The 57,671-nt window shown below is 62.9% G+C and carries 55 protein-coding genes and 1 tRNA gene (2 of these 56 cut by a window edge); 44 read left to right on the top strand and 12 right to left on the bottom strand.

All coding sequences use genetic code 11. The features are described from left to right. The 4 genes from HDE78_RS16975 to HDE78_RS16960 all read right to left on the bottom strand — a co-directional run. Positions 1-422, bottom strand: partial view of a DUF58 domain-containing protein gene (locus tag HDE78_RS16975; protein WP_179481661.1) — the beginning only. 532 nt of this gene lie to the left of the window's left edge; 422 of the gene's 954 nt are visible here — the first part of the coding sequence; the start codon lies at positions 420-422; the stop codon falls past the left edge of the window. After that, entirely contained in the window at positions 422-1,363 is a 942-nt protein-coding gene (locus tag HDE78_RS16970; protein WP_179481659.1) for an AAA family ATPase, read from the bottom strand. The genes HDE78_RS16975 and HDE78_RS16970 overlap by 1 nt, the downstream gene beginning before the upstream one ends. A 164-nt stretch (positions 1,364-1,527) precedes the next feature. Next, a complete protein-coding gene (locus HDE78_RS16965) occupies positions 1,528-2,127 on the bottom strand; it encodes a Maf family nucleotide pyrophosphatase (protein WP_179481657.1) in 600 nt (199 codons plus the stop codon). Further along, entirely contained in the window at positions 2,124-2,576 is a 453-nt protein-coding gene (locus HDE78_RS16960; RefSeq protein WP_179481655.1) for a hypothetical protein, read from the bottom strand. Before HDE78_RS16960 ends, HDE78_RS16965 begins: the two co-directional genes overlap by 4 nt. A 149-nt stretch (positions 2,577-2,725) precedes the next feature. On the opposite strand from HDE78_RS16960, the gene HDE78_RS16955 reads away from it, so the two are divergent. The 43 genes from HDE78_RS16955 to gyrA all read left to right on the top strand — a co-directional run bounded on the left by HDE78_RS16955 (position 2,726) and on the right by gyrA (position 49,278). After that, positions 2,726-3,244: a YceD family protein gene (locus tag HDE78_RS16955; protein ID WP_255457870.1), complete on the top strand. Its 519-nt coding sequence runs from the start codon at positions 2,726-2,728 to the stop codon at positions 3,242-3,244. Positions 3,245-3,327: 83 nt separating this feature from the next. Next, complete coding sequence (rpmF, locus tag HDE78_RS16950; protein WP_179481653.1) at positions 3,328-3,522, top strand: 50S ribosomal protein L32; 195 nt, start codon at positions 3,328-3,330, stop codon at positions 3,520-3,522. Positions 3,523-3,685: 163 nt separating this feature from the next. Further along, entirely contained in the window at positions 3,686-4,660 is a 975-nt protein-coding gene (locus tag HDE78_RS16945; RefSeq protein ID WP_179481651.1) for a beta-ketoacyl-ACP synthase III, read from the top strand. Between the two features lie 148 nt (positions 4,661-4,808). After that, the gene (gene fabD, locus HDE78_RS16940) at positions 4,809-5,756 is read left to right on the top strand and encodes an ACP S-malonyltransferase (RefSeq protein WP_179481649.1); all 948 of its coding nucleotides are present in this window, start codon (positions 4,809-4,811) and stop codon (positions 5,754-5,756) included. 55 nt (positions 5,757-5,811) lie between these two features. Then, on the top strand, positions 5,812-6,555 hold the full coding sequence (fabG, locus tag HDE78_RS16935) for a 3-oxoacyl-ACP reductase FabG (protein ID WP_179481648.1): 744 nt from the start codon (positions 5,812-5,814) through the stop codon (positions 6,553-6,555). Positions 6,556-6,819: 264 nt separating this feature from the next. Further along, positions 6,820-7,059 carry an acyl carrier protein gene (gene acpP / locus HDE78_RS16930; RefSeq protein ID WP_007805185.1) on the top strand — a complete coding sequence of 80 codons (240 nt, stop codon included), beginning with the start codon at positions 6,820-6,822 and terminating at the stop codon, positions 7,057-7,059. Positions 7,060-7,298: 239 nt separating this feature from the next. After that, positions 7,299-8,537 (top strand): beta-ketoacyl-ACP synthase II, encoded by a 1,239-nt coding sequence (gene fabF / locus HDE78_RS16925; protein ID WP_179481646.1) that lies wholly within the window; start codon positions 7,299-7,301, stop codon positions 8,535-8,537. Positions 8,538-8,539: 2 nt separating this feature from the next. Then, positions 8,540-9,904 carry an aminodeoxychorismate synthase component I gene (locus HDE78_RS16920; protein WP_179481645.1) on the top strand — a complete coding sequence of 455 codons (1,365 nt, stop codon included), beginning with the start codon at positions 8,540-8,542 and terminating at the stop codon, positions 9,902-9,904. Further along, entirely contained in the window at positions 9,904-10,731 is an 828-nt protein-coding gene (gene pabC, locus HDE78_RS16915; protein ID WP_179481643.1) for an aminodeoxychorismate lyase, read from the top strand. The genes HDE78_RS16920 and pabC overlap by 1 nt, the downstream gene beginning before the upstream one ends. Next, a complete protein-coding gene (mltG, locus tag HDE78_RS16910) occupies positions 10,728-11,765 on the top strand; it encodes an endolytic transglycosylase MltG (protein WP_179481641.1) in 1,038 nt (345 codons plus the stop codon). Before pabC ends, mltG begins: the two co-directional genes overlap by 4 nt. Positions 11,766-11,770: 5 nt before the next feature. Next, a complete protein-coding gene (gene tmk / locus HDE78_RS16905; RefSeq protein ID WP_179481773.1) occupies positions 11,771-12,418 on the top strand; it encodes a dTMP kinase in 648 nt (215 codons plus the stop codon). Further along, positions 12,415-13,350: a DNA polymerase III subunit delta' gene (gene holB / locus HDE78_RS16900; protein ID WP_179481639.1), complete on the top strand. Its 936-nt coding sequence runs from the start codon at positions 12,415-12,417 to the stop codon at positions 13,348-13,350. The genes tmk and holB overlap by 4 nt, the downstream gene beginning before the upstream one ends. Beyond that, a complete protein-coding gene (locus tag HDE78_RS16895) occupies positions 13,341-14,312 on the top strand; it encodes a PIG-L family deacetylase (protein ID WP_179481637.1) in 972 nt (323 codons plus the stop codon). The genes holB and HDE78_RS16895 overlap by 10 nt, the downstream gene beginning before the upstream one ends. A gap of 191 nt (positions 14,313-14,503) precedes the next feature. After that, on the top strand, positions 14,504-17,389 hold the full coding sequence (locus HDE78_RS16890; RefSeq protein ID WP_179481635.1) for an EAL domain-containing protein: 2,886 nt from the start codon (positions 14,504-14,506) through the stop codon (positions 17,387-17,389). 153 nt (positions 17,390-17,542) lie between these two features. After that, positions 17,543-17,890 carry a PilZ domain-containing protein gene (locus HDE78_RS16885; protein WP_179481771.1) on the top strand — a complete coding sequence of 116 codons (348 nt, stop codon included), beginning with the start codon at positions 17,543-17,545 and terminating at the stop codon, positions 17,888-17,890. 246 nt (positions 17,891-18,136) lie between these two features. Then, on the top strand, positions 18,137-18,493 hold the full coding sequence (gene ndhC, locus HDE78_RS16880; protein ID WP_179481633.1) for an NADH-quinone oxidoreductase subunit A: 357 nt from the start codon (positions 18,137-18,139) through the stop codon (positions 18,491-18,493). Continuing rightward, positions 18,484-19,041, top strand: coding sequence for an NADH-quinone oxidoreductase subunit B (locus HDE78_RS16875; protein WP_179481631.1), 558 nt, complete (start codon positions 18,484-18,486; stop codon positions 19,039-19,041). Before ndhC ends, HDE78_RS16875 begins: the two co-directional genes overlap by 10 nt. Positions 19,042-19,051: 10 nt before the next feature. Next, positions 19,052-19,780, top strand: coding sequence for an NADH-quinone oxidoreductase subunit C (locus HDE78_RS16870; RefSeq protein WP_179481629.1), 729 nt, complete (start codon positions 19,052-19,054; stop codon positions 19,778-19,780). 26 nt (positions 19,781-19,806) lie between these two features. After that, positions 19,807-21,036 carry an NADH-quinone oxidoreductase subunit D gene (locus tag HDE78_RS16865; RefSeq protein WP_255457873.1) on the top strand — a complete coding sequence of 410 codons (1,230 nt, stop codon included), beginning with the start codon at positions 19,807-19,809 and terminating at the stop codon, positions 21,034-21,036. Between the two features lie 18 nt (positions 21,037-21,054). Continuing rightward, positions 21,055-21,582, top strand: a complete 528-nt coding sequence (gene nuoE / locus HDE78_RS16860; RefSeq protein ID WP_179481625.1) for an NADH-quinone oxidoreductase subunit NuoE — start codon at positions 21,055-21,057, stop codon at positions 21,580-21,582. A gap of 3 nt (positions 21,583-21,585) precedes the next feature. Then, complete coding sequence (gene nuoF / locus HDE78_RS16855) at positions 21,586-22,911, top strand: NADH-quinone oxidoreductase subunit NuoF (protein WP_179481623.1); 1,326 nt, start codon at positions 21,586-21,588, stop codon at positions 22,909-22,911. Continuing rightward, the gene (gene nuoG / locus HDE78_RS16850) at positions 22,908-25,235 is read left to right on the top strand and encodes an NADH-quinone oxidoreductase subunit NuoG (RefSeq protein ID WP_179481621.1); all 2,328 of its coding nucleotides are present in this window, start codon (positions 22,908-22,910) and stop codon (positions 25,233-25,235) included. The genes nuoF and nuoG overlap by 4 nt, the downstream gene beginning before the upstream one ends. A 5-nt stretch (positions 25,236-25,240) precedes the next feature. Then, complete coding sequence (gene nuoH, locus HDE78_RS16845; RefSeq protein WP_179481619.1) at positions 25,241-26,269, top strand: NADH-quinone oxidoreductase subunit NuoH; 1,029 nt, start codon at positions 25,241-25,243, stop codon at positions 26,267-26,269. A gap of 8 nt (positions 26,270-26,277) precedes the next feature. Next, complete coding sequence (gene nuoI / locus HDE78_RS16840; RefSeq protein WP_179481617.1) at positions 26,278-26,769, top strand: NADH-quinone oxidoreductase subunit NuoI; 492 nt, start codon at positions 26,278-26,280, stop codon at positions 26,767-26,769. A gap of 12 nt (positions 26,770-26,781) precedes the next feature. Further along, positions 26,782-27,435: an NADH-quinone oxidoreductase subunit J gene (locus HDE78_RS16835; RefSeq protein WP_179481615.1), complete on the top strand. Its 654-nt coding sequence runs from the start codon at positions 26,782-26,784 to the stop codon at positions 27,433-27,435. Beyond that, positions 27,432-27,737 carry an NADH-quinone oxidoreductase subunit NuoK gene (gene nuoK, locus HDE78_RS16830; RefSeq protein ID WP_179481613.1) on the top strand — a complete coding sequence of 102 codons (306 nt, stop codon included), beginning with the start codon at positions 27,432-27,434 and terminating at the stop codon, positions 27,735-27,737. The genes HDE78_RS16835 and nuoK overlap by 4 nt, the downstream gene beginning before the upstream one ends. 4 nt (positions 27,738-27,741) lie before the next feature. Continuing rightward, positions 27,742-29,784 (top strand): NADH-quinone oxidoreductase subunit L, encoded by a 2,043-nt coding sequence (gene nuoL / locus HDE78_RS16825; protein WP_179481611.1) that lies wholly within the window; start codon positions 27,742-27,744, stop codon positions 29,782-29,784. Between the two features lie 15 nt (positions 29,785-29,799). Next, positions 29,800-31,308 (top strand): NADH-quinone oxidoreductase subunit M, encoded by a 1,509-nt coding sequence (locus tag HDE78_RS16820; protein ID WP_179481609.1) that lies wholly within the window; start codon positions 29,800-29,802, stop codon positions 31,306-31,308. Between the two features lie 12 nt (positions 31,309-31,320). Then, entirely contained in the window at positions 31,321-32,775 is a 1,455-nt protein-coding gene (gene nuoN / locus HDE78_RS16815) for an NADH-quinone oxidoreductase subunit NuoN (RefSeq protein WP_179481607.1), read from the top strand. A 108-nt stretch (positions 32,776-32,883) separates the two neighbouring features. Further along, positions 32,884-32,960 (top strand) — tRNA-Met (locus HDE78_RS16810). 210 nt (positions 32,961-33,170) lie between these two features. Beyond that, a complete protein-coding gene (rimP, locus tag HDE78_RS16805) occupies positions 33,171-33,716 on the top strand; it encodes a ribosome maturation factor RimP (protein WP_179481605.1) in 546 nt (181 codons plus the stop codon). 112 nt (positions 33,717-33,828) lie between these two features. Continuing rightward, positions 33,829-35,334, top strand: coding sequence for a transcription termination factor NusA (gene nusA, locus HDE78_RS16800; protein WP_179481603.1), 1,506 nt, complete (start codon positions 33,829-33,831; stop codon positions 35,332-35,334). A 172-nt stretch (positions 35,335-35,506) separates the two neighbouring features. Then, positions 35,507-38,335 carry a translation initiation factor IF-2 gene (infB, locus tag HDE78_RS16795; RefSeq protein WP_179481601.1) on the top strand — a complete coding sequence of 943 codons (2,829 nt, stop codon included), beginning with the start codon at positions 35,507-35,509 and terminating at the stop codon, positions 38,333-38,335. Between the two features lie 84 nt (positions 38,336-38,419). Then, positions 38,420-38,803: a 30S ribosome-binding factor RbfA gene (gene rbfA / locus HDE78_RS16790; RefSeq protein ID WP_179481599.1), complete on the top strand. Its 384-nt coding sequence runs from the start codon at positions 38,420-38,422 to the stop codon at positions 38,801-38,803. A gap of 27 nt (positions 38,804-38,830) precedes the next feature. Further along, entirely contained in the window at positions 38,831-39,766 is a 936-nt protein-coding gene (gene truB, locus HDE78_RS16785) for a tRNA pseudouridine(55) synthase TruB (RefSeq protein ID WP_179481597.1), read from the top strand. Between the two features lie 162 nt (positions 39,767-39,928). Continuing rightward, on the top strand, positions 39,929-40,198 hold the full coding sequence (gene rpsO, locus HDE78_RS16780; RefSeq protein WP_179481595.1) for a 30S ribosomal protein S15: 270 nt from the start codon (positions 39,929-39,931) through the stop codon (positions 40,196-40,198). Positions 40,199-40,352: 154 nt separating this feature from the next. Beyond that, a complete protein-coding gene (gene pnp, locus HDE78_RS16775; protein WP_179481593.1) occupies positions 40,353-42,461 on the top strand; it encodes a polyribonucleotide nucleotidyltransferase in 2,109 nt (702 codons plus the stop codon). Positions 42,462-42,565: 104 nt separating this feature from the next. Then, on the top strand, positions 42,566-43,720 hold the full coding sequence (locus HDE78_RS16770; RefSeq protein ID WP_179481591.1) for a poly(R)-hydroxyalkanoic acid synthase subunit PhaE: 1,155 nt from the start codon (positions 42,566-42,568) through the stop codon (positions 43,718-43,720). Positions 43,721-43,750: 30 nt separating this feature from the next. Next, on the top strand, positions 43,751-44,800 hold the full coding sequence (gene phaC, locus HDE78_RS16765; RefSeq protein ID WP_179481769.1) for a class III poly(R)-hydroxyalkanoic acid synthase subunit PhaC: 1,050 nt from the start codon (positions 43,751-43,753) through the stop codon (positions 44,798-44,800). Positions 44,801-44,823: 23 nt separating this feature from the next. After that, on the top strand, positions 44,824-45,015 hold the full coding sequence (locus HDE78_RS16760) for a PspC domain-containing protein (protein ID WP_179481589.1): 192 nt from the start codon (positions 44,824-44,826) through the stop codon (positions 45,013-45,015). A gap of 82 nt (positions 45,016-45,097) precedes the next feature. Further along, positions 45,098-46,117, top strand: coding sequence for an S-methyl-5-thioribose-1-phosphate isomerase (gene mtnA, locus HDE78_RS16755; RefSeq protein ID WP_179481587.1), 1,020 nt, complete (start codon positions 45,098-45,100; stop codon positions 46,115-46,117). Further along, positions 46,111-46,524 (top strand): GtrA family protein, encoded by a 414-nt coding sequence (locus HDE78_RS16750; RefSeq protein ID WP_179481585.1) that lies wholly within the window; start codon positions 46,111-46,113, stop codon positions 46,522-46,524. The genes mtnA and HDE78_RS16750 overlap by 7 nt, the downstream gene beginning before the upstream one ends. A gap of 138 nt (positions 46,525-46,662) precedes the next feature. Beyond that, positions 46,663-49,278 (top strand): DNA gyrase subunit A, encoded by a 2,616-nt coding sequence (gene gyrA, locus HDE78_RS16745; RefSeq protein ID WP_179481584.1) that lies wholly within the window; start codon positions 46,663-46,665, stop codon positions 49,276-49,278. A gap of 99 nt (positions 49,279-49,377) precedes the next feature. On the opposite strand, the gene HDE78_RS16740 is transcribed toward gyrA, so the two are convergent. Further along, on the bottom strand, positions 49,378-50,121 hold the full coding sequence (locus HDE78_RS16740) for an alpha/beta hydrolase (RefSeq protein ID WP_255457869.1): 744 nt from the start codon (positions 50,119-50,121) through the stop codon (positions 49,378-49,380). Between the two features lie 264 nt (positions 50,122-50,385). Further along, entirely contained in the window at positions 50,386-50,868 is a 483-nt protein-coding gene (locus tag HDE78_RS16735) for a peroxiredoxin (RefSeq protein ID WP_179481580.1), read from the bottom strand. A 460-nt stretch (positions 50,869-51,328) separates the two neighbouring features. Between HDE78_RS16735 and HDE78_RS16730 the strand changes: the two genes are divergently transcribed. Beyond that, a complete protein-coding gene (locus HDE78_RS16730) occupies positions 51,329-52,225 on the top strand; it encodes a DnaJ C-terminal domain-containing protein (RefSeq protein WP_179481578.1) in 897 nt (298 codons plus the stop codon). Between the two features lie 73 nt (positions 52,226-52,298). Here HDE78_RS16730 and HDE78_RS16725 read toward each other — a convergent pair whose 3' ends face one another. The 6 genes from HDE78_RS16725 to HDE78_RS16700 form a co-directional block, all read right to left on the bottom strand. Continuing rightward, complete coding sequence (locus HDE78_RS16725) at positions 52,299-52,676, bottom strand: response regulator (protein ID WP_179481576.1); 378 nt, start codon at positions 52,674-52,676, stop codon at positions 52,299-52,301. A 67-nt stretch (positions 52,677-52,743) separates the two neighbouring features. Next, the gene (locus HDE78_RS16720; protein WP_179481767.1) at positions 52,744-53,742 is read right to left on the bottom strand and encodes an acryloyl-CoA reductase; all 999 of its coding nucleotides are present in this window, start codon (positions 53,740-53,742) and stop codon (positions 52,744-52,746) included. A gap of 5 nt (positions 53,743-53,747) precedes the next feature. Then, positions 53,748-54,326 (bottom strand): TIGR00730 family Rossman fold protein, encoded by a 579-nt coding sequence (locus HDE78_RS16715; protein WP_179481765.1) that lies wholly within the window; start codon positions 54,324-54,326, stop codon positions 53,748-53,750. An 88-nt stretch (positions 54,327-54,414) separates the two neighbouring features. Further along, positions 54,415-55,839, bottom strand: coding sequence for a dihydrolipoyl dehydrogenase (gene lpdA, locus HDE78_RS16710; RefSeq protein ID WP_179481574.1), 1,425 nt, complete (start codon positions 55,837-55,839; stop codon positions 54,415-54,417). A gap of 159 nt (positions 55,840-55,998) precedes the next feature. Continuing rightward, the gene (gene odhB / locus HDE78_RS16705) at positions 55,999-57,219 is read right to left on the bottom strand and encodes a 2-oxoglutarate dehydrogenase complex dihydrolipoyllysine-residue succinyltransferase (RefSeq protein WP_179481572.1); all 1,221 of its coding nucleotides are present in this window, start codon (positions 57,217-57,219) and stop codon (positions 55,999-56,001) included. A gap of 61 nt (positions 57,220-57,280) precedes the next feature. Beyond that, on the bottom strand, positions 57,281-57,671 hold the end of the coding sequence (locus HDE78_RS16700; RefSeq protein WP_179481570.1) for a 2-oxoglutarate dehydrogenase E1 component. It continues 2,453 nt past the right edge of the window; the window shows 391 of its 2,844 coding nt (coding positions 2,454-2,844); the start codon falls outside the window, past its right edge; the stop codon is at positions 57,281-57,283.

Below are 57,671 nucleotides of genomic sequence, written 5' to 3'. Positions count from 1 at the left end.
GTGCCGTTGGCGTCGATGGCAAACGCAGTGAACGCGTCATCGATATCGAGGCGGATCGCGCTGCGTGTGCGCAGCGTCTCGAAGGTCAGGGTCAGCTCGATCGGCTGGCCGGCTACCGCATGCCCCGCGCGAATCTGCGTCAGCCGCAAGCCGTCGAGGCTGCGGAATCCGAACAGCATGCTGGTCGAGCTCGCCGCGCCGAGCAGGCAGGTCAGCAGCAGGGCCGCATTGTTCGAATAGTTGAGCGCACCGACCAGCATGACCAGGAGCAGAATGGAAAAGCCCAGGCCGAACATCGTCGGCACAATATAAATGCGCCGCCGATGCAGTTCGATCGGCAGCGTCTCCGGGCGACGGTAACGGGTCAGCGCAGGCAGACGACGCTCGGCCCAGGTTTGCAGGCGCTGCAGCATGCCGCGCATCAATCCACCGCCACCTCGGCCAGCAGTTGGCGCGCCAGCAGATCACCGTTGGCGCCACGTGCCGGCAGCAGGCGATGCGCCGCCAGCGGCACGAACAGGGCCTGGATATCTTCGGGCAGTACATGCGAACGGTTGCTCAGCAAGGCCCAGGCGCGCGCGGCGGCCAACAGCGCTAGACCAGCGCGTGGTGACAGACCTACGCGGATATCGGCATGCCGGCGGCTGGCGGCCAGCAGGGCCTGCAGATAGTCGAGCAGGGCGGCGCTGGCGGTGATCGCTTGCGACTGCCGGTTCAGTGCGAGCAGCGCCGCACCATCGAGCTGCGGCGTGAGCTGCGCCAGCAGATCGCGACGATCGCTGCCGGTCAGTAGCGATCGTTCGGCGGCAGCGTCGGGATAATCCAGCGACAGGCGCAGCATAAAGCGATCGAGCTGCGAGTCGGGCAGGGGAAAGGTGCCGTTGAGGTCGAGCGGGTTCTGCGTCGCCACGACGAAAAACGGCGGCGGCAGCGTATGCGTCTGGCCATCCACGGTCACCTGATTTTCGGCCATCGCCTCCAGCAGCGCGCTCTGCGTCTTCGGGCTGGCGCGATTGATTTCGTCGGCCAGCAGCAGTCCGGTGAAGATCGGGCCGGGATGAAAGCGGAAGGTCGCGGTTTCACGCTCGTAGATGCTGACGCCGATGATGTCCGACGGCAGCAGGTCGCTGGTGAACTGCACTCGCTGAAATTCCAGCGCAAACGTTGCGGCCAGCGCATGGGCGAGGGTGGTTTTGCCGACGCCCGGCACGTCTTCCAGCAACAAATGGCCGCCGGCGATGAGGCAGGCGAAGGCCAGTTTCACCTGCCGCGGCTTACCCAGCAGAACCTGATTGACCTGAGTCATCGCGGCTTCAAGGTGTTTTTGCAGAGTCTCGTCGCGCGGCTGGATAGTGGCGGCCATGGGTCTTCTTGGGTTTGGCGGGAGGTCGAAGCGGCATACGCAGGGCTGAGCCAGTGTAGCTTTCGCCTTCGCCTGTTGGCGATATTTTGCTCGGATGCCTAGAGCGTGCGACGAAATGAGCGAGGTACGCAGATAATCCAGAATGCTGCTGCGTAGCCAGCGTGTTACGGGATGACGAGTCCGCACTCGCGCAACAGCCGCGCTAGCGCGATCAGCGGCAGTCCGATCAGCGCGCTGGGATCCCGATTGTCGATGCGCTCGAACAAGCTGATGCCCAGTCCTTCGCATTTGAAGCTGCCGGCGCAGTCGATCGGCTTCTCGCGTTCGACATAGCGCTCGATCTCGGCCCGATCGAGTCGGCGAAAATGCACGCGGGTGAGATCGACATGCGTATGCCGGCTGCCGTCGCGTGTATCGAGCACGCACAGCGCCGTGTGGAACTGCACGATGCGGCCGGAGCTCATGGCCAATTGACGGCAGGCGTTTTCGACACTACCGGGCTTGTCCAACGTCAGCCCGTCGAGTTCGGCCACCTGATCCGAGCCGAGCACCAGCGCATCTTGCAGCCCCTCGGCCGCCGCCTGCGCCTTTGCTACCGCTAGCCGTAAGGCCCGCGTGCTGGCTGTTTCGCCCGCGAGCGCCGCCTCATCGGTGCCCGGCGCTCGCTGTTCGAAGTCGACAATCAGCCGTCGCAGAAGCTCGGCGCGATAGCGCGAGGTCGATCCAAGCACGATGCTTACCGCACGTTCCCGATCGGTGCTCACGCTTCCGGCTCGCGGCGGATGTGCTCCCGCATGGCGCTGTTGAGATCGCGTTGGGCCTGAGTCAGCGCCTGCAGCAGCGGCTGCAGGCGATTTCGGGCGGCCGTCATCGACAGTGCCGCCTCGTCCAGCTCGCGCTCGCTCGCTCGAGACGAACGGTCGCGTATCCACAGCCGTTGCTGCAGCAGAGCGCGCAGGCCGGCGTCGATCGCGTTTTGCGCGTCCTGCTCGCTGGCTGCCGGCAGATCGGGGTTGAGCGACATCACGGCATGGGCCTGCTGTAGGCCGCTGCGACAGGTCTTGAGGTCTACCTCGAGCCGGTCGGCCAGGTCGAGCAGATGCTGAAGGCTAGCGGTGCGCTTTGCCTGGCGGCGACGAGACAAGGCCATCCAGGCTGCCACAGCAATAACAAGTACGGCGATGGTGGCTGCGCCGAGCGTCAAATTGGGCATTCACGACACTCGGGCTCGGCTGCAATGCCCTGCAGTTTGCCGTATAGCGACTGGGTAGGGCAAAATACCTGGCCAATTCAGCGAATTAAGTCCGCTTTTCAACCGTATCAGTTGACTTAAGCGCGCCGGAAACCTAACATTTACAGATTATGTCCGTGACGCTGCCAGAGTCCGTGGACGCTTGGCGCATGGTTTCGGCGCGGCGTTCGTTTGAAGGAACGCTACCTATCGCGACCTTGGCGCGCCTGTGCGAGGCACTGTCGTCGACTGATGGGTTGGTGGAATACGGCATGGATTTTGGCCGTGACAGCCTCGGCATCAGCTACGTCGACGTTCGCGCGCAGGCATCGCTGAGTGTGGTTTGCCAGCGTTCGCTCGAACCGTTTGCGTTGCCGGTGGTAGTGAATACGCGACTGGGCTTGATCAAGCATGAGCGCGACGAAGCGGGTTTGCCGCCTGAGTGCGAGCCGCTGCTGGTTCCTGACGATGGCCGGATGAGTCTGGCCGATGTCATAGAAGATGAATTGTTGTTGGCGTTGCCGCTGGTGCCGGTCAATCCGGAAAGCAGGCTGCCCGACGAAGTGACAAGCCACGAGTCGGAAGAGGAATCTTCCGGCGAGGGGCGTTCGGAGAATCCGTTTGCGGTCTTGCGCGAACTGAAGAAGTAACTACAAGAAATAGCCACCGGCCCGGGTCGTCGATCCAGGTCACGTTGATTCAGACCACTCAAGTTTTCTGTTGGAGAAATGCCATGGCAGTTGCCAAGAGCCGCCGTACCCCGTCCACCCGCGGCATGCGTCGTTCGCACGACTCGCTGAAGACCGTGCAGCTGTCCACCGATCCGACCAGCGGCGAGGTGCATCTGCGCCACCACGTCACCAAGGACGGCTACTACCGTGGCAAGAAAGTGATTGAAACCAAGGGTGCGGTGTCGGTCGACGATTGATGGTTCGTCGGGAACCCTACCCGGTTCCCGATGGTGTCCATGAAGGCGAAACGGCGCGATGACGCGCCGTTTTGCGTTTCTACCCGGTGGAAAGTAACGTGGCGCAGTTGATTTCGACGCTGCAATGCTGCGCGATACCCGAGCTTTGGTTGATGGATAAACGATGACCCAGATCTACTCCCGCATTATCGCGACCGGCAGCGCCTTGCCCGAGCGCGTGGTAACCAACGCCGATCTGGAAAAGATCGTCGATACGAGTGACGAGTGGATACGCACGCGTACCGGCATTCGCCAGCGTCACATCGCGGCGGACGGCCAGACGACCGGCGACCTCGCTTTCGACGCCGCGCAGCGCGCGCTGGAGGCCGCCGGCGTCAAGGCATCCGAGCTCGATCTGATCGTACTGGGCACCACTACGCCCGACCTGATTTTTCCGTCGACCGCCTGCCTGGTGCAGCATCGGCTCGGCGCCAACGGCTGCGCGGCGTTCGACGTCAATGCGGCCTGTTCGGGTTTCGTCTATGCGCTGGGCGTCGCCGACAAGTTCATCAAGAGCGGAGCATCGAAGAAGGTGCTGGTGATCGGTGCCGAAACGCTGACTCGCATGGTCGACTGGACAGAGCGCGAAACCTGCGTGCTGTTCGGTGACGGCGCTGGTGCCGTCGTGCTGGAAGCGTCGAGCGAACCGGGCATTTACGCCACCTGCCTGCATGCCGATGGCGGCCACAAGAATCTGCTGTACAACCCGGTCGGCGTATCGGTCGGCTTTACCGACGAGCCGAATCACGGTGTGCGCATCCGTATGGCTGGCCGCGAAGTATTCAAGGTTGCGGTGAAGACGCTCGACTCGCTGGTCGACGAAACCCTGCAGGCCGCCGGCATGCAGGAGTCGGACATCGACTGGTTGATTCCCCATCAGGCCAATCTGCGCATCATCGAAGCCACCGCCAAGCGTCTGAAGATGTCGATGGATCGTGTGATTGTCACGGTCGACCAGCACGCCAATACCTCGTCCGGCTCGGTGCCGCTGGCGCTGGATCACGCCGTGCGCTCGGGCAAGGTGCAACGTGGCCAGAACCTGTTGCTGGAAGCGTTCGGCGGCGGCTTTACCTGGGCCTCCGCGCTGCTGCGTTATTGATAGCGACTCCACTGTTTTCCAGCTTCACCCATCGATGCCGCCTCCGTGCGGCATCGTTGCGTTTCGGTCCGGCGTTGCCGGATACAGCTGCGTATGGCGGCAGATGCTGGCACCATGGCGGTTTTCTCCGAACGAATTCGCTCGACTCATGAACGCAAAGTCCGCCTCGCTCGCTTTTGTTTTTCCCGGCCAGGGTTCGCAGTCGGTCGGCATGCTGGCCGAGCTGGCCGCTGCACACCCGGAAGTGCAGGCCTCGTTTGAGGAGGCGTCGCAGGGTGCCGGTCTCGATCTATGGAACCTGGCCGCGCACGGGCCGGAAGATCAGCTCAATCGCACCGAAAATACTCAGCCGGCCCTGCTGGCCGCCAGCGTGGCGGTGTGGCGTGTCTGGCAGAAGCTCGGTGGCGCACAGCCGTCGCAGTTCTCGGGCCACAGCCTGGGCGAATACAGCGCCCTCGTATGCGCCAATGCGCTGTCTTTGCACGATGCCGCGTCGCTGGTCGCCGAGCGCGGACGTTTGATGCAGGCGGCGGTACCGGCCGGCGTCGGCGCCATGGCGGCGATTCTCGGCGGTGACGATGCGCAGATTGCCGCCGTATGCGAAGAGGTCGCGCAGGGTCAGGTGGTCGCGCCGGCCAACTTCAATTCGCCCGGCCAGCTGGTGATCGCCGGCAATGCCGAGGCGGTCGATCGCGCGCTGGCGCGGCTGGCCGAACTGGGCGTAAAGAAGGCCATCAAGCTCGCCGTGTCGGTGCCATCGCATTGTGCGCTGATGCGCGATGCGGCCGATCGTCTGGGTGAGCGGATGGCGTCGATTTCATGGCGGCTGCCGTCGACTCCGGTCGTGCAGAACGCCGAAGCCAGGAAATATACCACCGTCGACGATATCCGCAGCGCGCTGCAGCGCCAGCTGTATCTGCCGGTGCGCTGGACGCAGTGCGTGCAGGCGCTGGCCAGCGGCGGTGCCACGCGACTGGCCGAGTGCGGTCCGGGCAAGGTATTGACCGGTCTGATCAAGCGTATCGACAAGAGTCTCGAAGCGCGCGCCATCGGTACGCCGACCGATATCGACACCGCCGTTGCCGAATGGGTCTGACCGGGCACGCTTTTTTCGATAGCAATCTTCACTCCGCGAACATCAGGACAAATCGATGAGCAATACCCTGCAAGGTGAAATCGCGCTGGTCACCGGCGCCAGTCGCGGCATCGGTGCCGCCATCGCCGACGAGCTGGCTGCCATGGGCGCCACGGTCATCGGCACGGCGACCAGCGAAAGCGGCGCGGCGGCCATCGGCGAGAGGCTGGCCGCCAGCGGCGGGCACGGCCGCGTGCTGAACGTCACCGACAGCGCGGCGGTCGAGGCGCTGGTCGACGGTATCGGCAAGGAGTTCGGCGCGATTTCGATTCTCGTCAACAACGCCGGCATTACCCGCGATCAGCTGCTGATGCGTATGCGCGAAGAAGACTGGAACGTGATCCTCGATACCAATCTCAGCTCGGTCTATCGCACGTCGAAGGCGGTGATGCGCGGCATGATGAAGGCACGCAAGGGTCGCATCATTTCGATCGCCTCGGTGATCGGGCTGACCGGCAATCCGGGCCAGTCCAATTACGCAGCGGCCAAGGCCGGCATCATCGCGTTCTCCAAGTCGCTGGCGCGCGAGATCGGCTCGCGCGGCATCACGGTGAACGTGGTGGCACCCGGTTTTATCGATACCGACATGACCAAGGCGCTGCCGGAAGAGTCGAAGCAGGCGCTGCTGGGACAGATCGCGCTGGGTCGGCTCGGTGACGTGGCCGATATCGCCAAGGCGGTGGGCTTTCTGGCCTCGCCCGCGGCGGCGTACATCACCGGCGAAACCCTTCACGTCAACGGCGGCATGTATATGCCGTAGGAGCCTATCGGGCTTTAGCGGTCGAGGCCTATTTGCGGCCCGGCCAGCTAAAGTCCGACACGCTCCTGAGGCCTGTGGACCGGGTGGTCGCCAGCGGGCACGTTTTAGGCGACAATTACCCTTTCGTGACGGTCGACTCGGCCGTCACTACGTATCATCGGCACATCGTGGCGGCTTCCCGGCGAAGCCACTACAATGCCGCCGGGCTTGTGCAGGCACTCGCCTGCATGGACAAACAACTACTCCTTGAGAGGTATGGGCAACATGAGCACCATCGAAGAGCGCGTCAAGAAAATCGTCATCGAACAGCTGGGCGTAAAGGAAGATGAAGTCACGGCGAACGCGTCGTTCGTAGACGATCTGGGCGCTGATTCGCTCGATACGGTGGAACTGGTCATGGCACTCGAGGAAGAGTTCGAGACCGAGATTCCGGACGAAGACGCCGAAAAGATCACCACCGTGCAGCAGGCTGTGGATTACATCAAGGCCCACTCCAAGGATTGATCGATCCGACATGGGTCGGATCGGAGCCTGGCAGCGACGTTGCCCGACCACCGATCTGGCCACATCGAACACTGCGCCTCTACCGGCGCAGTTTTCATTTCTGCATTTTGTAACGTCCTATCCCGTATGGTGCGCGCTGCGTCTGCGTTGCTGCCGATGACGTATCTATCGAATGCGCCGCTCGCCGATGCGCCGTTTGACCAACCACTGCGGATTGACGGATTACCAAGGAACACAGCATGAGCAAGCGTCGAGTAGTAGTCACTGGCATGGGCATCATTTCCCCGGTTGGCAACGACATTGCCAGCGCATGGGATCGCGTCGTCAAAGGGATCAGTGGCATCGTCCCGGTCACGCATTTCGATGCTTCTGCCTACGCCACCCGCATCGCCGGTCAGGTCAGCGATTTTGACCCGGCCCAGTGGATGGCGGCGAAAGACGTCAAGAAGATGGACCCTTTCATCCACTACGGTGTGGCGGCCGGCACGCAGGCACTGAAGGATTCCGGTCTGGAGATCACCGAGGCCAACGCGCCGCGTATCGGTGTGGCCGTGGGCGCCGGCATCGGCGGGCTGTACACGATCGAAGCCACCACGCTCGATCTGGCCGCCAAAGGCCCGCGCAAGGTGTCGCCGTTCTATGTGCCAAGCTCGATCATCAACATGGTTTCCGGCCAGTTGTCGATCATGTTCGGCCTGAAGGGGCCGAATATTGCCTGCGTCACCGCCTGCACCACGGGCTCGCATAACATTGGCTTGGCGGCGCGAATGATCCAGTACGGCGACGCCGACGCGATGATTGCCGGCGGTACCGAATTTGCGACCACCGGCACGGCAATGGCCGGCTTCTGCTCGGCCAAGGCCATGTCTACCCGCAACGACGAGCCGACCAAGGCCAGCCGTCCGTGGGACAAGGACCGCGACGGCTTCGTGCTGTCCGACGGCGCCGGCGTATTGATGCTGGAAGAATACGAACACGCCAAGGCGCGCGGTGCCCACATCTATGCCGAGCTGGTCGGCTTCGGCATGAGCGGCGACGCCTTCCACATGACCGCGCCGAGCGAAGGCGGCGAAGGCGCGGCGCGCTGCATGCAGACCGCGTTGAACGATGCCGGCCTCAACGCGTCCGACGTGCAGTATGTGAACGCGCACGGCACCTCGACGCCGCTGGGCGATCTTGGCGAAGTAATGGCAGCAAAAACGGTCTTTGGCGATCACGCCTATAAGCTGGCGATGAGTTCGACCAAGTCGACCACCGGGCATCTGCTCGGTGCGGCCGGTGGCGTCGAGGCGATCTTTTCGATCCTGGCGCTGCGCGATCAGGTGCTGCCGCCGACGATCAATCTCGACGAGCCCAGCGAAGGCTGCGATCTGGATTTCGTGCCGAACACCGCGCGCGAGGCCAAGATCGACGTGGCGATTTCCAACTCGTTCGGCTTTGGCGGCACCAACGGCACGCTGGCATTTCGCCGCGTCTGAGCGTGGAAAAGCACGGTCCGGCGCTCAGCCGGCGAGTTCTCGGCGGCCGGCGCGATCTGCTCGCGCCGGCCGCCGCCTTTCCGGCGCGCTATCCCTGCCTGCTCGAAAGCGTGGTGCGCGGCACAGCGCAGTCGCGTTACGACATCTTGTTTGCGTTTCCGCGTGAGGCGCTGACGCTGCTTGCCGATGGCATCGTGCGCGATGGAGCAGGGCAGGTTGTTGGCAGTGCCTTTCTCGATGCGCTGGACGCTGCATGGAGAGCGGAGCGCGTTGCATACGCCGAGGATGATCAGCTGCCGTTTCATGGCGGTTGGGTGCTCCTGCTGGCTTATGAACTTGCCGGTGAAATCGAGCCGCGCCTGCGGCTGCGTCCACCGTCGTCTCTACCCGTGGCGTTGGCCGTTCGTTGTCCTGCGGCGGTCATCGTCGATCACGTTCGCGATTGCACGTTTCTGATCGCCGAAGCGGGTGACGAAAGCTTGCTCGATCAGCTCGAGACCGATCTCGCTGCGGCGCCGCCGATTCCTCCATTGCCGCCGTTGAAGGCATGGCGTGAGGATGCGCCCGAGTCGTTTCTCAACGGCGTGGAACGCATCCACGAATATCTGCGCTCCGGCGATATTTTTCAGGTAAACCTGTCGCGTGCCTGGCATGCGCAGTACGCCGAAGCGCCGTCGCCCGCGTCGCTTTACCGTCAACTGCGACAGGCCAATCCCGCACCGTTTGCCGGCTTGCTGCAGCAGCCTGAGTGGGCGGTGGTGAGCTCGTCGCCGGAGCGGCTGGTCGAGGTGCGGCAGGGTCTGGCGCAGACCCGACCGATCGCGGGCACGCGCGCACGCCTGCCGGGCGATGATGATGGGGAGCGCATTCGCGAACTCACCGCCCATTCGAAAGAACGCGCCGAGCATGTGATGCTGATCGATCTGGAGCGTAACGATCTGGGCCGCGTTTGCGTGCCCGGCACGGTCGAGGTCGACGAGCTGATGGCGGTAGAGAGTTATGCCCACGTTCACCACATCGTCTCCAATGTTAGAGGCCGACTGCGCGCCGATGTCACGCCCGGCGGAGTCATCGCCGCCACGTTTCCGGGCGGCACCATCACCGGTTGCCCGAAGGTGCGCTGCATGGAAATCATCGCCGAACTGGAAGACGCTCCGCGCGGCGCCTATACCGGCGCACTGGGCTATCTCGATCGCAACGGCGACCTCGATCTGAACATCCTGATCCGCACGCTGACGCTGTCGGGCGCCGAGGTCAGCCTGCGCGCCGGCGCCGGCATCGTGGCCGATTCGATGGCTGTGCTCGAACTCGATGAAACTCGCGCCAAGGCCCGCGGACTGCTGCGAGCACTCGGAGTGCCGGATTGATGGCCGTGGCCACGCTGATCAACGGCTCGTCCGAGCGCGCGATTTCTCCCATGGATCGCGGGCTGGCCTACGGCGACGGGCTGTTCGAAAGCATCCGCTTCGTCGGCGCAAAAGCGCCGCTGTGGCAGCGGCATATGCGGCGGCTCGACGAGAGCTGCCGACGTCTGCGCATGCCGGCACCCGACCCCGGACAGCTCTGGGAAGAAGCGAGTGCTGTCCGTCGTGATCTGCCGCACGCCGTCGTGCGCATCACGTTGACCCGCGGCGTAGGCGAGCGCGGCTACGCACCCCCGGCGCGGCCGTCGATGACCCGCATCGTGGCAGCTTTCGCGGCGCCCGTCGTGCCATCGGAAAATTATGCGGATGGCGTGTGCGTTCGTCTGTGCGAGCTGCGAATGGCAGCGCAACCCGCGCTTGCCGGCATCAAGCATCTCAATCGGTTGGAGCAGGTGCTGGCGCGCGCCGAGTGGAACGAGCCGGCGGTTGCCGAGGGCTTGCTCTGCGACAGCGACGACCGTGTCGTCTGCGCCACCATGGCCAACGTTTTTGCCGTCATCGACGGTGCGCTGCTAACGCCGTCGGTGGATCGCTGCGGCGTCGCCGGCGTGGCGCGCGCCGAGGTGTTGCAGGCATTTCCGCAGGCGCAAATCGGCGATATTTCGCTGGATGCGCTGCGGATGGCCGAGGAAATCTTTCTGACCTCCAGCGTGCGGGGCATCGTGCCGGTAAGCTTGCTCGGCGATCGTGTGTATGCGCCGGGTACCATCACCCGCAAAGTTCAGCAGCATTGGCACACACTGGGGTTTTCGATGGAGCAGGCAGGATGAGCCGCAGAACGATAAAAGGCGGCGCGTTGGCGAAGTCGCTGTGGACGATCGTGCTGCTGATCATCGTCGGCGGGGTGGCCTACGGCGCCTACGATTACAACCGCTTTACCAGCGCGCCGCTGCATGTCGCGGCGCCGGGCGAAAGCATCGATATTGCGCGCGGCACGGGTTTCCGGAATATCGTGACGGACCTGCAGCAGCGCGGCGTGAGCGATGCCAACGGACTTTATTGGCGTCTGCTGGCCGAGCAGATGCGCGTGGCGGGCAAGCTGCATGCCGGTGAATATGCCATCGATGCCGGCATGACGCCGCGCCAGCTGCTGGCCAACATGGCCGCCGGCAAGGTGCTGCAGCGCAATTTCACTATCGTCGACGGCTGGACCTTTGCCGAGCTGCGTCAGGCGCTGGTCCATGCCGACAAGCTCAGGCACGACAGCGTGGGGCTGGACGACGCCACCGTGATGCAGAAAATCGGTGCTGCCGGCGAAGCCCCCGAGGGCTGCTTTCTGCCGGAGACCTATGCCTACGTGAAAGGTGACAGCGATCTGGATATTCTCAAGCGGGCGCACGGCGCGATGAGCAAGATGCTCGATGCGCTATGGCCGCTGCGCGACAAGGATCTGCCGCTGGCCACGCCGTACGATGCACTGATTCTGGCCTCGATCGTGGAGAAAGAAACTGGCCGCGCCGACGAGCGTCCGCGCATCGCCGGCGTATTCGTGCGGCGGCTGGAAAGCCACATGATGCTGCAGACCGATCCCAGCGTGATCTACGGCATGGGCGCGCAGTACACCGGCAATATTCACAAGAGCGATCTGACTACCGATACGCCGTACAACACGTATACCCGCGCCGGCTTGCCACCGACGCCGATCGCCCTGCCAGGCAAGCCTGCACTGGAAGCGGCGCTGCATCCGGCCGCGGGTAACGACCTGTATTTTGTCGCTCGCGGCGACGGCGGGCACATATTCGCCAGCACGCTCGAAGCGCACAATCGCAATGTCGACTGCTACCAGCGGAAGCATTGCCAGTGAGTGCTATAGCGCAGGCCACAACGCGTGGAAAATTCATCAGCCTCGAAGGCGGCGAGGGCGCGGGTAAAAGCACCTTGCTGACCGGGCTGCGCGCGACCATCGAGCAGCATGGTTTCACCCTGGTGCAGACGCGCGAACCCGGCGGTACGCAACTGGGCGAGGCTGCACGTGCCATCGTGCTCGATCCCGCGCAGCGTGGCCTGACCGCCGAAGCGGAACTGCTGCTGATGTTCGCCTCACGCGCGCAGCTGGTGCGCGAGGTGATTGCCCCTGCGCTCGATACCGGGCAGTGGGTGCTGTGCGATCGATTTGCCGATGCCAGTTACGCGTATCAGGGCGGTGGGCGCGGCCAGCCGGTCGAGCGCATCGCCGAGCTGGAGCGCTGGGCCTGCGCCGGGCTCAAGCCCGATCTGACGCTGCTGCTCGATCTGCCCGTGGCGACCGGCCGCGCCCGCGCCGCCGGTCGCGGTGAGGCGGATCGCATCGAGGTCGAGGCGGATGCGTTTTTCGAACGCATTCGCTCGACCTATCGGGAGCGCGCGGCGGCCGAGCCGGATCGCTTTCGCGTGCTCGATGCCAGCCAGTCGCCGGCCGACGTGCTGAGAGCGGCTACTCAGGCCATCGCCGAATTATTTGCAGGTCGGCCGTCATGAGCGCCTTGCCCTGGCATGCCGAGCACTGGTCGCGCCTGCAGTCGCGCCGTCAGCGCGATGCGCTGCCGCATGCGCTGCTGGTCTGCGGCGCTGCAGGTCTGGGCAAGCGCGAGTTCGTGCAGCGTTTCGTCAACGGGCTGTTGTGCGAGCAGCCGGTCGATGGCGACGCCTGCGGGCACTGCCGTCGCTGCCTGCTGCTGGCGGCGGGCAGTCATCCGGATCTGATCGAGCTGAGCTTCGGTCTGCGCAAAGACGGCGTGCAGCGCAGCGAAATCGTGGTCGACCAGATCCGCGATCTGTCCGCCCGGCTGGCCATGAGCAGCCAGTTCGGCGGCTGGCAGGTGGCGCTGATCGATCCAGCTGACGCGATGAACCCGGCCGCCGGCAATGCGCTGCTGAAAACGCTGGAAGAGCCCTCGCCGCAGACCATGCTGATCCTGATGGCGGATGCGCCATGGCGTTTGCCGCAGACCATCCGCAGCCGCTGCCAGCGCATCGAGTTTCATCTGCCCGACGCTGCCGAGGCGCTGGCGTGGCTGCAGGCACAGGGCGTGCGTGACGCGGCCGGCGCGCTGGCGGCTGCGGGTGGCAATCCAGGCCTTGCCAGCGCATGGGCGCAGGAAGGCGCGCTCGATCGCCGGCTCGAAGTGCGCAAGGATCTGGCCGCGCTGGCGGCCGGTCGCGGTCAGCCGATGGAAGTGGTCAAGCGCTGGCTGGATAACGAGCCGGCCCAGCGCCTGTGGTTCGCCGCGCAGGCCGCGGCCGATGAAATCCGGTCCAAGGTCACGGATAAACCCGGCCCGCTTGCCAGCGCGTTGAACGCCGAGACGCTCGACCAGTGGTACAACGCGGTCAATCGCACGCGGGAAAGTCTGCGCGGTCCGCTGCGCGCCGACCTGCTGCTGCTGGAACTGCTGGCGCAATGGCGTTGACGGCCGCGGCCGTCAGCGTGCGCCCATCGTCTTCCACGCTGAAGCTGCCGGCCTTTTCCGCGCAGACTCGTCTGCTGGTGATCGCGCCGCATCCGGATGACGAGACGATCGCCAACGGCGTGCTGATCCAGCGCGTCCGCGCCGCCGGCGGTGAGGTGAAGCTGGTGCTGCTGACCGCGGGCGAGAACAATCCCTGGCCGCAGCGCTGGCTCGAGCGGCGACTGTGGATCGGCGCGGCCGACCGGCAGCGCTGGGGGCAGCGTCGCCACATTGAATTGCGTCAGGCGCTGCAACAGCTGGCTGTTCCATCGGCCGCGCTGCAAACGCTGGAATGGCCGGACATGGGCGTGACCGATGTTCTGCTGCACTCCGGTTCGCGTGCCGTGGAGGAGCTGGCCGCGGCCATCCGTGCGTTTTGTCCCAACATCGTCGCCATGCCGTCGATGGATGACCGTCATCCAGACCACGGCTCCGCTTATGTGCTGACCCGGCTGGCTTTGGCATCGCTGTCGGATGCGCCGCTGCAGCTGGCTTATCTCATCCACGGACATAGCGCACACGAGCGCTTTGTCGACATGATCGGAACGCCCGAACAGTCGGCCACCAAGCTGCAGGCGCTGAACGCACATCATAGCCAGATGGCTTTGAGCGGCAGTCGCATGCGCCGGCTTGCCGGCCGTGTCGAACGCTATACGCAGGTTTTGCCGGCGTCGCCGACGCCACGCGATGCGCTCCCCTGGCGGCCGCCGGCGTGGTTGCGGCCGCTGCTGCGCCTGAGCGTGGTCGATCGGTCGTCCGTGCAGACCTGGCCGTGGTCGCGGGCGCCGCTGCAGCGCGACGGTGAGGGCAGGTATCGTCTTGAGTTACCGGATGCAGCCGCGGGCGGACCGCGTTTCGCCCGACTGGCGTGCGCGCTCCCCTCGCTGTGGATCTTCGATCGCTGGGGCTGGTGCGAAATCTGAGAGATCGGTGCGGCCCTTGCATCGGTTGAGCGACAGCGCTAGCTTCGCCGCAGGGGGAACGACCACGCCGATGTTAGGGACCAGTGCAAAGCTGCTGGTGGCGTTGTCTGGACCGACAAGAACGCCGCCGACCTGTTTGCCTCCGGGCGGACGGCAGGTGGACGGACTCCGTTTACCGGCTGGCTACCTGCATGCGTACTTCGGATCAGAATCCACGACGGGTTGACCCCGGGCTGAAACCTCGGAACGTATCCAGCGAAAGCCGGTACGCGGTGCTTTCCGATCTCGGTCAATTACTGCTGCGCTCGCTCGATCCTGCCGTGCTCTACGAAGCGGTGATCGAGGTGCTGGAGCAGCGCATCGGCGCGCGTCTGGTGATGGTTGGCGAGGTGGATCGCGCCATTGGATGGTTTCGGCGCATCGCACCGGCGCGCGTTCCGGCGGGAATGGAAGATATTTATCCCGAGCGGCTGCCGTTCGCCGTGGCGACGCCCTCATTCTGGGAGGGCACGCCGCAGCTGGAGGCCGATATCGCGCACCTGTCGGGCATGGAGAGTTTTCGCATGGCCTTCAGGCGCCACGGCGTCACTTCGTCGATCGCGGTGCCGGTGCTGACTTTCGGCGAAGTGCAGGCCGGTCTGGTAATACGTTCCTCCGATGTCGATTTTTTCTCGACGGCGATGATCGAGCTGTTGCAGCAGGCGGCGTGGAGTATCGGCCTGGGGCTCGAGGCCTATCAGCAGCGAATGCGCCTGCTGCAGTCGCTGCGCGAGGAAGCGCGCCAGCGGCAGGCGCTGCGGCTGCTCAGCGAAATGATCAAGGTGGTCTCGCGAAGCGGGGAGGAACCGCAACTGCTGGCCGATGCCTGCCATGTTGCCCGACACGTCGGCGATTACGCCCTGGCATGGATCGGATTGTCGCCGGACCCGATCGAACCCGGCATCCAGTGGCGGGCACGTCATGGCTTCAGCCACGACAACGAGGCAGGCAGCGGTAGCACGGTGCTGGTTGAAGGCTTTGCCGCGGAAATAGCTCGGCTGACGCTGCAGGCCGGAGAGCCGCAGGTCAGGTACCTCTCTTCTTGCGGACTCGACGAGCGCCCGACGGACGATCCCGCGATGCCGCTGCGCGCGCTGCTGGCATTGCCGCTGCGGATCGATGAGGTTGCGGTCGGTGTGTTTGTCATCGGCACCGCCGAGGCCGATGCGTTCAACGCGATCGAGATCCAGGTGTTCTCGGAAATGGGGATCGAACTCGGCCTGGGTATCCAATTTCAGCGCGCACGCGCGGCCCGTCTTGCGGCCGAGCGGGAGCTGCGCTTCAACCTGCAGCATTTCCGCACGATTCTTTCGCATCAGCACTCGGGCATTCTGGTGATCTCCGAGGAAGGGCGGGTGATGTTCGCCAACAAGGCATTCTGCGAGCTGTACGGCTTCGAGCAGACACCGGCCGAATTGGAGAACCGGGCATCGAGCGTGATCTTCGATCGGCTCACGCATGCCTACCGCGATCCCGACGCGGAATTTCTGCGGCTTCGGGAAATCCTGCGCCGAGGCGAGGCCATCAAGGATGAGGAAGTCCACATGCGCGACGGGCGCATCTTGCTGCGCGACTTCACGCCTATCTATATTGACGGCATCCGCCACGGACGCATCTGGAATCAGCGCGATATCACGTCGCAGAAAACGCAGCAGGCCAGCGTCCACCGCCTGGCGTTCTACGACGTGGTCACCGGGCTGCCCAATCGGCGCCTGCTGTTCGATCTGCTTGAAAAAGCGCGGGCCGGCACGCGACAGCATGCCTCGCTGTTGGCCATAGGCGTGCTGGATCTGGATCGCTTCAAGAGTGTCAACGACACGATCGGACACGGCGGCGGCGATCAGGTGCTGGTGGAAGCTTCTGTGCGGGTGCGCAGCCTGCTGCGCACGGTCGACGTGCTGGCCCGGTTCGGTGGCGACGAGTTTGCGCTGATGATCCCCGGCCTGGACAGCAAGGAGCAGCTCGACGCGATCAGTCGCTGCATCCTGCAGGCGCTGCGGCTGCCGTTTCATTGCAGTGGCGAGCAGCTGCACCTGTCGGCCAGCATCGGTTGGACGCTGTTTCCGCTCGATTCCGCCGATGCCGAAGGGTTGGTACGCCATGCCGATCTGGCCATGTACGCGGCTAAACAGCAGGGCAAGGATCGCGGCGCCTTCTACGAGCCGCAGATGGAGCAGGAGCAACTGCGTCTGCAGGCCATGCGCGAGCGCGTCGCCCAGGCGCTGGTGCAGTCGAGATTGCGGCTACTGTTTCAGCCGATCGTCTATGTTGACGGTCTTGCGGGGCCGCAAGGTGTGGCCAGCATGGAGGCGCTCATCCGTCTGCATGACGACGAACTGGGTCTGATCGAGCCAGCCAACTTCACTCACGTACTGGATGATCCGCAGCTGGCGCGGCCAATCGGTCGCTTCGTGTTGGGCGAAGCTTTCAAGCATTGCCGGGAATGGCTGCAGCAGGGCGCGTCGATTCCGGTGTCGGTGAACATCAGCACGCGGCACCTGCTGCATCCGGCGTTCTTCAGCGACATCGATGTGGCGTTGGACGCTTATCCCGAAGTGATGGACGTCGGCTTCTGCATCGAAATCACCGAAACCGGTCCGAGCATGGATCATGTGCAGGCCGCCGTGGTGATCGAGGAGTGCCGTCGCCGCGGCATTCGCGTGGGCCTGGACGATTTCGGCACCGGCAGCGCGTCGCTGAGCCATATCCAGCAGCTCGATATCGAACATATCAAGCTCGACCAGCGTTTTGTGCGGGACATCCTCGGCGACGATCGCAATATGGCCATCGCTGCCGGTGTGATCACCACGGCCCGCATGCTGGCCAAGTCGGTGATCGCCGAAGGCGTGGAGTCGCCGGAAGAGGGGGACGTGCTGGCGTCGCTGGGCTGCCATCAGCTGCAGGGGTTTTCCATTTCGCGCCCGATGCCGGGCTTCTCGGTGCCAGCGTGGGTGGCCGGCTGGCTGCCGCCGCCGTCTTGGAGTCGGCTGTCCGGCGAGCGCCAGTCCCTGCTGGACGGCCGGCAGCTCGGCGCCTGAGTACGCCATCGACGCCATGCGTCTGCGCAAAACGCATCGCGCGGTTGCGCCCGATGCCGCCGCCGCGGTGGTGCGATGCCAGCGCAGCCTTTATGATCGAAGCATGGATCGGTCGATGCGTTCGGCCGGCAGGAGTCAAGTATGAAACCCGTGGTGGCCGCTGTCCGACAGGGCATCATCTCGCTGAAAATCAAAGATGCTCCGTCGCTTTACAACGCCTATATGCCGTTCCTCAAGAACGGCGGACTGTTTGCGCCGACAGCGCAACAATATGCCTTGGGCGACGAGGTGGTTCTGCTGGTCACGCTGGCCGAGGAAACCGAGCGTCTGTCGGTGGTCGGCAAAGTGGTATGGATCAGTCCGCTGGGCGCGCAGGGTAACCGCACGGCCGGCATCGGTGTGCACTTCAACGAATCGGGTGACGCCGAGGCGGCGCGCAGCCGCATCGAGAATATTCTTGCCGGCACGCTGAGCTCGGATCGTCCCACGCATACCATGTAACCGCGCCGTCGCGATCTGCGGTCAAACCGCACATTGCGGTCATTAGTGCTTGTCGTAGTACCCGTACGCGCTGGTACAATAACCAAGTTCGCGGACCCGTTCTTCGCGAAACGTCACATGCTTCGGGCCTCGCGCCTGCAAGTGTGGTCGATCAGCTCCCCGCTGCTCCGGCCCGACGAACCAAAAGCCGCCAGACCGTTTCCCCGCGGTCACTGATGCGCCGCACGGCGCGGAGGTAGTTGCATCGTGATTGCCGAATATTGGCCCGTTCTGTTGTTCATCGCCGTGGCGATCGGTCTGGGCCTGGCGCTTCTCGCCATTGGCCTGCTGGCCGGCCCCAGCCGCCCGGGTGCCGAAAAGCTGGCGCCGTACGAGTGCGGCTTCGAGGCGTTCGAAGACGCCCGCATGCAGTTCGACGTGCGCTATTACCTGCTGGCCATCCTCTTCATCATTTTCGATCTGGAAATCGCCTTCCTGTTTCCGTGGGCGGTGGTGTTCCAGAAGATCGGCGCCGTGGCGCTGATCGAGATGGCGTTGTTCCTGCTGCTGCTGGTAATCGGTTTCGCTTACGTCTGGAAGAAAGGGGCACTGGAATGGGAATGAGCAATTCCATAAGCCGGGTGATGCACAACCCGGAGCCGCTGAATCTGGTCGACGATATTCTGCGGCCGGCCGGCGACAACCCGATCGTCCAGCGCGGCTTCGCCACCACCAGCGTCGACGCGTTGATGAACTGGGCGCGCACCGGCTCCATGTGGCCGATGACCTTCGGTCTGGCTTGCTGCGCAGTGGAGATGATGCACGCCGGTGCGGCGCGTCTGGACCTGGATCGCTACGGCGTGATTTTTCGCCCCAGCCCGCGCCAGTCCGACGTGATGATCGTGGCCGGCACCCTGGTCAACAAGATGGCTCCCGCGCTGCGCAAGGTCTACGACCAGATGCCGGAGCCGAAGTGGGTGATCTCGATGGGCAGCTGCGCCAACGGCGGCGGCTACTACCACTACTCGTACTCGGTGGTGCGCGGCTGCGACCGCATCGTGCCGGTCGATATCTACGTGCCGGGCTGCCCGCCGACGGCCGAGGCGTTGATCCACGGCATTCTGCAGTTGCAGAAAAAAATTCGTCGTACCAGCACCATCGCGCGTTCGTAAGAGGCTCTTCATGTCCGACCCACATTCGAACGCGCTGGCCGACCGTCTCGCCGCGCGATTCGGCGAAACGCTCACTATCAGCAAGGTCCGCAACGAGACCACCGCCGAACTGTCCGCCGCCGATCTCATCGTGGTCGCCACCGCTTTGCGCGATGAGTCGGCATTCCAGTTCAGCGAACTGGTGGATCTGTGCGGTATCGACTACCTCGGCTACAGCCAGGTCGAATGGGATACCGACTCGGTTTCCAGCACTGGCTTTTCGCGCGGCGTGGAAGGCCAGGCGATGGGCCGTTTCGACTGGGCCAGCCGACCGCTCAACGAGGACAAGCCGCGCCGCTTTGCTTCGGTCGTGCATCTGCTATCGATCGTGCACAACTGCCGCCTGCGTCTGCGCGTTTTCTGCGACGACGACACGCTGCCGGTGGTGCCGTCGCTCACTCTCATCTGGCCGGGCGTGAACTGGTTCGAGCGCGAGGCGTTCGACTTGTACGGCATTATTTTCGACGGTCACCCGGACCTGCGCCGCATTCTCACCGACTACGGTTTTGTGGGGCATCCGTTCCGCAAGGATTTTCCGCTGATCGGCAACGTCGAAGTGCGCTACGACCCCGAGCAGAAGCGCGTGATCTACGAGCCGGTGTCGATCGAGCCGCGCGTGCTGGTACCGCGCACCATCCGCAACGACGCCGACCTGATGCAGGCCGAAGCCGAAGCCGCCGACGACTGGCAGAGGAACTGATCGTGCAAGAGATTCGCAACTACACGATGAACTTCGGCCCGCAGCATCCTGCGGCGCACGGCGTGCTGCGTCTGATCATGGAAATGGACGGCGAAACCATCGTCCGTGCCGATCCGCATATCGGCCTGCTGCACCGTGGTACCGAAAAGCTGGCCGAGTCCAAGCCGTTCAACCAGTCCATCGGCTACATGGATCGGCTCGATTACGTCTCGATGATGTGCAACGAGCACGCCTACGTGCGCGCCATCGAAACCCTGCTGGGTATCGAGGCGCCGGAGCGTGCGCAGTACATCCGCACCATGTTCGACGAGATCACCCGCATCCTGAACCACCTGATGTGGGTGGGCTCGAACGCGCTGGATCTCGGTGCGATGGCGGTATTCCTGTACGCCTTCCGCGAGCGCGAAGAGCTGATGGACTGCTACGAAGCCGTTTCCGGCGCTCGCATGCACGCGACGTATTACCGGCCTGGCGGCGTGTATCGCGACCTGCCGGCGCAGATGCCGCAGTACCGTGAGTCCCCGTGGCACAAGGGTAACGACCTCAAGCGTATCAACAGCTGGCGCGAAGGCTCGATGCTCGACTACCTCGAGGCGTTCACCAACGATTTCCCAAGCAAGGTCGACGAGTACGAAGAGCTGCTCACCGGCAACCGCATCTGGAAACAGCGCACCGTCGGTATCGGCGTGATCAGCCCGGAGCTGGCCCAACAGTGGGGCATGACCGGCGCGATGCTGCGCGGATCGGGCGTGGAATGGGATCTGCGCAAGAAGCAGCCCTATGCGAAATACGCCGACGTGGATTTCGACATTCCGGTTGGCGTAAACGGTGACTGCTACGACCGCTATCTGGTGCGCGTGGAAGAAATGCGCCAGTCCAATCGCATCATCCAGCAGTGCGTGAAATGGCTGAAGGCGAATCCGGGTCCGGTGATGGTGAAAAATTTCAAGGTCGCGCCGCCCACGCGCTTTGAAATGAAGGAGGACATGGAAGCCATGATCCATCACTTCAAACTGTTCACCGAAGGCTACTGCGTGCCGGCCGGCGAAACCTACTGCGCCGTGGAAGCGCCCAAGGGCGAGTTCGGCTGCTACCTGGTTTCCGATGGCGCCAACAAGCCTTTCCGCGTGCATCTGCGCGCACCGGGCTTCGCCCATCTCTCGTCCATGGACACCATCGTGCGCGGCCACATGCTCGCCGACGTGGTGGCCATGATTGGCACCTACGATCTCGTGTTCGGCGAAGTCGACCGCTGAGTCCGAAGGAAAGCATCTATGAAAGTCACCGGACATTTTGACCAGGTCAAGAACGTCGACCCGCTGGTCGTGCTCAGCGAGCACACGCGTCATCACATCGACGCCTGGGTCGCCAAGTTTCCACCCGACCGCAAGCGCTCGGCGCTGATCCAGTCGCTGTTCGCGGCGCAGGAGCAGAACCAGGGCTTTCTCAGCGACGACCTGATCGCCGCAGTGGCGAAGTACCTCGATCTGCCCACGGTCTGGGCGTACGAGGTGGCCAGCTTCTACTCGATGCTGGAAACCAAACCGGTCGGCCGCAACAATGTGGCGATCTGCACCAACATCTCATGCTGGCTCAACGGCGCGGACGACCTTGTGCGTCACTGCGAAAAGAAGCTCGGCGTAAAGCTGGGCGAAAGCACTGCCGACGGCCGCGTGTATCTGAAGAAAGAAGAAGAGTGCATCGCGGCCTGCGTGCGCGCACCGGCGATGACCGTCAACGGCCATTACCACGAGCATCTGGATATCCAGCAGCTCGACAAAATTCTGGACGGGTTGGAGTAGATCATGGCAGTCGGACCCGCACCGAAAGATCATCAGGTCGTCCTGACCACGCTGCATTTCGACAAGCCGTGGGCGATGGACAGCTACGAGCAAATAGACGGCTACAAGGCGTGGCGGAAAATTCTCGCCGAAAAGCCCGATCCGGCGACGTTGATCGAAGAGGTCAAGAAAAGCGCGCTGCGCGGTCGCGGCGGCGCCGGCTTTCCGACCGGGCTGAAATGGTCGTTCATGCCGAAAGGCACGATGCAGAAATACATGCTGTGCAATTCCGACGAGTCGGAGCCGGGCACCTCGCACGATCGCGATATCCTGCGCTACAACCCGCACGCAGTCATCGAAGGTCTGGCCATCGGCTGCTACTGCACCGGTGCCACGGTGGCGTACAACTATCTGCGCGGCGAATTTCATCACGAGCCGTTCGAGCATTTCGAAGAGGCGTTGAAAGAAGCCTATGCCGCCGGCCTGCTGGGCAAGGACATTCTGGGCAGCGGTGTGGACGTGGACATTTATGCCGCGCTCGGCGCCGGCGCGTACATCTGCGGTGAAGAAACCGCGCTGATGGAGTCGCTCGAAGGCAAGAAAGGGCAGCCGCGCTTCAAGCCGCCGTTCCCGGCCAACTTTGGGCTGTACGGCAAGCCGACGACGATCAACAACACCGAAACCTACGCTTCGATCCCGGCGATCATGCGTAACGGCGCGGACTGGTTCCTCAATATCGGCAAGCCGAACAATGGCGGCCCGAAAGTTTTCTCGGTATCGGGCCACGTGGCCAAGCCCGGCAACTTCGAAATCGCCCTGGGCACCCCGTTCAAGGACCTGCTCGACATGGCCGGCGGTCTGCGGCCGGGTCGTACGCTGAAGGCCGTGATCCCCGGCGGTGCCTCGATGAAGGTGCTGCCGGCCGAGATCATGATGGACATGACGATGGACTTCGACTGTCTGCAAAAGGCCGGTTCCGGTCTGGGTTCGGGCGCGGTCATCGTGATGGACGACACCGCCTGCATGGTGAAGGTCTGCCACCGCATTTCGCGCTTCTACTTCGCCGAATCCTGCGGCCAGTGCACGCCATGCCGCGAGGGCACCGGCTGGATGTACCGCGTGCTGTCGCGCATCGTCGAGGGCAAGGGCGTACCGGACGACTTGCATCGCCTCAAGGCCGTCGCCGGTCAGATCGAAGGTCACACCATCTGCGCCTTCGGTGAGGCGGCCGCGTGGCCGGTACAGGGTTTCCTCAACCGTTTCTGGCATGAATTCGAATATTACGTGGAGCACGGTCGTTCGATGACTGAAGACCAGATGGCCGAAGCCAGCCGCGGGGTGGCCGCATGAGCGCGCAGCCCGTTAGCCATGCCGCGCCCGACCTGCTGAATATCGAGGTCGACGGCAAGCCGACCCAGATCCGCAAGGGCGCGATGATCATCGAAGCGGCCGACGCCATTGGCGTCGCCATTCCACGCTTCTGCTATCACCGCAAGCTGCCGATCGCCGCCAACTGCCGCATGTGCCTGGTCGACGTGGAGATGGGCGGCAAGATGATGCCCAAGCCGCAGCCGGCCTGCGCCACGCCGGTGGCCGAGGGCATGAAGGTCACTACGCGTTCGGACAAGGCGCTGAAATTCCAGAAAGACGTGATGGAGTTTCTGCTGATCAACCATCCGCTGGACTGCCCGATCTGCGATCAGGGCGGCGAGTGCGAGCTGCAGGACGTGGCGCTGGGCTACGGCCGCAGCGTGTCGCGCTACACCGAGCGCAAGCGCACGATCACCGACGAGAACCTCGGTCCGCTGGTCGCCACCGAAATGACCCGCTGCATCCAGTGCACGCGCTGCGTGCGCTTCACCAGCGAAATTGCCGGTACCTACGAGCTCGGCGGCATGAGCCGCGGTGAAAATCTGCAGATCGGTACCTATATCGGCAAGACGCTGGAAACCGAGCTTTCCGGCAACATCATCGACGTGTGTCCGGTCGGCGCATTGACCAACAAGCCGTATCAGTTCCAGGCGCGCGCCTGGGAGCTGATCGCCAAGCCGTCGATCGCCTATCACGACGCATTGGGCTCCAACCTGTGGCTGCATACGCGCCGCGGCGATGTGCTGCGCACGGTGCCGCGTGACAACGAAGCGGTCAACGAGTGCTGGCTGTCCGACCGCGATCGCTACAGCTATCAGGGCATGTACGCCCCCGATCGCATCAGCGCACCGGAAGTGAAGCGCAACGGCCAGTGGCAGGTTACGACCTGGGAAGACGCACTGAAGGCGGCCGGCGAAGCCTTGAAGAAAGAGTCGGGCAGCGAACTGGGCGTTCTCGTTCACCCCGCGACCTCGAACGAGGAGGGCGATCTGCTGATGCGTCTGGCTCGCGGTCTGGGCAGCGCGCACGTCGATCACCGCCTGCGGCAGCTCGACTTTGCCGACAACGCGGTCGCCACGACGTTCGGTTTGCCGGTGGCCGAGATCGACAAGGTCAAGGCGGCGCTCATCGTCGGTTCCGATCTGCGTCACGAGATGCCGCTGGTCAATCACCGGCTGCACCAGGCGACCAAGAAGGGCGCCAAGGTCTACCTGGTCAACCCGGCGCAGTTCGCCTTCAACTACCCGCTGGCGGGTCAGGCCATCGTGGCGCCGCATGCCATGGTCGACGCCCTGCTGGCAGTGGCCAAAGCGGCCGTTAGTGCCGGCGCTTCGGCGCCATCGGCGCTGGCCGACGCGATCGACGGCGCGCAGGGCGACGATGGCGACAGAGAAGTCATCGGCGCGCTGAAATCCGGCAGCGCTGTCATCATCCTCGGCGAAGCCGCGGTGACGCATCCGCAGGCTTCGTGGCTGCGTGCGATTGCTCGCTTCATCGCCGAAGCGACCGGTGCCGGTTACAACGAATTGCCGGTCGGTGCCAACGCGGTCGGTCTGGCCAAGCTCGGCGTGCTGCCGGGCAACGGCGGCCTCGATGCGCAGGCCATGCTGGCGCAAGCGCGCAAGAGCTACGTGCTGTACGGCGTCGAGCCGCCGCACGATTTTGCCGACGGCGCTGCGGCGCTGAAAGCGCTGCGCGCGGCCGAGCAGGTCGTTGCTTTCAGTGCCTACGCCAGCACCGCCTTGCGTGAAGTCGCGGACGTGATTCTGCCGATCGCGCTACTGCCAGAAATCGACGCGACCCTGGTCAACGTCGACGGACTGGCACAGAGCGTCGCTGCCGGTGCCAAAGCCCCCGGACAGACCCGTGCGGGCTGGAAGGTGCTGCGTGCGCTGGGCGGTTCGCTGCAGCTGGCCGGCTTCGAATTCGACGATCTTGCCGGTCTGCGCGACGGCATCGGCGAGCGGCCGACAACAGTCACCCATGCGTTGGCCAAGCGTCAGGATGTCTCCGGTCTGGTTCGTCTGGCCACACTGCCGATCTATCGCACCGACGCCGTGCTGCGCCGTGCGACCGCGCTGCAGGCGCATCCTCTCAATCGCGCGCCTGCGGTACGCGTGAATGCGGATGAGGTGAAGCGTCTGGGTCTGACCGGCGGCGAGCAGGTTCGCGTGGCCGACGCGACCCTGGCGTTGACGATCGATCAGGCCGTTCCCGATGGCACTGTCTGGATCGAAGCCGGGCACGACATCACTGCCGCACTGCCGCCTTACGGCGCCGCCATTACTTTGAGCAAGGCATAAGCATCATGGTTGATCAACTCATCAATCATCTCGTGTGGCCGATCGTCTACATCCTGTGCATCACGATCCCGCTGATCCTCGCCGTGGCGATGTTCGTGTACTGGGAGCGCAAGGTCATCGGCTGGATGCACGTGCGCATGGGGCCGAACAAGATCGGTCCGCTCGGCCTGCTGCAGGCCTTCGCCGATGTGGTCAAGCTGCTGATTAAGGAAGTGATTTTGCCGACCACGGCCAATCGCTTTCTTTACTACCTGGCGCCGATGCTGACCCTGGTGCCGGCGCTCGCGGCCTGGGCGGTGATTCCCTTCAGCGGCAAGATGGTACTGTCGAACGCGAACGCCGGCGTGCTGTACCTGCTGGCGATGACCTCGCTCGGCGTGTACGGCATCATTCTCGCCGGCTGGGCGTCCAACTCGCGCTATGCGCTGCTCGGCGCGATGCGCTCGGCGGCTCAGGTGATTTCGTACGAGCTGGCGATGGGCCTGTGCCTGGTCTGCGTGCTGGTGCTGGCCGGCAGCCTCAACCTCACCGATATCGTCAACGCGCAGGCCGGCCACAAGGGTCTGCTCGACTGGTTCTGGCTGCCGCTGCTGCCGGTGTTCGTGATCTATTTCATCTCCGGCGTGGCCGAAACCAACCGCGCACCGTTCGACGTGGCCGAGGGCGAGTCGGAAATCGTCGCGGGTTTCCATGTGGAATATTCCGGCTCGGCGTTCGCGATTTTCTTCCTCGCCGAATACGCCAACATGATCCTGGTGAGCTTTCTCTCCGCGGTCCTGTTCATGGGCGGATGGCTGTCGCCGTTTCCTTCATCATGGGGCTTTATCGGGCACGCCGGTTTCCCGTGGTTGCTGATCAAGGCTTTCCTGTTTTCGTTCCTGTTCCTCTGGTTCCGCGCCAGCTTCCCGCGCTACCGCTATGACCAGATCATGCGGCTGGGCTGGAAGGTATTCATTCCCATCGCCATCGTGTGGGTTCTTGTGGCCGGCTGCCTGAAATATTTCGGCTGGGTCACCATCGGCACGGGGGTCTGAAGAAAGCCATGTCCCGCATTACCCACTATTTCAAAAGTCTGCTGTTGATCGAACTGTTTCGCGGCATGGGTTTGACCATCCGTTACATGTTCAAGCCGAAATACACCGTGCGCTATCCGATGGAGCACATTCCGAAGTCGAACCGCTTCCGCGGCCTGCACGCGTTGCGCCGTTACGCCAACGGCGAAGAGCGCTGCATCGCCTGCAAGCTTTGCGAGGCGGTGTGTCCGGCCTTGGCGATCACCATCGACTCGGCGCCGCGCGCCAGTGACGGCCAGCGCCGCACCACGCGCTACGACATCGATCTGTTCAAGTGCATCTTTTGCGGCTTTTGCGAGGAGAGCTGTCCGGTGGACTCGATCGTCGAAACCAGCATCCACGAATACCATTTCGAACATCGCGGCGAGAACGTGGTGAACAAGCTGCAGCTGCTCGCCATCGGCGATCGCTTCGAGAAGCAGATTGCCGCCGATCGTACCCAAGACGCGGCATATCGCTGAGGCCGTCGACCCATGAATCCCCAACTGCTGCAACTCATCTGTTTTTACCTGTTCGGTTTCATCGCCGTAGTGGCCGCGCTGGCAGTGATCACGCTGAAGAACACCGTGCACGCCGTATTGTCGCTGGTACTGACGTTTTTCAGCGCGGCCTGCCTGTGGATGCTGGCCGATGCCGAATTTCTCGCGCTGGCGCTCATCGTCGTCTATGTCGGCGCGGTGATGGTGCTGTTCCTGTTCGTGGTGATGATGCTGGACATCGATCAGGAGAAAATGCGCGAGGGCTTCGTCAAGTTCCTGCCGGTGGGCCTGATCGTGGCTGCGGCGATGCTGGTCGAGATGCTCGGTCTGATCGGCGTCAAGGCCATGCACGCACAGGTGATGGGCGCCGATCCGGCGGTAGTGGCCGGCGTGTCCAACACGGCGTGGCTGGGCCAGGCGCTGTACACCAAATACCTGCTGCCGTTCGAAGTGGCGGCGTTGATTCTTACCGTGGGCGTGGTGGCCGCCGTGGCACTGACGCTGCGTCAGCGCGTCGATGCCACCCGGCACGAGTCGGCCAGCGAGCAGGTTCGCGTCAATCCGCGCGACCGCGTCCGCATCGTGAAAATGGACGCCGTGCGTCCCGCCCAGCCAACACCCGTGCCGCCCCAGGAGCCAAGCTCATGATCACGCTATCGCACTACATCGTGCTTGGCGCCATTCTGTTCTGCATCGCTGTCGCCGGCCTGTTCATCAACCGCAAGAACGTCATCGTGCTGCTGATGTCGATCGAGCTGATGCTGCTGGCAGTGAATACCAACTTCGTGGCGTTCTCGCGTTTTCTCGGCGATGTGTCGGGTCAGGTGTTCGTCTTCTTCATTCTTACCGTGGCGGCAGCAGAAGCGGCCATCGGTCTGGCGATATTGGTGCTGCTGTTCCGCAATCGCAGCACGATCAATATTTCCGATATCGACAGCATGAAGGGCTGAACACATGGGTCTTTCCACTTCCATTTTGCTGACGATTGCGCTGGCGCCCCTGCTCGGGTGTCTGCTGGCCGGCTTTCTCGGCAAGTTCATCGGCCGGGCCGGTTCGCATACCGTCACCATCCTCGGCGTCGCCATTTCGTGCGCGCTGGCGTTCTACGTGCTGTATCAGCTCACCCTCGGCGGTGCGCCGGTCTACAACCAGAATCTCTATACCTGGTTCCAGATCGGCCGTTTCAGCGCCAGCGTCGGCTTCATGGTCGATCGCCTGACCGCGATGATGCTGGTAGTGGTGAGCTTCGTCTCACTGCTGGTGCATCTGTACACCATTGGCTATATGAGCGACGACCCGGGCTACAAGCGCTTCTTCGCCTATATTTCGCTGTTCACCTTTTCGATGTTCATGCTGGTGATGAGCAACAACTTCATGCAGCTGTTCTTCGGCTGGGAAGCAGTGGGCCTGGTGTCGTACCTGCTGATCGGCTTCTGGTACAAGAAGCCGACCGCGATCTTCGCCAATCTCAAGGCGTTCCTGGTCAACCGCGTAGGCGACTTCGGCTTTCTGCTCGGCATCGCCGGCGTGCTGTATTTCCTCGGCACGATGGACTACACCACGGCCTTTGCCGCCGCGCCCAGCCTTGTCGGCAAGACGCTGCAGATCACCGCGAACACGCACTGGGATGCTGCCACTGTTGTGTGCATCTGCCTGTTCATCGGCGCGATGGGCAAGTCGGCCCAGGTGCCGCTGCACGTGTGGCTGCCCGACTCGATGGAAGGCCCGACGCCGATTTCCGCACTGATCCACGCGGCGACGATGGTGACGGCGGGTATCTTTATGGTGGCGCGCATGTCGCCGCTGTTCGAGCTGTCGCAGACCGCGCTGAGCTTCATCATGGTGATCGGTGCGACCACGGCATTGTTCACCGGCATGATCGGCATCGTGCAGAACGACATCAAGCGCGTGATCGCGTATTCCACGCTCTCGCAGCTGGGATACATGACCGTGGCGCTGGGCGTGTCGGCCTACACCGGCGCGGTGTATCACCTGATGACGCACGCGTTCTTCAAGGCGCTGCTGTTCCTCGGTGCCGGCTCGGTGATCATCGCGATGCATCACGAGCAGGACATGCGCTACATGGGCGGCCTGCGCAAGTACATGCCGATCACCTGGATCACCATGTGGATCGGTTCGCTGGCGCTGTGCGGCGTGCCGTTCTTCTCGGGTTTTTACTCGAAGGACGCGATCATCGAGGCCGTCGGCGAGTCGCATCGCTGGGGCGCGGGCTACGCTTACTTCTGCGTGATGGCCGGTGCCATGGTCACGGGCCTGTACACTTTCCGCCAGATGTATCTGACTTTCCACGGCAAGGAGCGCTTTACCGTGGTCGAGCACCACGGGCATGCGCACCTGGACGATCATCACGATCACCATGAGTCGGGCGTGCTGGAACATGCGCCGCACGAATCGCCCTGGGTGGTGACGGTGCCGCTGGTGCTGCTGGCGATTCCCTCATTGTTGGTCGGTTTCTTCACCGTGGGGCCGATGCTGTTCGGCAACTGGTTCGGCAGCGCGATCCATATCGACGAGGCCGATAACGTACTGGCGGAAGTCGGCAAGGAATTTCACGGCGCCATGGACATGGCATTGCACGGGTTTACTCCGTTCGGTCCGTTCGGCCTGGTCTTGCTGGCTTTCGCCATCCAGACCTACATCTACCTGTTCAACCCGGCGATGGCCGGCAAGATCAAGAGTGCGCTGAAGCCGCTGTGGACCGTGCTGGACAACAAGTACTGGGTCGACAATGTCTACTTTGCGGTTTTCGCTCGCGGCGGCGTCAAGCTGGGGCAGGGCTTCTGGAAGGTTGCCGACGCCGGCCTGATCGACGGCGTGATGGTCAACGGCTCGGTGAGCGTGGTTCACCGCATCGCGGCCACGGTGCGCCGTCTGCAGTCGGGTTATCTGTATCACTACGCATTCGCCATGATTCTCGGCCTGATCGTTTTGTTGGGCGGATATTGGTTGATCGGTTCCGGCGTGGCCGGGCAATAAGGGAAGCAGGCACACATGTTCACTCACTTGCTTAGCCTGCTGATCTGGCTACCTGTTGCCGGCGCGATTCCGGTGCTGCTGGCCGGCTCGAAGCGGCCCAATCTCGCACGCTGGCTGTCGCTGATCGTGGCGGTGCTCACCTTCGTGGTCAGCCTGTTCCTGCTAGTGCAGTACCAACCCGATGCCGGCGGTATGCAGCTGGTCGAGAACTATCTGTGGATCCCGTCGTGGGGCGTGCATTACGGCCTGGCGGCGGACGGCATCTCCGTCGCGCTGATTCTGATGACTACCTTCGTCAGCATCCTGGTCATCGTCGGTGCGTGGGAAGTCATCCAGGACAAGCCGCATCAGTACATGGCCGCGATGCTGGTGCTGGAAGGCCTACTGATCGGCGTGTTCTGCGCGACCGACGCGCTGCTGTTCTATGCGCTGTTCGAGGCGATCCTGATCCCGATGTTCATCCTCATCGGCATCTGGGGCGGGCCGCGGCGCGTGTATGCCACGCTGAAGTTCTTCATCTATACGTTCTTCGGCTCGGTCTTCATGCTGATCGCGCTGCTGTACCTGTATCAGAAGGCCGGCACGTTCGATCTCGCCACGCTGGCGGCACTGCCGCTGACGATGAAGGAGCAGACCTGGATCTTCTTTGCTTTCCTGATCGCCTTTGCCATCAAGGTGCCGATGGTTCCTGTGCACACCTGGCTGCCCGACGCGCACGTCGAGGCGCCGACCGGCGGGTCGGTGGTGCTGGCGGCGGTGATGCTGAAGGTGGGTACCTACGGTTTCCTGCGCTTCATTCTGCCGATCACGCCCGATGCCGGCGCGCATTACGCCTGGCTGGTGATCGTGCTGAGCCTGGTTGCGATCGTCTACATCGGCTATGTCGCGCTGGTGCAGGAGGACATGAAGAAGCTGGTGGCGTATTCGTCGATCGCCCATATGGGCTTCGTGACGCTGGGCATTTTCATCGCCTTTCTGCTGGTGCGCGATCCGGCCAGCGTCGACATGGCCAAGTTGGGCATGCAGGGCGCCATGATCCAGATGATTTCGCACGGCTTCGTATCAGGCGCGATGTTCAGCTGTATCGGCGTGATGTACGACCGCCTGCACACGCGCCAGATCAAGGACTACGGCGGCGTCATCAACGTGATGCCGTGGTTCGGCTTTTTCTATGTGTTGTTCGCCATGGCTAACTGCGGGTTGCCCGGCACCAGCGGTTTCGTCGGCGAGTTCATGGTGATCCTGGCCAGCTTCAGCGCCAATCCCTGGATTGCACTGTTCGCCGCCTTCACGCTGATCATAGGCGCGGCTTACACGCTGTGGATGGTGAAGCGCGTGCTCTGGGGCGATATCACCAATCCGCACGTGGCCGAGATGAAGGAGATCAACGGTCGCGAGACGTTCGTGCTGATCGCCTTCGCCGCCGCGGTACTGGCGCTGGGTATCTGGCCGCAGCCGTTGGTCCACCTGATGGACACCTCGGTGTCGCATCTGGTGCAGCAGCTTGCCATTCACAAGATTTGATCGGGACAAGACATGCCGAATTTGAATGACATCCTGATCATGCTGCCGGAGTTCTATCTGGTAGTGGCCGCGTGCTTGCTGTTGCTGCTGGACGCGTTCATGAAATCCACCGAGCGGCCGATGCTGCACTGGATTTCCATTGCGGTGCTGCTCGTGGGGATCTATCTGGTCATCGCCGGCCAGCCGGCGCAGACGGTCACCGCGTTTGGTGGCATGTTCGTGCGCGATCGCGTGGCCGAGATCCTCAAGGTCTTCGCCTTGCTCACCACGGCCATCGTGTTCGTGTACGCCAGGCCGTATCTGATCGATCGCAAGCTGGTCAACGGCGAGTTCTATACGCTGATGATCTTCGCGGTGATCGGCATCATGCTGCTGGTGTCTGCCGGCAGTCTCGTCACGGTGTATTTGGGTCTGGAGCTGCTGTCGCTGTCGTCGTATGCGCTGGTGGCATTGAACCGCGACGCCCGGCTGCCGTCGGAAGCGGCGATCAAGTATTTCGTGCTGGGTGCGCTGGCCTCGGGCATGCTGCTCTACGGCATGTCGATGGTTTACGGTGCGTCGGGTATGGGCGGTACGCCGACGCTGGATCTGGCGCAGCTGCATCACGTAACCTCGTACACTACGGCGCCGAAACTGCTGCTGTTCGGGTTGATCTTCATGATCGTGGGCATCGGCTTCAAGCTGGGCGCCGCGCCGTTCCACATGTGGATACCGGACGTTTATCAGGGTGCGCCGACGCCGGTCACCGCGTTTATCGCGTCGGGTTCCAAGCTGGCGGCGTTCGGCATGGCGTATCGCCTGCTCGATGCCGGCATGGGCGACCTGGCACACCAGTGGCAGCTGATGCTGGCGGTGTTGGCGGTGCTGTCGCTGGCGATCGGTAACTTGGTCGCGATCGTGCAGACCAATCTGAAGCGTCTGCTGGCTTATTCGACCATCTCGCACATGGGCTACCTGCTGCTCGGCCTGTCGGCTGCCAGCCCGGAAGGCTATGCGGCGGCGATGTTCTATGCGATCTGCTACGCGCTGATGAGCGTGGCGGCATTCGGCGTGATTCTGGTGTTGGCGCGGTCGGGCTTCGAGTGCGAAGAGATCTCCGATCTAAAGGGGCTGAACCAGAAGTCGCCGTGGCTGGCGTTCCTGATGATGCTGGCGATGTTCTCGCTGGCCGGCGTGCCGCCGCTGGTCGGCTTCTGGGCCAAGGTGCTGGTGCTGGAGTCGGCGATTCACGCCGACATGCTGTGGCTGTCGCTGGTGGGCGTAGTGTTTGCGATCATCGGCCTCTACTACTACCTGCACGTGGTCAAGGTGGTCTATTTCGACAAACCGGCCGAAGGCAGCGTGCTGGCCGCGAAGCCGGACGCGTCGCTACGGATCGTGTTGTCGCTGAACGCACTGGCGTTGCTGGCTCTGGGCCTGTTCTGGGGCCCCCTGCTTGGCTGGTGCCGCAGCGCGTTCGGTCTGTGATCGTCCACCGCTTCGTCGTCGCGACCGTTTAATTGCATGTTTATGACTTTTTCTGTGGCCATTCGCTTGCAAGAAACCGGCCATACGATTAAACTTCTCGGACTCTGATGCGGGGTGGAGCAGTCTGGCAGCTCGTCGGGCTCATAACCCGAAGGTCGCAGGTTCGAATCCTGCCCCCGCTACCAGATCTTTCTTGATTCAAAGAAAGCCTCCTTGTGAGGCTTTTTTGTTGGGCGCAGGGTTGCGCAGTGCCGGAACGAGATGTTTTGGGCGCGGTAGAGTGCGGTAGAGCAGATACATCGGCGTAGTAAGGAAATGGGCCGTCGGAGCCCTTTTTTTGTTTCTGCGGTTCCCAGTTTGGTGATGTGATTGACGGTGGTCTGGGAGACAAACCCATGGATACAAAGGCATTGGCGGTACGATTCAACGACGTTCTGGCCGATTTGCGGCTGGAATGCATCGGTGTGGAGTTCACCCCGTCGCATGGGCAGAGTACCCTTCGGGTTTATTTGGACCTTCTGGACAAGAGCGAACCCGATGAGGCTGGCGCGGACGGTGAACGTCGCGAAGTCGGCATCGAGGATTGCGAGACGGCGAGCCGTGAGCTTTCCGCGCTGCTGGATGTCGAGGATCCGATTCCGGGCAACTACGTGCTGGAAGTGTCCTCGCCCGGCCTGGATCGCCCTCTGTTCAACGCAGCGCAGTTTGCGAAAGTCGTCGGTCAGGAAATCAAGCTGCTGCTGAACGCACCACTGGACGGTCGTCGTCGCCTGCGCGGCAAGCTGGTTTCCGTGGAAGGCGAGCACATTACGCTGGAAGCCGAAGGCAAGACGTTCGCGTTCGAGCATTCGCTGGTGGACACCGCCCGCGTGGTGCCGGATTGGGTGGCGCTGGGTTATGCGCCTCAGCCCAAACGCGGCGGCAAGCCGGCCAGCAAGTGATTGAAGAATTGAATAGTGCGGCCATGGATGGCCGCCTCGTGATCCTGGCGTTCAGGGACGAACGCAAAACTCGACGTTTGGGAAGCCTGCGGGCGCCTATGGAGTTGCTGCAATGAGCAAAGAGCTTTTGCTGGTCGTTGATGCCGTCGCCAATGAAAAGGGCGTGCCGCGTGAAGTCATTTTCGAAGCCATGGAAGCCGCGCTGGCTTCGGCGGCGAAGAAGCGCTATCCGGACGAAGAGCCGGATATTCGCGTGTCCATCGACAGCGATACCGGCGAATACGAGACCTTTCGCCGCTGGGAAGTGATTGCCGACGATGGCGAGATGGAGTCGCCGTCCTATCAGCTGCGCCTGATGGACGCGATCGACGAGCGCCCGGGCGCCGAGGTCGGTGAATTCATCGAGCAGCAGGTCGAGAACGCCGAGTTCGGCCGCATCGCCGCGCAGGCCGCCAAGCAGGTGATCGTGCAGCGCGTGCGTGAAGCCGAGCGCCAGCAGGTGGTCGACGCCTTCGCCGATCGCGTTGGCGAGCTGGTCACCGGCATCGTCAAGCGCGTCGAGCGCGGCAACATCTATCTGGACCTGGGCAGCAATGCTGAGGCATTCATTCCGCGCGACAAGACGATTCCGCGCGAATCGGCCCGTGTCGGCGATCGCGTGCGCGGCTATCTGTATGAAGTGAAGTCCGAAGTGCGCGGCCCGCAGCTGTTCGTGTCGCGCGCCGCCCCGGAATTCATGATCGAGCTGTTCAAGCTCGAAGTGCCGGAAGTGGGTCAGGGTCTGGTCGAGATCAAGGGCTGCGCCCGCGATCCGGGCGACCGAGCCAAGATCGCCGTGCTCGCGCACGACAGCCGCACCGATCCGATCGGCGCCTGCATCGGCATGCGCGGTTCGCGCGTGCAGGCGGTGTCGAACGATCTCAACGGCGAGCGCGTCGACATCATCCTGTGGCACGAGAACCAGGCGCAGTTCGTCATCAATGCGATGGCGCCGGCCGAAGTGCAGTCGATCATCATGGATGAAGAAAAGCATTCCATGGACATCGCGGTGGCCGAGGACAAGCTGTCCCAGGCGATCGGTCGCGGCGGCCAGAACGTACGTCTGGCCAGCAAGCTGACCGGCTGGCAGCTCAATGTGATGACCCAGGATCAGGTCACCGCCAAGAGCGAGTCCGAGCAGGAGGCCGCACGCCAGCTGTTCATGGACAAGCTTGAAGTCGACCAGGAAATCGCCATTATCCTGGTGCAGGAAGGCTTTTCCAGCATCGAGGAAATCGCCTACGTTCCCAGCGCCGAGCTGCTGGCGGTCGAGGGTTTCGACGAGGATATCGTCGAGGAACTCCGTGCCCGCGCCCGCGATGCGCTGCTCACCGAGGCACTGGCAGCAGAGGAGGGCGTGGGCGACCATCAGCCTTCCGACGAACTGCTTACGCTCGAGGGCATGGACGAAGCCACCGCCTATGCGCTGGCCGCCCGCGAAATCAGCACGCTGGACGACCTGGCCGATCAGGCGGTGGACGACCTGATCGATATCGAAGGCATGGACGAAGCGCGGGCCGCTGCTCTGATCATGGCTGCACGAGCGCCGATGATCGAACGGTTGGAGAAAGGCGGCTAACCCGCGGACGAGGCTGCGCCCTGGATGGGCGCGCTGAGAAAGGTTTCTTCGGAAGCCTTTCACCATGGATGGCGGTGGCGGTGCAACTTATCGCGGCACAGTCGACAAGGACCGAGAAAGGTCTTCAGGGCCCGCAAGAGCCCAAGCGCGGAAACGGCGGAGCAACAACACGATGTCGGACACGATCAAACAACTCGCCCATACACTGGGCATGCCCGTCGACCGGCTGCTCAAGCAGCTCGGCGAAGCCGGCATGGAATTTTCCGATCAGGAACAGACCATCAGCAGCACCGAAAAGGTGAAGCTGCTCGGGTTCCTGCGTCGCACGCACGGCAAGAACGAAGTCGCCGCCGAAACCGGTGACAGCGCGCCCCGCCAGATCACGCTCAAGCGTCGCACCGTCGGTGAATTGAAAATCGCCACGCCGGGTGCCCGTGGCACGGTGGGCACGGCGAAGACGGTCAACGTCGAGGTTCGCGCCAAGCGCACCTACGTCAAGCGCAGCGAAATCGCGGGCGATGCCGGCGTCGATGGCGAGCGCGAAGACGCCATGCGCAAGCTGCAGGAGTCGCAGCAGCAGCGCGAGGCCGAAGAGCGTGAGCGTGCCGAAGCCGAGCAGCGCCGCCAGCAGGAAGCGCAGCAGCGCGCCCTGGAAGAGCAGCAGCGCCAGCAGGAGCAGGCCGATGCCCAGGCTGCCGCCGAATCGGCCGCCGCCCGCGTCGACCAGGTCGCGGAAGTGCCCGCTCCCGTCCCGGTCGCCGAGGCTCCGGCCCCGGCGCCCGCGCCGGCTGCCGACGAGCCCTTCGTGACCCAGCGCATGGACACCCGCGAGCTGGGCATGATTCTTCCGCGCATTCACGAGCCGCGCAAACGCGAAAAGCTGGTCAAGCCCGTTCCCGCCCCGGCACCCGCTCCAGCGGCGCCCGCCGCTGCACCAGCGGCACGACCACCGAGCGCCGACGCCACTGCACCCGGCGCCTCGTCCGGCGATGCCAGCCGCAAGCCCAAGCATGCGCGAGAGCGCAGCGAAGTCCCTGGCAGCGGCAAGGAAGAGCGCGACGGCAGCAAGCGTTTCGCCGGTGGCCAGATGCATTTGAGCGAGGCCGACCGGGCTCGCCGCTCGTCGTCGTCGAACAACAAGCGCGGCGGCAAGGCCGGTCGTCTGTCCGGTCGCGACATGTCGCGCAGCAACAGCGCCCCGACCGGCCCGCACGGCTTTTCACGCCCGACTGCACCTGTCGTGCGTGAAGTCGTCGTGGCCGAGACCAACAGCGTGGCCGATCTGGCGCAGAAGATGGCGGTCAAGGGTTCGGAGGTGGTCAAGGCGCTGTTCAAGATGGGCGTCATGGCGACCATCAACCAGACCGTCGATCACGATACCGCCGTGCTGGTGGTCGAGGAGCTCGGCCATACTGTTGTGGCCGACACCCAGAGCAACGCCGAAGACACCCTGGCCGCGCACACGCAGAATGTGGAGCTGGTCGGCGACAAGGTCACGCGTCCGCCGGTGGTCACCATCATGGGCCATGTCGATCACGGCAAAACCTCGCTGCTCGATTACATCCGTCGTACCAAGGTGGCGTCGGGCGAGGCAGGCGGCATCACGCAGCACATCGGCGCATATCACGTCGAAACCTCGCGTGGCGTCATCACCTTCCTCGACACGCCCGGACACGCGGCGTTTACCTCGATGCGTGCCCGCGGTGCGCAGTCGACCGATATCGTGGTGCTGGTGGTGGCCGCCGATGACGGCGTCATGCCCCAGACTGTCGAAGCGGTGAAGCATGCGCGCGCCGCCAAGGTGCCGCTGATCGTCGCCGTCAACAAGATGGACAAGGACGGCGCCAACCCGGAGAACGTGAAGCAGGGTCTGGTGCAGTACGAAGTGGTGCCGGAAGACTGGGGCGGCGACGTGCAGTTCATTCCTGTGTCGGCCAAGGCCGGTACCGGTGTCGACGACCTGCTCGATGCGATCTCGATCCAGGCCGAAGTGATGGAGCTGAAGGCCGTAGCCGACGGCCGCGCCTCGGGCGTGGTGATCGAGTCCAGCCTCGACCGGGGCCGTGGTCCGGTGGCGACCGTGCTGGTGCAGCAGGGCACGCTGAAGAAAGGCGATTTCATCGTGTGCGGCGTCGAATACGGCCGTATGCGCGCGCTGATCGACGAAAACGGCAAGCAGGTGCAGGAGGCCGGCCCGTCGATTCCGGTGCAGGTGCTGGGCCTTTCCGGTGTGCCGGAAACCGGCGACGACTTTGTCTGCGTCGACGACGAGCGGCTGGCGCGCGAAGTGGCGCAGGAGCGCGAGCTCAAGCGCCGCGAAACGCGCATGGTCAGCAAGAGCAATCGTCTGGAAGACATCATTGCCAAGATGGGTCAGGGCGTGGAGCAGCAGACGCTCAACATCCTGGTCAAGGGCGATGTGCAGGGTTCGGTCGAGGCGTTGCGCGAGTCGCTGACGCAGATTGGCAACGAGCGTGTGCGCGTCAACGTGGTTTCCTCCGGCGTGGGCGGCATCAACGAATCCGATGCCACGCTGGCCGCGGCTTCCAAGGCCTTGGTGATCGGTTTCAACGTGCGTGCCGACGCCTCCGCGCGCAAGGTGATCGAGACGTCCGGTCTGGACGTGCGTTACTTCTCGATCATCTACGACGTGATCGATCAGGTGACCCAGGCGGCCACCGGCCTGCTCGGCATGGAAGTGCGCGAGGACATCATCGGTATCGCCCAGGTCCGCGACGTGTTCCGCAGCTCCAAGTTCGGCGCCGTGGCCGGTTGTATGGTCGTCGAGGGCTCGGTCAAGCGCAGCAAGCCGATCCGCGTGCTGCGCGACAACGTGGTGATCTTCGAAGGCGAGCTCGAATCGCTGCGCCGCTTCAAGGAGCTGGTCGACGAAGTGCGCAACGGCATGGAGTGCGGTATCGCCGTGAAGCAGTACAACGACGTCAAGCCGGGCGACCAGATCGAGTGCTTCGAGCGCACGGAAGTCGCACGTACGCTGTAACAGCGAAGGGTCGAGGGACGAGTCAAGAGGACTTTCTCGTCCCTCGAATCTCGTCTCTCGCCCCTGGATTTTGAGGAACCTGCCATGCCATCCCGTGATTTCAAACGCACCGACCGGATCGGTGCCGAACTGCGCCGCGAACTGGGTTTGCTGGTGCATGCGGCCGTGCGCGATCACGGCCTGCCGTCGGTCAGCGTGTCCGACGTCGAGATCACCCGTGACCTGGACTGGGCCACGGTATGGGTTACCGCGCTGATGCCCGAACAGGGGTTGCCGGCAGTGAAGGCGCTCAACGACATCAGCCACGAGATTCGTCATTCGCTGGCGCACAGCGGCATGCGCATGCGGCGCGTGCCGGAGTTGAAGTTCAAGTACGACGATTCGGTCGACAAGGGCGAGCGCATCGAATCGCTGCTGCGCCAACAATCGCGCGATCTGTTGCCGCCCGCCGGCGACAAGAAAGACTGATCCATCGACGTTGGCAGCAAGGCATTGATGAGTCGTTCCATTCGTATTCCGCGCGTTCAAAACCGCGATCTGCACGGCATTCTCCTGCTCGACAAGCCGCTGGGCCTGAGTTCCAACCAGGCGTTGCAGGCGGTTCGACGAGTGCTGCGCGCGTCCAAGGGCGGTCATACCGGCGCGCTCGATCCTCTGGCCACGGGCCTGTTGCCGCTGTGTTTCGGTGAGGCGACCAAGCTGGCCGGTAGCCTGCTGGGTTCGCGCAAGGCATATATCGCGCAGTGCCAGCTCGGCGTCACCACCGATACCGCGGACAAGGAAGGCGAGGTTCTGCTGAGCCGGCCGGTACCGGCCTTGGATGAGGCCACCATCGAGGCGGCGCTGGTGAAACTGCGCGGTCGCATCCTGCAGGTGCCGCCGGTTTACTCGGCGCTGAAGCAGGACGGCGAGCGACTGTACGTCAAGGCCCGCCGCGGCGAGGCGGTCGAGGTGCCGGCGCGCGAGGTCGACGTTTATCGCCTCGATTTACTGGCCCGTACGGACGACACGCTGACCTTGCATATCGAATGCGGTTCGGGCACCTACGTACGTTCGCTGGCGGTGGATATTGGCGAGGATCTGGGCTGCGGAGCGCACGTCACGACGCTCCGGCGTCTTTGGGTCGAGCCGTTTCGGGAGCCGCGGATGGTGACCATCGAGGAACTTCAGCAGGCGGCTGAGCAGGGCGACGAGGCGCTGCTGACGTCGCTGCTTCCCGTATCGGCCGGATTGGCCGATCTGCCGTCGGTGAACCTGGACGATGGTCAGAGCATGGCCATCTCGCGCGGTCAGAAGATTCAGCTGGATCCTGCGCCGCGGGTTGGCCAGTGCGCGGCCTACGCCAGCGATGGTGCCCTGCTGGCCCTCATCGAAGTGGATATTCAGGGATTTACCCGGATCGTGCGCGGATTCAACCTGCCGCCGGGCTAGCGGATTTAGCGGGATAATCCCCGCGCACTTGTTGTAACACCACTGTGGTCAGTAGAATAGACAGGTTATTTAAACGCTTTCATTCATTAGGCGAAGCTTACGCAACGTCATTCGTGGTGACGTTGCGTAAGCTTCGCATCGCTTTTCAAGGAATTCATACTCATGTCCCTCACCGTAGAACAAACCGGCAAGATCATTGCTGATTTCGGCCGCGTCCCCAACGACACCGGTTCGTCGGAAGTCCAGGTTGCGCTGCTTTCGGCCCGCATCGACCACCTGACCAGCCATTTCAAAGAGCACAAGCAGGATCATCATTCCCGCCGCGGCCTGCTGAAACTGGTCAACCAGCGCAAGCGCCTGCTGAGCTACCTGAAAGATCGCGATCTTGCCCGTTACCAGACCCTGATCGAACGCCTCGGCCTGCGTCGGTAATTCAGCGTAGGTAGCCTGTGCGTTCGTCCGTGAACGCAGAGATCGAAAAGCGGTCATTCTTGGCCGCGCTATTAAGGTCCTGCGTTCGTCCTTGAACGCGAAGGTCAAAAAGCGGTCATCCATAGCCGCACTCCTCAATTCAGGACAAATCAACGTGGCAAAAGTAACCAAGTCATTCCAGTACGGTAGTCACGAAGTCACTCTGGAGACGGGCGAAATTGCCCGCCAGGCGTCCGGCGCGGTGATGGTCAGCATGGGCGGCACGGTGGTGCTGGTCACCGCCGTGGCGGCGACCAAACAGAAGGAAGGTCAGGATTTCTTCCCGCTGACCGTGGATTACGTGGAAAAGTTTTATTCGGCCGGCCGTATCCCGGGCGGCTTCTTCAAGCGCGAAGGCCGTCCGACCGAGAAGGAGACGCTGACCTCGCGTCTGATCGATCGCCCGGTGCGCCCGCTGTTTCCGGAAGAGTTCAAGAACGAAGTGCAGGTCATCGCGCAGGTCGTGTCGCTGAACCCGGAAGTCGACGGCGACATCGCTGCGCTGCTCGGTGCGTCCGCCGCCCTGAGCCTGGCCGGTATTCCGTTCAAGGGGCCGATCGGCGCGGCGCGCGTCGGTTACGCCAACGGCCAGTACCTGCTCAACCCGACCCATACCGAGCTGAAAACGTCCGACCTCGACCTCGTCGTGGCCGGTACCAGCGGTGCGGTGCTGATGGTGGAATCCGAGGCCAAGCTGCTCTCCGAGGACGTGATGCTCGGTGCCGTGATGTTCGGTCACCAGCAGATGCAGGTCGCCATCCGCGCGATTGCCGAGCTGGCGTCCGAAGCGGCCAAGCCGTCGTGGGACTGGCAGGCGCCGGCACAGAACGAGTCGCTGATTGCCGCCGTCAAGGGCGCCGTCGGCAACAAGCTGGAAGAGGCCTTCCAGGTGCGCGACAAGCTGCAGCGCCGCGATGCGATCTCGGCGATCAAGGCCGAAGCGTTGGCCTCGATCAAGGGTCAGGCCGAAGAGAGCGGTTGGCATTCGGCCGAGCTGTCGAAGGAATTCGCCGAGCTCGAATACCACACCATGCGCGACAGCGTGCTCAAGACCAAGGTGCGCATCGACGGGCGTCAGCTCGACGACGTGCGTCCGATCACCTGCCGCGTTGGCGTGCTGCCGCGCACGCATGGCTCGGCGCTTTTCACCCGCGGTGAAACCCAGGCGCTGGTGATTGCCACGCTCGGCACCACCCGCGATGCGCAGATCATCGACGCCCCGGAGGGCGAGTCGAAAGACCCGTTTCTGTTCCATTACAACTTCCCTCCGTTCTCGGTGGGCGAGGCCGGCCGCTTCGGTGCGCCGAAGCGCCGCGAAATCGGCCACGGTCGTCTCGCCAAGCGCGGCGTGCAGGCGGTGAAGCCCAGCATTGAGGAATTCCCTTACGTGGTGCGCGTGGTTTCGGAAATCACCGAATCCAACGGCTCCTCGTCGATGGCCTCGGTGTGCGGTTCTTCGCTGGCGATGATGGATGCCGGCGTGCCGCTGAAGGCGCCGGTGGCGGGTATCGCGATGGGTCTGGTCAAGGAAGGCAACGACTTCGTCGTGCTGTCCGACATCCTCGGCGACGAAGATCATCTGGGCGACATGGATTTCAAGGTGGCCGGTAGCGCCAACGGCATCTCCGCGCTGCAGATGGACATCAAGATCGACGGCATCACCGAAGAGATCATGAAGGTGGCGCTGGAACAGGCCAAGCGTGGTCGTCTGCACATCCTCGGCGAAATGGCCAAGGTCATCACCACGGCGCGTCAGGAAATGAGCGAGTACGCGCCGCGCCTGATCACCATCAAGATCCATCCGGACAAGATCCGCGAAGTCATCGGCAAGGGCGGTGCGACCATCCGCTCGATCACCGAAGAGACCGGCGCCACGATCGACATCAACGACGACGGCACGGTCATCATCGCCTCGGTTAACCGCGAAGCGGGCGACGCGGCGAAGAAGCGCATCGAGCAGATCGTTTCCGACGTCGAGCCGGGCCGCATTTACGAGGGCAAGGTCGCCAAGCTGATGGACTTCGGCGCCTTCGTGACGATCATGCCGGGCAAGGATGGTCTGGTGCACGTGTCGCAGATCTCCAGCGAGCGTGTCGAGAAGGTTTCCGACAAGCTGAAGGAAGGCGATATCGTCAAGGTGAAGGTACTCGAGGTCGACAAGCAAGGCCGTATTCGCCTGTCGATGAAAGCCGTGACCGAAGACGAAGCCGCCGCCGGCGTCTGAGTTTCAAGTTATCGATGCGATTGAGAGGCCCGGCTTTCACGCCGGGCCTTTTGCTTTTGCCGTGACCGTTTTTCCGCGGGTCGCTTTTGCTAGGATGAAGCGACATGAGTGACGAGAGCCCGCGCGTGACCAAGCAAGCAGACGATTTTTTCCAGACCGGTGCCGCCAAGGACTATCAGGACATGGTGCGCAAATCCTGGGAGGCGTTTGCGGCCCACATGCAGCCGCCGTTCGGCACCAGTGCAGAAGATGCGCGTCGCTCGTCTTCGACGAAGAGTGCGTCGCCCAATCTCACGCTCGACCACGCGCTGGCCGGCCTGAAAAGCTACGCCGACTGGCTGCAGAGCGCCGCAGCCAGCGTTTCCACCCCGCAGAACGACTGGCAGCAGCAGATCCAGCAGCTTTTCTCCGGCGCTGGTCAGCCTTTCTCTCACGGTTTTGCAGGCGCCGATAATGCGGGGGCTAAAACCTTTGTCGACCAGTGGCAGGCGTGGCTGAATTCCCATCAAAAAGCGGACGCTTCCGCGGCGAAGCCACAGCCACCCGGCGCTGCGGGCTTTGGCTTTGGCAACGACCCGCACGCGCAGCAGCAGGCGCTGGCGGATGCCATCGCAAAACATCTGGAAGCTTTACAGCGTTATCAGGCGCTGATGCAGCGTTCCAATGCGCAGGCCATCGAAAAGCTGCAGGCGAGACTGTCCAAGCTCGCGGCGCCGGGCCAGCAGATCGAATCGCTGAAGGTGCTGTACGACTTGTGGGTCGATTGCGCGGAAGAAGCCTACGCCGAGATTGCGCTCTCGGAAGAATTTCGCGAAGCGTACGGCGAGATGGTCAACACGCAGATACGCGTGCGGCAGCTGCAGCAGGAGCAGACCGAATATCTCTGCCAGCAGCTCGGCATACCGACGCGTAGCGACGTGTCGAGTCTGGGTGAGCGCTTGCATTCGCTGCGGCGTGAGATGCGCCAGGGCAAGACTGCGGCGCCCGTCGCCGATCACGCCGAAGAGCTGGCCTCATTACGCCGCGATGTAGCCTTTCTCAAGGAGCAGCTGCTGGCGAGCGGGGTGACGCGATCGGCCGTAGAGAAGGCTCCGACGGCGAAAACTGCCGCTGTAAAAAAGGTGTCGCGTTCGGCGGTAAAGAAGTCCATCGCCAAATCTTCATCGAAAAAAACAACCAAGGCGGCTGCCAAAAAATCGGCGGCCTCCCCATCTCGGGCAAAACGCGTGGCGCCAGTCAAACCGCGCAAGCGTAGCTAAGGAGCGGCCGTGGAGCACTCGCCGTTTCGAATGGATCCCAACAAGATTATGGACGAGGTCAGCGCTTTCCAGCGCAAGCTGGCCTCGGGCATGGGGCAGCTTCATGGTGCGCGCCAGCCGGAATACGCCAACACTCCGCGCGAGTTGGTGTACAGCGAAGACAAATTGAAAGTCTGGCATTTCAAGGGCGCGAAAAAACCGACGTCGAGGGTTCCCCTGCTCATCGCCTATGCGCTCGTCAACACCGTCTGGATGACCGATCTGCAGGAAGACCGGTCGATGGTGCGCAATCTGCTGGAGCAGGGTGAGGACGTTTATCTGATCGACTGGGGCTATCCCGATGCGTCCGACCGCTGGCTGACGCTGGACGATTACATCAACGGCTATCTCGACCGCTGTGTCGATGCCGTGCGCCAGAGGTACGAGCTCGACGCGATCGATCTGCTCGGCATTTGCCAGGGTGGCGCGTTTTCGCTGTGCTACACCGCCCTGCATCCACAGAAAATCCGGAATCTGATCACCATGGTGACTCCGGTGGATTTTCAGACGCCGGACAATATGCTTTCGCACTGGGCACGCACGCTCGACGTGGATCGATTCGTCGATACCGTCGGCAATATTCCTGCCTCGCTGATGAATTACGTATATCTCTCGCTCAAGCCTGTGCGCTTGAATCAGCAGAAATACGTAGGGCTGGTCGATATTCTGGAAAGCCCGATCGAGCTGGAAAATTTTCTGCGCATGGAGCACTGGATATTCGATTCACCCGACCAAGCCGGTGATGCGTTTCGCGAGTTCATTCAGAAGTTCTATCAGCAAAACGGCCTGATGAGTGGCGCGCTGGAGATCGGCGGTCGTCGCGTGGATCTGCGCCAGATCAAACAGCCGGTGTTGAATATTTTTGCCGAGCAGGATCATCTGGTGCCGCCCGACGCGTCGCGCGCCATGGCAACGCGTCTGGGCACCGAGGATTACACCCAGCTGGCGTTCAAGGGCGGCCACATCGGCATTTACGTCTCCGGTCGGGCACAGCGCGAGGTGCCGCCGGCCATTCATCAGTGGCTGCATGCACGCGACTGATCGCTCTCGATGAGGTAATGCGAATGAATACCGAAAAGCGCTTGTATCGATCACGCAGCAACAGGACCGTCGCTGGCGTGTGCGCAGGCATCGCAGAATATTTCGGCTGGGATCCCACGCTGGTGCGGATCGCCTGGATCGTGCTGACCTTTTTTGGCGGCTCCGGCATTTTGATTTACGGCATTCTGTGGTTGGTGGTGCCGGAGGCGGGCTGACACGTCGATCTCGCCCTTCGCTTCGTTTTCCGTCCACCGTGAGGTGTCGCCGGGATGGCATGTCATCGGCGATAATGGATCGATGACAACGCCCAATCCCAACCTCGACTCCATTCGCGCCGTGCAGTGGCAGGGCGATCACCTGCGCCTGCTCGATCAGCGTTTGCTGCCCGCCGAAGAACGGTGGATCGAATGCCGTGATGCGCAACAGGTGACGCAGGCGATCCGCGATCTGGCCGTGCGCGGCGCGCCGGCCATCGGTATCGCGGCGGCCTGGGGTGTCGCCATGGCTGCCCAGCAGAAGGTCGACCTCGATCCCGTCCTGAGCACGCTGCGCGCGGCGCGACCCACCGCGGTCAACCTGATGTGGGCGCTCGATCGGATGAAAAAGCGCATCGCATCCGGCGCCGATGCGCCGGGGCTGGTGCGCGAGGCGCAGGCCATCCAGGACGAGGATCTTGCGGCCAATCGCCGGATGGGCGAGCTCGGCGCGTCCTTGATTGCGGCGCATTCCGGCGTGCTGACTCACTGCAATACCGGTTCGCTTGCCACGGCGGGTTATGGTACGGCGCTCGGCGTTATCCGCGCCGGCGTCGCCGGTGGCCGGATCGATCAGGTCTATGCGGGTGAAACGCGGCCGTGGCAGCAGGGTGCGCGGCTGACCATGTGGGAGCTGGTGCGCGACGGCATTCCCGCCAAACTGATTGCCGATTCGGCGGCGTCGCATTTGATGAAATCCGGTGCCGTGCAGTGGGTGATCGTCGGCGCCGATCGCATTGCGGCCAATGGTGATACCGCCAACAAGATAGGCACTTATCAATTGGCCATTGCCGCGAAATACCACGGCGTGAAATTCATGGTCGTCGCGCCCTCGTCGACGGTGGATATGGCGACCGGCACCGGCGAGGATATCGAGATCGAGCTGCGCGATGCGACCGAGCTGCTCAGTACCGCCGGGCAGCGCACCGTGGTGGATGGTGCGCAGGCGTGGAATCCGGTATTCGACGTGACGCCGGCGGAACTGATCGACGCGATCGTGACCGAGCGTGGCGTGATCGAACGACCGAACTCAATCGCCATGCAGGCGATGTTCGGATGGTAAAACTGCACAGGGAGATTTTTCTCTTTGCCGTTGGCGGTGTCGGTGGTCTGGTCGTCGATACGGGCATTGTGCAGATGCTGGTCGGCCTGGCCGGCTGGAATCCATACGTGGCGCGCGTGCCGTCGTTTCTTATCGCAGCGACCTTCACCTGGTGGTGGAGTCGCCATTACACCTTTGCCGATCGTCGCAGCGATCGATCGGCGCACGCCGAATGGCTGCACTGGATGGGCTTGATGAGCGTCGGTGCAGCGGTCAATTACGGTGTCTACGCGCTTTTGCTGATGAACTTTCCCGTGCTTCATCGGTGGCCGGCGATCGGCGCTGCAGCGGGCTCGGTGGTAGCGGCATTCGTCAACTTTGCGGCCGCTCGCAGCACGCTTTTCAAGAACCCAAAGGCTTCCGCATAAGTTATTGATAGATAAGGTTTAAAACTTATCTATCTGAGGCCATTCGTGGTACACTTCCGGGGTTGATTTCCAGTCGCCTGCATGCGCGCCGCGAGCGCTCTTCCGGCGACCTTTTTCGTCCTCCAGGAAAGCTAATTCATGGCAGATCTCGCCAAAGAAATCATTCGCGTCAATATCGAAGACGAGATGCGCCAGAGCTACCTCGATTACGCCATGAGCGTGATCGTGGGCCGCGCGCTCCCCGATGTCCGCGATGGTCTCAAGCCGGTGCATCGTCGCGTGCTGTTTGCGATGAGCGAACTGGGTAACGTGTGGAACAAGCCCTATAAGAAATCGGCCCGCGTGGTCGGTGACGTGATCGGTAAATACCACCCGCACGGCGATGCATCGGTGTATGACGCGATCGTGCGCATGGCGCAGCCGTTTTCACTGCGCTATCTGCTGGTCGACGGTCAGGGCAACTTCGGTTCGGTCGATGGCGACAACGCCGCGGCGATGCGTTACACCGAGGTACGCATGTCGCGTCTCACGCACGAGCTGCTGGCCGATATCGACAAAGAAACCGTCGACTTCGGTCCCAACTACGACGAAAGCGAGCACGAGCCGCTGGTGCTGCCGGCGCGCGTGCCGAACCTGCTCATCAACGGTTCTGCCGGCATCGCGGTCGGTATGGCCACCAATATTCCGCCGCACAACCTCAACGAGGTGATTGCGGCGACACTGGCGCTGATCGACGATCCGTCGCTGGGCGTCGAGGATCTGATGCAGCATATTCCGGGGCCGGACTTTCCGACCCACGGCATCATCAATGGTTCGTCAGGCATCATCGAGGCGTATCGCACGGGCCGCGGCCGCATTCTGGTGCGTGCCAAGGCCGAGGTGGAAACCGAGGCGAACGGCCGTGAAACCATCATCATTCACGAGCTGCCGTATCAGGTGAACAAGGCGCGGCTGATCGAAAAGATCGCCGAGCTGGTCAAGGAAAAGAAGCTCGAAGGCATCAGCGAGTTGCGCGACGAATCCGACAAGGACGGCATGCGTGTGGTGATCGAGATCCGCCGCGATGCGATGGGCGACGTAGTGCTCAACAACCTGTTCCAGCAGACCCAGCTGCAGGTCACCTTCGGCATCAATATGGTCGCGCTGCTCGATGGCCAGCCGCGTCTGCTGAATCTCAAAGATATCCTCGAGGCGTTCATCCGCCATCGTCGCGAAGTGGTGACACGTCGCACGATCTTCGAACTGCGCAAGGCGCGCGCACGTGCGCACATCCTCGAAGGCCTCACGGTAGCGCTGGCCAACATCGACGAGATGATCGAGCTGATCAAGACGTCGGCCTCGCCGGCCGAGGCGCGCGAGCGGATGGTCGTGCGGCGCTGGGAAGCGGGGCTGGTTCGCGCGCTGTTGTCGGCCACCGGAGCCGAAGCCTCCCGCCCGGAGGAAATGGATCCGCGCGATGGCCTGAAGGATGACGGCTATCAGCTGTCCGAAGCGCAGGCTTTGGAAATTCTGGCGATGCGTCTGCATCGTCTGACCGGACTGGAGCAGGAAAAGCTCTCCGACGAATACAAGCAGATTCTGGAAACCATTCGCGGCCTGATCGAGATTCTGGAAAATCCCGAGCGCCTGCTCGAGGTAATCCGCGGCGAACTGGAAACGGTGAAGGAAGAGTTCGGCGATGCCCGCCGCACCGAGATCCAGCATTCGCAGGAAGACCTCAACGTACTCGACCTGATCACGCCCGAAGACGTGGTCGTGACGCTATCGCATACCGGTTACATCAAGCGTCAGCCGGCGAGCAGCTATCGTTCGCAGCGGCGTGGCGGCAAGGGGCGTTCGGCCTCGGCGCTGAAAGACGAGGATTTCGTCGAGCAGCTGTGGGTGGTCAACACCCACGATACCCTGCTGACCTTCACCAGCACCGGTCGCGTCTATTGGCTCAAGGTATATCAGATGCCGGAGGCGGGCTCGGGTGCGCGCGGCAAGCCGATCGTGAACCTGCTTCCACTGGGCGAAAACGAAAAAGTGCAGGCGGTGCTGCCGGTGCGCGAATACACCGAAGACCGCTTCGTGTTCTTTGCGACCCGCATGGGTACGGTCAAGAAAACGCCGCTCACGGAGTTTGCCTTTCAGCTGCAGAAGGGCAAGATCGCGATCAAGCTCGATGAAGGCGACGCGCTGGTCAACGTGGCGCTGACCAATGGCGACAGCGACGTGCTGCTGTTCGCGTCCAACGGCAAGGTCAACCGCTTCGACGAGAACACCGTGCGCTCGATGGGTCGTACCGCCGGCGGCGTGCGCGGCATGCGGTTGGCCAAGGACGAAAATGTGGTCTCGTTGATCGTGGCCGCCGAGGGCGACATTCTCACGGCGACCGAGCGTGGTTACGGCAAGCGCACCGAGCTGAGCGAATTCCCGAAGAAGGGACGAGGCACCCAGGGCGTTATCGGTATCCAGTGTTCCGAACGCAACGGCGCGCTGGTGGCGGCAACGCAGGTCACCGAACTGCACGAGCTGATGCTGATCTCCGATCAGGGCACGCTGGTACGTACGCGCGTGGCCGAGGTATCGCAGCTCAGCCGCAACACCCAGGGCGTCACCCTGATCAAGCTGCCGGCGGATGAAAAGCTGGTCAGCGTGATGCGGCTCGATGCGGAAGAAGAAAACGGCGAAGAGGGCGAGATTGTCGGCGGCACCGCGCCTGTCGACGGGGGTGGTTCGGAAGAAGTCGATCCGACGCCCGCCGAAGACTGATCAACGGCTTTGCGCAACAATAAAAAACCCCGGCGATTCCGGGGTTTTTTATTGGCAAGATTACGGAACGATCGCTTCGGCACCTGCTTTGCGAACGCGCTAGTTGGGCAGCGATGCCAGCCAGTGCAGAACCGCGGACGACAGTTCGGTGCGCTGATCGGAGTAGGCGTGGTCGGTGGGAAAATGCGCCGATGTGACCTTGCTGTCGCCAGCGCGAGTCAGCTCATCCGCAAACGTCTGGTTCTGCTTCGCCAGACCGTCGTCTGACGTAATGACCAGTGCTATACGATTCTTCAGGGCATCCACGTTGGCGCTGAAGCTCCAGGCTCTCGCATGGTCGGCGACGTCGAGCGCCAGACCTTTCGGCGTGCATCCGGCAAGAGGCGCCATGCCTTCGTTGGCGAGAGCTTTGCTCAGCTGTTCGATCGCGGCAGCCTTTGGTTCTTTGTCCAGCGAAGCCAGAAAGTTGCCGCCGAAGTCGGCTGCCGAAATGGTCGCGACCGCCTTGATCGCGGGATCGGTTGCGGCGGTCTCCACCGCCATGAAGCCACCCATGCTATGCCCGATCAGCACGATGCGCGTAGGGTCCAGCCGCAGCTTTCGGGCGACATCCGGCTGCCGCAGATAGGCGAGTGCGGCGGCGGTATCTTCGATGCCGTGCGTGAAGGAGAACTTGCCCGGCGTGCCCCACGAGCCGCGGTAGTTGAAGTACAGAACGTCCCAACCGGCGCGGCGTATGTCCTGCGCCAGATCCAGATTGCGCTCGTTGCCCGGGAAGCCGTGTAACAGGATCACGGCCGGATGCGGACCAGCGCCGGCCGCCACGTAGGCTAGAGCATTCATCGGCGAGCCGTGGCTGCGTATCTGCATTGTCTCATCGACGCGCGGTCGCCGCCCGTTGGCGGTGCGAGGAGCGTGGCGGAGGCTGCGGCCGAAGGCATCGTTTGTGCGCTTGCATGCGCTGCACCCAGTGCGAGGAGCATCGGAGCCAAAAGTTTCAGCGCGGATGCTTTCGAGCGATGGCGCATGGAGTTCTCCGACGTGTCTGAAAGTTTTTATCGGCGGCCGAACGGAGGCAGCGCTTAGCCGTTATCCGTGCAGTGGAGTTTATTGATCGATCGCGGCAAGCATTGCCTCGGCGCTGGACACGCGATATTCGCCCGGCGACTCGACCTGCAGCAGACGGACCACACCGTCTTCGGCAAACAGCGCAAAGCGCTTTACCCGAATGCCCATGCCAAAGGCCGTGCCGTCCAGCTCCAACCCCATCGAACGGGTGAAGCTGGCGTTGCCGTCGGCGATCATCAGCAGCTCGGCGGGCACCTGCAGCGATGACGCCCAGGCCTGCATCACGTGCGCGTCGTTGACGGCGAGACACATGACCGTAATCCCGCGTTCGTTAAAAGCGGCCAGATGGTTCACGTATCCCGGCAGATGCTTGTTCGAGCAGGTGGGAGTGAATGCGCCGGGCACGCCGAACATCACCACCTTGCGCGCGGCGAACAGCTCGCTGGTACGGCATTTGCGCACCTCGGTGTCGATAACCTGCACGGAGGCGTCGGGAATCATTTTTCCGGGCTGTATGACCATGTGTCTCTCGTCGATGATGATGAGGCGTGACCGTGTTCGATCGTGCGTTCGCTGTGGCGTGGCTGAATCGTAGGTCGGCTGGGCGTCGATCCGCGGGGAGCGTCGCCTTGAATCATCGTCCAGCGCACCTATCTTGCAAGGCAGGCGGTGGATGCACCGCATGGCATGGAGGAGATCATGGCATGTTCTTTAGTCATGGTTGCCGGTTCGATCTAGGTCAATCGGATGCCGACGGGCAGACCTTGTCTGAGAGGTGCAGTTCGGGCATCCCAGCCCACGGATCGCGTCGGCTGGCTGCGTTCGATGAGGCCCATCTAGCGGGATACAGGCATGAGGGCGTCGGAACGCACTAACATCAAGGGCGGCGGTCAGCCAGATGCAGATTGGCCGCCGCATAGTGCGGCACAGGCCGCGACGGTGAATGAACCGGCGCGGATTTTGCGTAAGTTGGGGAGTGGCAGTGGAATTCAAAGATTATTACGACATTCTGGGTGTGAAGCCCGACGCCAGCGAGGCCGACATCAAGGCGGCGTATCGCAAGCTGGCGCGCAAGTACCATCCCGACAAAAACAAGGACGCGGGCGCCGAGGAAAAATTCAAGTCGATCAATGAAGCCAACGAGGTGCTCAAGGATGCCGACAAGCGGCGCTCCTATGACGAGCTACGGGCTGGCGGTTATCGACAGGGTGAACAGTTCCGGCCGCCGCCGGGCTGGCAGGGTCAGCCCGGTCACGGCGATATGGGCGATGGCGACTTCAGCGACTTCTTCGAGAGCCTGTTCGGCCGCAATGCCGCGGGAGGACAGCGTGGGCAGGCGCGTCCAAGGCGCGGGCGCGATGTCCAGGCCAGCGTGCAGATCGATCTCCAGACGGCCTTCGACGGCGGTCGCACGCGGCTTTCCATGCAGGATCCCGCTGGCGGTGAACGCGTGCTGGAAGTGAAGATTCCCGCCGGCATCCAGTCCGGCCAGACCATTCGCCTGTCCGGCCAGGGTCAGGCAGGCATGGCCGGGGGTCCCAAGGGCGACCTGTTGCTCGAGGTGACGGTCCGTGACGATCCGCGCTTCCGCCTAGACGGGCGCAATGTGCTGCACGTCCTGCCGATCTCGCCCTGGGAGGCCGCGTTGGGCGCCACCGTTTCCGTGCCGACATTGGCCGGCAAAGTGGATTTGCGCATACCCGCGGGGTCGCAATCGGGCCGCAAACTGCGTCTGAAAGGCCGCGGCATGCCGGGCGCCAATCCGGGCGATCAGCTGGTCGAACTCTCGATCCGCGCGCCGCTGGCCGAAAGCGACAGCCAACGTGCGGCTTATGAGGCATTGCGCGATCAGTTCACGGATTACGATCCACGCAGCTGATGGCGGCGAGCAGCGATGAAAAACGGCGCTCTCGGGCGCCGTTTTTTGGGCGACTCTTGAGGAAGTCTGACGATTACGGCGCGCGCGCGCCTGGCAGAAACTCGTTCAAGGTCTTGACCAGATCCTCTTCCTTGATCGGCTTGGTGACATAGGCCTTGGCGCCCTGACGCATGCCCCATACCTTGTCGGTTTCCTGATCCTTGGTGGTCACCAGAATGATCGGGATATGCGCCGTTTCCGGGTTCTTGCTGATCGTGCGTGTGGCCTGGAATCCGTTGAGGTTCGGCATCACCACGTCCATCAGGATCAGGTCGGGCAGTTCCTGCTTGGCAACCTCGACGCCGGCGGCGCCGTCTTCGGCGGAGAAGGCTTCGTGTCCGAGTTTTTCGACGATTCGCTTGATGCCCAAGAGTTGGGACGGAGAATCGTCGACAATCAAGATGCGTGCCATTGGATGTTGGTTCCTTCGGTTTCGTGAATTCTAAGCGGTGGCTGTGGCAGTTCCAAGCACGCTTTCGTCAAGCGGCGCGATCGATGCGCACCAGCGTACGGCCGAAAGAGTCCCCGGTCAGCATACGCGCAAACGCACCGGACAGCTCTGTGAGGGCGATCTCACTTGTGGCGATACGATCGAGGTGCTGCGGCTTCCAGTCGTTCGCCAGGCGGCGCCAGACCTCGTCGCGAACCGCACGCGGTGTGCCGGCCGAGGCGATGCCGAGCAGCGCCGCGCCGCGAATGATGAAGGGCAGCACGGTGGTATCGAAGGCCACGCCGCCTGCGTTGCCGCAGAGCGCGACGTTGCCAAGAGGGCTGATCAAGGGCAACAGGCCGGCGAGCATGCTGCCGCCCACGTTGTCCAGTACACCGCCGAAACGCACCGAATCCATCGGTTTGCCGCTGAAAGCCAGCTGATGCCGATCGATGCACTCGGAGGCGCCCAGCGCGCGCAGAAAATCGAAATGATCGGTCTTGCCGCTGATCGCGTGCACTTCGTAGCCGGCGCGGCTGAAGATATCGATGGCCAGCATGCCCACGCCGCCGCTGGCACCGGTCACCGCGATAGGGCCGAGCTGCGGCGTCTGATGGTTGTCCAGCATGCGCAGCAAGCCGAGCGCCGCGGTGAAGCCGGCGGTGCCCAGGATCATGCTTTCGCGCAGGCTCAAACCGGCAGGCAGCGGAATCGTCCAGGCAGACGGCAGTCGGATGTACTGGGCGTAGCCGCCGTCGCGCGTTTCGGACAGCCCGCTGCCGGTGCACAGCACCGCGTCGCCTTCCTTGAAGGTGGGGTCGGTCGAGGCGACCACGTGGCCGGCCACGTCGATGCCGCCATTCAAGGGGTACTGACGGAGAATCTTGCCTTTGCCGGTACCGGCGAGCGCATCCTTGTAGTTGACCGAGGAATAGGCGACGGCGACCAGCACTTCGCCGGGCGATAGCGCGTCGGCGCCGATGCTTTCGATACCGGCGCGATAGCCGGCATCGTCGTTGTGGATGCGAAACGCGTGAAAGTCGGACATGTCGGTCACAGCGCTTCCTCTTTCGGCTTGGACGTATGGACGTCCGGAATGCGGCTCATCCAGTCGAACAGTTGGCTCATGCTTTCGCCGAACCACACGTTTTCACGCTGGGTAGAACGGACGAAACCTTCGCCGACCATATGGTCCATCATGCCGCGCAGCGGCGCGTAATAGTCGCGCACGTCGAGAAAGGCGCACGGATAGCTGTGCAGGCCGAGCTGCGACCAGGTCAGCATCTCGAACATTTCGTCCAGCGTGCCGAAGCCACCGGGCAGGGCGACGAAGGCATCGGACAGTTCGAACATGCGCGTCTTGCGCTGGTGCATGGTGTCGACCACCTGCAGCTCGGTCAGGCCGGCGTGTGCGACCTCGCGATCGACCAGCTGGCGTGGGATCACGCCAATGACCTTGCCGCCACCGGCGAGCACCGCATCGGCCACGATGCCCATCAGGCCGACGTTGCCGCCGCCGTAGACCAGGGTGATTCCTCGGCGCGCCATTTCGGTACCGAAGGCGCGTGCCTGCTTGGCGTATTCGGGATGCTTGCCGCTGCTGGAACCGCAGTAGACGCAGAGCGAAGTCACTTCAGTCATGAGGCCTCCATAAGCGCGAAACCCGTCCTTGGGGGACGGGTCGCGATTCGTGCAAAAAAACCAGGCATGGCGAGCGCGATCAGTTGCCTTTGTGGATCGCGCGTTTGTCGACCGACAGCGCCGCCTCGTGCACGGCTTCGGACAGAGTCGGATGCGCGTGGACAATGCGCGCCATGTCTTCTGCCGAACCCTTGAACTCCATCGCCACGACGCACTCGGCGATCAATTCGGAGACGCCGGGTCCGACCATGTGCACACCGAGAATGCGATCGGTTTCGGCGTGGGCGATCATCTTCACCTGACCGATGGCCTCATTCATCGCCACGGCACGGCCGACGGCGGCAAACGGAAAGCTGCCGACCTTGTAAGGCACGCCTTCTTCCTTGAGCTGCTTTTCGGTCTTGCCGGCCCAGGCGATTTCCGGTTCGGTGTAGATGACCCAGGGAATGGTGTCGTAATTGACGTGGCCGGCCTTGCCGGCGATCCACTCGGCCACCGCCATGCCTTCCTCGAAGCCCTTGTGCGCGAGCATCGGGCCGCGCACGGCATCGCCGACCGCCCAGACGCCATCGACGCCGGTGTGGCAATGCTCATCGACCACGATGCGGCCGCGCTCGTCGAGCTTGACGCCGCAGTCCTCGGACAGCAGACCATCGGTATACGCACGGCGACCCACGGCGACCAGCAGCTTGTCGACGACCAGGTCATGATCGCCGTCTTTGTCGTTATAGGTGATGTGCACTTCGTTCTTGCTGACCTCGGCCTTGGTCAGCTTGGCACCGAGCTTGATGTCGAGGCCGAGCTTGCCGAATTCCTTGAACGCCACCTTGGCGATATCGGGATCGGCGGCGCCGAGGAATTCCGGCAACGCCTCCAGCACGGTTACTTCCGCACCGAGACGGCGCCACACGCTGCCCAGCTCCAGGCCGATCACACCGGCGCCGATCACGCCCAGGCGCTTCGGCACGGCGTCGAGTTCCAGCGCGCCGGCGTTGTCGATGATGTGCTTGCCGTCGAACTTGGCAAACGGCAGTTCGATCGGCACAGAGCCCGAGGCCAGGATCACGTTGGTCGCGCTGATGGTCTGCTTCTGCCCATCGTTGCCGCTGATCTCGACCTCATTTCCTTTCAGCAGCTTGCCGGTACCGAAATAGCTGGTGATCTTGTTGGCCTTGAACAGCTGGGCAACGCCGCCGGTGAACTGCTTGACGATTTTTTCCTTGCGGCCGATGAAGGTTTTCAGATCGACCTTGGCGTTTTCCACGCTGATGCCGTGCGCGGGCAGGTTGTGCGCCAGGTTGTAGAACTGCTTGGACGAATCCAGCAACGCCTTCGAAGGAATGCAGCCGACGTTGAGGCAGGTACCGCCCAGGGCGGCCTTGCCGTCCTTGCCGGCCCAGGCGTCGACCACCGCGGTCTTCAGACCCAGCTGCGCGGCGCGGATGGCGGCGTGATAACCGGCCGGGCCGCCGCCGATGACGATGACGTCGAATTTGTCGCTCATGGTTCGAGTTCCTTGCTGGCGAGTCACTGCTCGCTGACGGTGCGGGTTCGGCTTTGATGACTGGTAAAACAAGTCGCAAGCATTTGCTGTTTGCGAGTTCTCAATCTCCAGAGCCTCGTTGTCTATTTTCTGATGGCGGAGGCCGCCATCAGAGAGCGATTAAAGACCGAGCAACATACGCTGCGGATTCTCAAGCTGATCCTTGATGTCGACCAGGAACAGCACCGCATCCTTGCCGTCGATGATGCGATGGTCGTAGGAGATGGCGATGTACATCATCGGCGCGACGATGACCTGGCCGTTCTCGACGATCGCGCGGTCCTTGATCGTGTGCATGCCCAGGATCGCGCTCTGCGGTGGGTTGACGATCGGCGTGGAAAGCAGCGAACCGAAGGTTCCACCGTTGGTGATGGTGAACGTGCCGCCCTGCAGGTCGTCCAGGCCCAGCTTGCCGTCGCGGGCCTTCTTGGCATAGTCCGCAATGCCCTGTTCGATATCGGCAAAGCCCATGTTCTGCACGTCGCGCAGCACTGGCGTGACCAGACCTTTCTCGGTCGACACCGCGATCGAGATGTCCTGGTAACCGTGATAGATGATGTCGTTGCCGTCGACCGAGGCGTTGACGATCGGGCGACGCTTCAATGCCTCGGCCGCGGCCTTGACGAAGAAGCTCATGAAACCGAGCTTGATACCGTGGGTCTTCTGGAACTGTTCGCCCAGCGACTTGCGCATCTTGGTGACTTCGGCCAGGTTCACCTCGTTGAACGAGGTCAGCATGGCGATCGAGTTCTTCGACTGCATCAGGCGCTCGGCGATCTTGGCGCGCATGCGGGTCATCGGCACGCGCTCTTCCGGACGCGAACCCGGAGTCGGCTTGGCGGCCGCCGGCGGGGCCTTCGCGCCACCGTCCTTGCCATAGTTGACCAGGTCTTCCTTGGTCACGCGGCCGTCGCGGCCGGTGCCTTCGACCTTGGAGGCGTCGATCTTCTGTTCGGTGGCCACGCGCAGGCCGGCCGGCGACAGGTCTTCGTTGCCCTTGCCCGAGGATTTTTCGGCCTTGGGCGCTTCGGACTTGGCTGCGGCGACGGGCGCCGGCTTCTCGTCCTTGGCTTCTGCCTTGGGCTCTTCTTTGGCCGCTGCGGCGCCTTCCTCGATGATCGCGATGATCTGTTCGCTGTTCACCGTGTCGCCCACTTCGTGCTTGATTTCCTTCAGCACGCCGTCGACCGGGGAGGGAACTTCCAGCACCACCTTGTCGGTTTCGAGATCGACCAGGTTCTCGTCGCGCTTCACTGCGTCGCCGGCTTTCTTGTGCCAGGTGGCGATGGTGGCGTCGGAGACCGACTCGGGCAGAACGGGGACTTTGACTTCGATCGACATGGGGAATCCTAGGTTTTAGCGCTCGTGGGCGAGCGCGAAGGTCATAAAGCGGCCAAACATCTTATTCTGCCGAGTGATCCGTGCCGACCGGCGCGACGAGCGCCTGTTCGACCAGTGCAGCCTGTTCGGCAACGTGCGTGTTGAGATGGCCGGCGGCGGGGGCCGCAGAGCGCGCGCGACCGGCATACGACAAGCTGTGCTTACTGCTGACGCAGGCCTGCAGGTGATGACGGATCTGGAACCAGGCACCCTGGTTCATTGGCTCTTCCTGGCACCAGAACACTTCCTTGGCCGCCGGGTACTTCTCCAGTTCCGCGGTGACTTCGGCGCGCGGGAAGGGATACAACTGCTCCACGCGGACGATGGCGACGTCCTTCAATTCGCGTTTTTCGGACTCTTCCAGAAGGTCGTAGTAGACCTTGCCCGAGCACAGCACCACGCGCTTCACCTTC

The sequence above is a fragment of the Rhodanobacter sp. K2T2 genome, from assembly GCF_013408815.1.
Taxonomy (GTDB): domain Bacteria; phylum Pseudomonadota; class Gammaproteobacteria; order Xanthomonadales; family Rhodanobacteraceae; genus Rhodanobacter.
This window is presented reverse-complemented; position numbering and strand designations above follow the sequence as displayed.

Bases quoted from the DNA above. Each gene is read 5' to 3' on its own strand.
- nuoK (WP_179481613.1), top strand. From the start codon at position 27,432: ATGATCACGCTATCGCACTACATCGTGCTTGGCGCCATTCTGTTCTGC.
- HDE78_RS16750 (WP_179481585.1), top strand. From the start codon at position 46,111: ATGGTAAAACTGCACAGGGAGATTTTTCTCTTTGCCGTTGGCGGTGTC.
- fabD (WP_179481649.1), top strand. From the start codon at position 4,809: ATGAACGCAAAGTCCGCCTCGCTCGCTTTTGTTTTTCCCGGCCAGGGT.
- gyrA (WP_179481584.1), top strand. From the start codon at position 46,663: ATGGCAGATCTCGCCAAAGAAATCATTCGCGTCAATATCGAAGACGAG.
- nuoG (WP_179481621.1), top strand. From the start codon at position 22,908: ATGAGCGCGCAGCCCGTTAGCCATGCCGCGCCCGACCTGCTGAATATC.
- lpdA (WP_179481574.1), bottom strand. From the start codon at position 55,839: ATGAGCGACAAATTCGACGTCATCGTCATCGGCGGCGGCCCGGCCGGT.
- rbfA (WP_179481599.1), top strand. From the start codon at position 38,420: ATGCCATCCCGTGATTTCAAACGCACCGACCGGATCGGTGCCGAACTG.
- nuoI (WP_179481617.1), top strand. From the start codon at position 26,278: ATGTCCCGCATTACCCACTATTTCAAAAGTCTGCTGTTGATCGAACTG.
- fabG (WP_179481648.1), top strand. From the start codon at position 5,812: ATGAGCAATACCCTGCAAGGTGAAATCGCGCTGGTCACCGGCGCCAGT.
- mltG (WP_179481641.1), top strand. From the start codon at position 10,728: ATGAGCCGCAGAACGATAAAAGGCGGCGCGTTGGCGAAGTCGCTGTGG.
- HDE78_RS16820 (WP_179481609.1), top strand. From the start codon at position 29,800: ATGTTCACTCACTTGCTTAGCCTGCTGATCTGGCTACCTGTTGCCGGC.
- phaC (WP_179481769.1), top strand. From the start codon at position 43,751: ATGGATCCCAACAAGATTATGGACGAGGTCAGCGCTTTCCAGCGCAAG.
- nuoN (WP_179481607.1), top strand. From the start codon at position 31,321: ATGCCGAATTTGAATGACATCCTGATCATGCTGCCGGAGTTCTATCTG.
- truB (WP_179481597.1), top strand. From the start codon at position 38,831: ATGAGTCGTTCCATTCGTATTCCGCGCGTTCAAAACCGCGATCTGCAC.
- acpP (WP_007805185.1), top strand. From the start codon at position 6,820: ATGAGCACCATCGAAGAGCGCGTCAAGAAAATCGTCATCGAACAGCTG.
- HDE78_RS16955 (WP_255457870.1), top strand. From the start codon at position 2,726: ATGTCCGTGACGCTGCCAGAGTCCGTGGACGCTTGGCGCATGGTTTCG.
- mtnA (WP_179481587.1), top strand. From the start codon at position 45,098: ATGACAACGCCCAATCCCAACCTCGACTCCATTCGCGCCGTGCAGTGG.
- HDE78_RS16895 (WP_179481637.1), top strand. From the start codon at position 13,341: ATGGCGTTGACGGCCGCGGCCGTCAGCGTGCGCCCATCGTCTTCCACG.
- pabC (WP_179481643.1), top strand. From the start codon at position 9,904: ATGGCCGTGGCCACGCTGATCAACGGCTCGTCCGAGCGCGCGATTTCT.
- nuoE (WP_179481625.1), top strand. From the start codon at position 21,055: ATGAAAGTCACCGGACATTTTGACCAGGTCAAGAACGTCGACCCGCTG.
- infB (WP_179481601.1), top strand. From the start codon at position 35,507: ATGTCGGACACGATCAAACAACTCGCCCATACACTGGGCATGCCCGTC.
- rpsO (WP_179481595.1), top strand. From the start codon at position 39,929: ATGTCCCTCACCGTAGAACAAACCGGCAAGATCATTGCTGATTTCGGC.
- nuoL (WP_179481611.1), top strand. From the start codon at position 27,742: ATGGGTCTTTCCACTTCCATTTTGCTGACGATTGCGCTGGCGCCCCTG.
- HDE78_RS16970 (WP_179481659.1), bottom strand. From the start codon at position 1,363: ATGGCCGCCACTATCCAGCCGCGCGACGAGACTCTGCAAAAACACCTT.
- rimP (WP_179481605.1), top strand. From the start codon at position 33,171: ATGGATACAAAGGCATTGGCGGTACGATTCAACGACGTTCTGGCCGAT.
- HDE78_RS16835 (WP_179481615.1), top strand. From the start codon at position 26,782: ATGAATCCCCAACTGCTGCAACTCATCTGTTTTTACCTGTTCGGTTTC.
- HDE78_RS16890 (WP_179481635.1), top strand. From the start codon at position 14,504: ATGCGTACTTCGGATCAGAATCCACGACGGGTTGACCCCGGGCTGAAA.
- HDE78_RS16740 (WP_255457869.1), bottom strand. From the start codon at position 50,121: ATGAATGCTCTAGCCTACGTGGCGGCCGGCGCTGGTCCGCATCCGGCC.
- HDE78_RS16725 (WP_179481576.1), bottom strand. From the start codon at position 52,676: ATGGCACGCATCTTGATTGTCGACGATTCTCCGTCCCAACTCTTGGGC.
- fabF (WP_179481646.1), top strand. From the start codon at position 7,299: ATGAGCAAGCGTCGAGTAGTAGTCACTGGCATGGGCATCATTTCCCCG.
- nuoF (WP_179481623.1), top strand. From the start codon at position 21,586: ATGGCAGTCGGACCCGCACCGAAAGATCATCAGGTCGTCCTGACCACG.
- HDE78_RS16870 (WP_179481629.1), top strand. From the start codon at position 19,052: ATGTCCGACCCACATTCGAACGCGCTGGCCGACCGTCTCGCCGCGCGA.
- HDE78_RS16960 (WP_179481655.1), bottom strand. From the start codon at position 2,576: ATGCCCAATTTGACGCTCGGCGCAGCCACCATCGCCGTACTTGTTATT.
- HDE78_RS16720 (WP_179481767.1), bottom strand. From the start codon at position 53,742: ATGTCCGACTTTCACGCGTTTCGCATCCACAACGACGATGCCGGCTAT.
- rpmF (WP_179481653.1), top strand. From the start codon at position 3,328: ATGGCAGTTGCCAAGAGCCGCCGTACCCCGTCCACCCGCGGCATGCGT.
- holB (WP_179481639.1), top strand. From the start codon at position 12,415: ATGAGCGCCTTGCCCTGGCATGCCGAGCACTGGTCGCGCCTGCAGTCG.
- HDE78_RS16945 (WP_179481651.1), top strand. From the start codon at position 3,686: ATGACCCAGATCTACTCCCGCATTATCGCGACCGGCAGCGCCTTGCCC.
- nusA (WP_179481603.1), top strand. From the start codon at position 33,829: ATGAGCAAAGAGCTTTTGCTGGTCGTTGATGCCGTCGCCAATGAAAAG.
- HDE78_RS16760 (WP_179481589.1), top strand. From the start codon at position 44,824: ATGAATACCGAAAAGCGCTTGTATCGATCACGCAGCAACAGGACCGTC.
- HDE78_RS16865 (WP_255457873.1), top strand. From the start codon at position 19,807: ATGAACTTCGGCCCGCAGCATCCTGCGGCGCACGGCGTGCTGCGTCTG.
- HDE78_RS16735 (WP_179481580.1), bottom strand. From the start codon at position 50,868: ATGGTCATACAGCCCGGAAAAATGATTCCCGACGCCTCCGTGCAGGTT.
- HDE78_RS16875 (WP_179481631.1), top strand. From the start codon at position 18,484: ATGGGAATGAGCAATTCCATAAGCCGGGTGATGCACAACCCGGAGCCG.
- odhB (WP_179481572.1), bottom strand. From the start codon at position 57,219: ATGTCGATCGAAGTCAAAGTCCCCGTTCTGCCCGAGTCGGTCTCCGAC.
- nuoH (WP_179481619.1), top strand. From the start codon at position 25,241: ATGGTTGATCAACTCATCAATCATCTCGTGTGGCCGATCGTCTACATC.
- HDE78_RS16770 (WP_179481591.1), top strand. From the start codon at position 42,566: ATGAGTGACGAGAGCCCGCGCGTGACCAAGCAAGCAGACGATTTTTTC.